The 57,671-nt window shown below is 49.0% G+C and carries 53 protein-coding genes (2 of these 53 only partly in view); 10 read left to right on the top strand and 43 right to left on the bottom strand.

Annotation, left to right across the window (positions count from 1 at the left end):
• The 5 genes from EL268_RS06495 to EL268_RS06475 all read right to left on the bottom strand — a co-directional run.
• A protein-coding gene (locus EL268_RS06495; RefSeq protein ID WP_106653920.1) for a hypothetical protein crosses the window boundary here: on the bottom strand, nucleotides 1–728 show its 5' portion. It extends 28 nt beyond the left edge of the window; only the first 728 of its 756 coding nucleotides appear in the window; it begins with the start codon at nucleotides 726–728; its stop codon lies off the left edge, out of view.
• Complete coding sequence (locus tag EL268_RS06490) at nucleotides 718–1,116, bottom strand: sigma-70 family RNA polymerase sigma factor (protein WP_232030284.1); 399 nt, start codon at nucleotides 1,114–1,116, stop codon at nucleotides 718–720. Before EL268_RS06490 ends, EL268_RS06495 begins: the two co-directional genes overlap by 11 nt.
• A 741-nt stretch (nucleotides 1,117–1,857) precedes the next feature.
• Entirely contained in the window at nucleotides 1,858–2,724 is an 867-nt protein-coding gene (locus EL268_RS06485) for a pentapeptide repeat-containing protein (protein ID WP_106653919.1), read from the bottom strand.
• Between the two features lie 73 nt (nucleotides 2,725–2,797).
• Entirely contained in the window at nucleotides 2,798–4,531 is a 1,734-nt protein-coding gene (gene spoIIP, locus EL268_RS06480) for a stage II sporulation protein P (RefSeq protein ID WP_106653918.1), read from the bottom strand.
• A gap of 233 nt (nucleotides 4,532–4,764) precedes the next feature.
• The gene (locus EL268_RS06475) at nucleotides 4,765–5,709 is read right to left on the bottom strand and encodes a GNAT family N-acetyltransferase (RefSeq protein WP_106653917.1); all 945 of its coding nucleotides are present in this window, start codon (nucleotides 5,707–5,709) and stop codon (nucleotides 4,765–4,767) included.
• A 532-nt stretch (nucleotides 5,710–6,241) separates the two neighbouring features.
• Between EL268_RS06475 and EL268_RS06470 the strand changes: the two genes are divergently transcribed.
• Entirely contained in the window at nucleotides 6,242–6,760 is a 519-nt protein-coding gene (locus EL268_RS06470; RefSeq protein ID WP_106653915.1) for an acyl-CoA thioesterase, read from the top strand.
• Nucleotides 6,761–6,833: 73 nt separating this feature from the next.
• Here EL268_RS06470 and EL268_RS06465 read toward each other — a convergent pair whose 3' ends face one another.
• On the bottom strand, nucleotides 6,834–8,450 hold the full coding sequence (locus tag EL268_RS06465) for a peptide ABC transporter substrate-binding protein (protein ID WP_106653914.1): 1,617 nt from the start codon (nucleotides 8,448–8,450) through the stop codon (nucleotides 6,834–6,836).
• A 59-nt stretch (nucleotides 8,451–8,509) separates the two neighbouring features.
• Nucleotides 8,510–9,007: a GNAT family N-acetyltransferase gene (locus EL268_RS06460; protein WP_106653913.1), complete on the bottom strand. Its 498-nt coding sequence runs from the start codon at nucleotides 9,005–9,007 to the stop codon at nucleotides 8,510–8,512.
• A 37-nt stretch (nucleotides 9,008–9,044) separates the two neighbouring features.
• Between EL268_RS06460 and EL268_RS06455 the strand changes: the two genes are divergently transcribed.
• Entirely contained in the window at nucleotides 9,045–9,227 is a 183-nt protein-coding gene (locus tag EL268_RS06455) for a hypothetical protein (protein WP_047074121.1), read from the top strand.
• 133 nt (nucleotides 9,228–9,360) lie between these two features.
• Here EL268_RS06455 and EL268_RS06450 read toward each other — a convergent pair whose 3' ends face one another.
• The gene (locus tag EL268_RS06450; RefSeq protein ID WP_106653912.1) at nucleotides 9,361–12,273 is read right to left on the bottom strand and encodes a WG repeat-containing protein; all 2,913 of its coding nucleotides are present in this window, start codon (nucleotides 12,271–12,273) and stop codon (nucleotides 9,361–9,363) included.
• A gap of 203 nt (nucleotides 12,274–12,476) precedes the next feature.
• Between EL268_RS06450 and EL268_RS06445 the strand changes: the two genes are divergently transcribed.
• A complete protein-coding gene (locus tag EL268_RS06445; RefSeq protein WP_106653911.1) occupies nucleotides 12,477–13,529 on the top strand; it encodes an AI-2E family transporter in 1,053 nt (350 codons plus the stop codon).
• 51 nt (nucleotides 13,530–13,580) lie between these two features.
• Here the strand turns inward: EL268_RS06445 and EL268_RS06440 are convergent, their stop codons facing one another.
• Entirely contained in the window at nucleotides 13,581–14,465 is an 885-nt protein-coding gene (locus tag EL268_RS06440) for an NAD(P)-dependent oxidoreductase (RefSeq protein ID WP_106653910.1), read from the bottom strand.
• A gap of 192 nt (nucleotides 14,466–14,657) precedes the next feature.
• Here EL268_RS06440 and EL268_RS06435 point away from each other — a divergent pair, with 192 nt between their 5' ends.
• Nucleotides 14,658–15,356, top strand: coding sequence for a cyclic nucleotide-binding domain-containing protein (locus EL268_RS06435; RefSeq protein ID WP_106653909.1), 699 nt, complete (start codon nucleotides 14,658–14,660; stop codon nucleotides 15,354–15,356).
• Between the two features lie 23 nt (nucleotides 15,357–15,379).
• Complete coding sequence (locus EL268_RS06430) at nucleotides 15,380–15,808, top strand: DMT family transporter (protein ID WP_106653908.1); 429 nt, start codon at nucleotides 15,380–15,382, stop codon at nucleotides 15,806–15,808.
• Between the two features lie 25 nt (nucleotides 15,809–15,833).
• Here EL268_RS06430 and EL268_RS06425 read toward each other — a convergent pair whose 3' ends face one another.
• The 12 genes from EL268_RS06425 to EL268_RS06365 all read right to left on the bottom strand — a co-directional run bounded on the left by EL268_RS06425 (nucleotide 15,834) and on the right by EL268_RS06365 (nucleotide 28,908).
• Nucleotides 15,834–16,946 (bottom strand): aminopeptidase, encoded by a 1,113-nt coding sequence (locus EL268_RS06425; protein WP_106653907.1) that lies wholly within the window; start codon nucleotides 16,944–16,946, stop codon nucleotides 15,834–15,836.
• 570 nt (nucleotides 16,947–17,516) lie between these two features.
• The gene (locus EL268_RS06415) at nucleotides 17,517–17,990 is read right to left on the bottom strand and encodes an MgtC/SapB family protein (protein WP_106653905.1); all 474 of its coding nucleotides are present in this window, start codon (nucleotides 17,988–17,990) and stop codon (nucleotides 17,517–17,519) included.
• A 73-nt stretch (nucleotides 17,991–18,063) separates the two neighbouring features.
• Nucleotides 18,064–19,752 (bottom strand): DUF4127 family protein, encoded by a 1,689-nt coding sequence (locus tag EL268_RS06410; protein ID WP_106653904.1) that lies wholly within the window; start codon nucleotides 19,750–19,752, stop codon nucleotides 18,064–18,066.
• A gap of 30 nt (nucleotides 19,753–19,782) precedes the next feature.
• Nucleotides 19,783–21,126 (bottom strand): FAD-dependent oxidoreductase, encoded by a 1,344-nt coding sequence (locus EL268_RS06405; RefSeq protein WP_106653903.1) that lies wholly within the window; start codon nucleotides 21,124–21,126, stop codon nucleotides 19,783–19,785.
• Nucleotides 21,127–21,153: 27 nt separating this feature from the next.
• Entirely contained in the window at nucleotides 21,154–22,011 is an 858-nt protein-coding gene (locus tag EL268_RS06400; RefSeq protein WP_106653902.1) for a carbohydrate ABC transporter permease, read from the bottom strand.
• Entirely contained in the window at nucleotides 22,001–22,939 is a 939-nt protein-coding gene (locus EL268_RS06395; RefSeq protein ID WP_106653901.1) for a carbohydrate ABC transporter permease, read from the bottom strand. The genes EL268_RS06400 and EL268_RS06395 overlap by 11 nt, the downstream gene beginning before the upstream one ends.
• 11 nt (nucleotides 22,940–22,950) lie before the next feature.
• On the bottom strand, nucleotides 22,951–23,637 hold the full coding sequence (locus EL268_RS06390; RefSeq protein WP_106653900.1) for a hypothetical protein: 687 nt from the start codon (nucleotides 23,635–23,637) through the stop codon (nucleotides 22,951–22,953).
• Nucleotides 23,638–23,691: 54 nt separating this feature from the next.
• A complete protein-coding gene (locus EL268_RS06385) occupies nucleotides 23,692–24,984 on the bottom strand; it encodes an ABC transporter substrate-binding protein (RefSeq protein ID WP_106653899.1) in 1,293 nt (430 codons plus the stop codon).
• Between the two features lie 91 nt (nucleotides 24,985–25,075).
• Nucleotides 25,076–25,834, bottom strand: a complete 759-nt coding sequence (locus EL268_RS06380; protein ID WP_106653898.1) for a response regulator transcription factor — start codon at nucleotides 25,832–25,834, stop codon at nucleotides 25,076–25,078.
• Nucleotides 25,806–27,662, bottom strand: a complete 1,857-nt coding sequence (locus EL268_RS06375) for a cache domain-containing sensor histidine kinase (RefSeq protein WP_106653897.1) — start codon at nucleotides 27,660–27,662, stop codon at nucleotides 25,806–25,808. The genes EL268_RS06380 and EL268_RS06375 overlap by 29 nt, the downstream gene beginning before the upstream one ends.
• Before the next feature lie 319 nt (nucleotides 27,663–27,981).
• Nucleotides 27,982–28,494, bottom strand: a complete 513-nt coding sequence (locus EL268_RS06370; protein WP_106653896.1) for a GNAT family N-acetyltransferase — start codon at nucleotides 28,492–28,494, stop codon at nucleotides 27,982–27,984.
• Between the two features lie 21 nt (nucleotides 28,495–28,515).
• On the bottom strand, nucleotides 28,516–28,908 hold the full coding sequence (locus tag EL268_RS06365) for a hypothetical protein (RefSeq protein ID WP_106653895.1): 393 nt from the start codon (nucleotides 28,906–28,908) through the stop codon (nucleotides 28,516–28,518).
• 186 nt (nucleotides 28,909–29,094) lie between these two features.
• Between EL268_RS06365 and EL268_RS06360 the strand changes: the two genes are divergently transcribed.
• Nucleotides 29,095–30,063, top strand: coding sequence for an MraY family glycosyltransferase (locus tag EL268_RS06360; protein WP_106653894.1), 969 nt, complete (start codon nucleotides 29,095–29,097; stop codon nucleotides 30,061–30,063).
• Between the two features lie 64 nt (nucleotides 30,064–30,127).
• Here the strand turns inward: EL268_RS06360 and EL268_RS06355 are convergent, their stop codons facing one another.
• The 14 genes from EL268_RS06355 to EL268_RS06285 form a co-directional block, all read right to left on the bottom strand.
• Complete coding sequence (locus tag EL268_RS06355; protein WP_106653893.1) at nucleotides 30,128–30,991, bottom strand: GNAT family N-acetyltransferase; 864 nt, start codon at nucleotides 30,989–30,991, stop codon at nucleotides 30,128–30,130.
• 25 nt (nucleotides 30,992–31,016) lie between these two features.
• A complete protein-coding gene (locus EL268_RS06350) occupies nucleotides 31,017–31,736 on the bottom strand; it encodes a 3'-5' exonuclease (RefSeq protein WP_106653892.1) in 720 nt (239 codons plus the stop codon).
• 139 nt (nucleotides 31,737–31,875) lie between these two features.
• Complete coding sequence (locus EL268_RS06345; RefSeq protein ID WP_106653891.1) at nucleotides 31,876–33,300, bottom strand: serine hydrolase; 1,425 nt, start codon at nucleotides 33,298–33,300, stop codon at nucleotides 31,876–31,878.
• Nucleotides 33,301–33,305: 5 nt separating this feature from the next.
• Nucleotides 33,306–34,196, bottom strand: coding sequence for a serine hydrolase (locus EL268_RS06340; RefSeq protein WP_106653890.1), 891 nt, complete (start codon nucleotides 34,194–34,196; stop codon nucleotides 33,306–33,308).
• 72 nt (nucleotides 34,197–34,268) lie between these two features.
• Entirely contained in the window at nucleotides 34,269–35,912 is a 1,644-nt protein-coding gene (locus EL268_RS06335) for a peptide ABC transporter substrate-binding protein (protein WP_106653889.1), read from the bottom strand.
• A gap of 223 nt (nucleotides 35,913–36,135) precedes the next feature.
• The gene (locus EL268_RS06330; RefSeq protein ID WP_106653888.1) at nucleotides 36,136–36,417 is read right to left on the bottom strand and encodes a DUF2325 domain-containing protein; all 282 of its coding nucleotides are present in this window, start codon (nucleotides 36,415–36,417) and stop codon (nucleotides 36,136–36,138) included.
• Between the two features lie 34 nt (nucleotides 36,418–36,451).
• Nucleotides 36,452–36,646, bottom strand: coding sequence for a YezD family protein (locus tag EL268_RS06325; RefSeq protein WP_106653887.1), 195 nt, complete (start codon nucleotides 36,644–36,646; stop codon nucleotides 36,452–36,454).
• A gap of 239 nt (nucleotides 36,647–36,885) precedes the next feature.
• Nucleotides 36,886–37,851 carry an ABC transporter ATP-binding protein gene (locus tag EL268_RS06320; RefSeq protein WP_269149394.1) on the bottom strand — a complete coding sequence of 322 codons (966 nt, stop codon included), beginning with the start codon at nucleotides 37,849–37,851 and terminating at the stop codon, nucleotides 36,886–36,888.
• Nucleotides 37,841–38,827 (bottom strand): ABC transporter ATP-binding protein, encoded by a 987-nt coding sequence (locus tag EL268_RS06315; RefSeq protein ID WP_106653885.1) that lies wholly within the window; start codon nucleotides 38,825–38,827, stop codon nucleotides 37,841–37,843. Before EL268_RS06315 ends, EL268_RS06320 begins: the two co-directional genes overlap by 11 nt.
• A 297-nt stretch (nucleotides 38,828–39,124) precedes the next feature.
• Nucleotides 39,125–40,051, bottom strand: a complete 927-nt coding sequence (gene opp4C / locus EL268_RS06305; RefSeq protein WP_106653883.1) for an oligopeptide ABC transporter permease — start codon at nucleotides 40,049–40,051, stop codon at nucleotides 39,125–39,127.
• 12 nt (nucleotides 40,052–40,063) lie between these two features.
• Nucleotides 40,064–41,020: an ABC transporter permease gene (locus tag EL268_RS06300; RefSeq protein ID WP_106653882.1), complete on the bottom strand. Its 957-nt coding sequence runs from the start codon at nucleotides 41,018–41,020 to the stop codon at nucleotides 40,064–40,066.
• 86 nt (nucleotides 41,021–41,106) lie between these two features.
• A complete protein-coding gene (locus EL268_RS06295; RefSeq protein ID WP_106653881.1) occupies nucleotides 41,107–42,855 on the bottom strand; it encodes an ABC transporter substrate-binding protein in 1,749 nt (582 codons plus the stop codon).
• A gap of 165 nt (nucleotides 42,856–43,020) precedes the next feature.
• On the bottom strand, nucleotides 43,021–43,965 hold the full coding sequence (locus EL268_RS06290; RefSeq protein ID WP_106653880.1) for a phosphotransferase family protein: 945 nt from the start codon (nucleotides 43,963–43,965) through the stop codon (nucleotides 43,021–43,023).
• Between the two features lie 14 nt (nucleotides 43,966–43,979).
• Nucleotides 43,980–44,636, bottom strand: coding sequence for a TetR/AcrR family transcriptional regulator (locus tag EL268_RS06285; RefSeq protein WP_106653879.1), 657 nt, complete (start codon nucleotides 44,634–44,636; stop codon nucleotides 43,980–43,982).
• A 119-nt stretch (nucleotides 44,637–44,755) separates the two neighbouring features.
• Between EL268_RS06285 and EL268_RS06280 the strand changes: the two genes are divergently transcribed.
• Nucleotides 44,756–45,127, top strand: a complete 372-nt coding sequence (locus tag EL268_RS06280; RefSeq protein ID WP_106653878.1) for a hypothetical protein — start codon at nucleotides 44,756–44,758, stop codon at nucleotides 45,125–45,127.
• Nucleotides 45,128–45,508: 381 nt separating this feature from the next.
• Here EL268_RS06280 and EL268_RS06275 read toward each other — a convergent pair whose 3' ends face one another.
• From EL268_RS06275 to EL268_RS06260, 4 genes are all read right to left on the bottom strand, one after another.
• The gene (locus EL268_RS06275; protein WP_106653877.1) at nucleotides 45,509–45,895 is read right to left on the bottom strand and encodes a VOC family protein; all 387 of its coding nucleotides are present in this window, start codon (nucleotides 45,893–45,895) and stop codon (nucleotides 45,509–45,511) included.
• Between the two features lie 281 nt (nucleotides 45,896–46,176).
• Nucleotides 46,177–46,968 (bottom strand): SDR family NAD(P)-dependent oxidoreductase, encoded by a 792-nt coding sequence (locus EL268_RS06270; RefSeq protein ID WP_106653876.1) that lies wholly within the window; start codon nucleotides 46,966–46,968, stop codon nucleotides 46,177–46,179.
• A gap of 165 nt (nucleotides 46,969–47,133) precedes the next feature.
• Complete coding sequence (locus EL268_RS06265; protein ID WP_106653875.1) at nucleotides 47,134–48,126, bottom strand: AraC family transcriptional regulator; 993 nt, start codon at nucleotides 48,124–48,126, stop codon at nucleotides 47,134–47,136.
• 148 nt (nucleotides 48,127–48,274) lie between these two features.
• Nucleotides 48,275–49,339, bottom strand: a complete 1,065-nt coding sequence (locus tag EL268_RS06260; protein WP_106653874.1) for a CapA family protein — start codon at nucleotides 49,337–49,339, stop codon at nucleotides 48,275–48,277.
• Nucleotides 49,340–49,575: 236 nt separating this feature from the next.
• Here EL268_RS06260 and EL268_RS06255 point away from each other — a divergent pair, with 236 nt between their 5' ends.
• Entirely contained in the window at nucleotides 49,576–52,170 is a 2,595-nt protein-coding gene (locus EL268_RS06255; protein ID WP_106653873.1) for a winged helix-turn-helix domain-containing protein, read from the top strand.
• A 99-nt stretch (nucleotides 52,171–52,269) separates the two neighbouring features.
• Here the strand turns inward: EL268_RS06255 and EL268_RS06250 are convergent, their stop codons facing one another.
• The gene (locus tag EL268_RS06250; protein ID WP_106653872.1) at nucleotides 52,270–53,040 is read right to left on the bottom strand and encodes a 3-hydroxyacyl-CoA dehydrogenase; all 771 of its coding nucleotides are present in this window, start codon (nucleotides 53,038–53,040) and stop codon (nucleotides 52,270–52,272) included.
• Between the two features lie 273 nt (nucleotides 53,041–53,313).
• On the opposite strand from EL268_RS06250, the gene EL268_RS06245 reads away from it, so the two are divergent.
• A complete protein-coding gene (locus EL268_RS06245) occupies nucleotides 53,314–54,402 on the top strand; it encodes a DUF418 domain-containing protein (RefSeq protein WP_106653871.1) in 1,089 nt (362 codons plus the stop codon).
• A gap of 95 nt (nucleotides 54,403–54,497) precedes the next feature.
• Nucleotides 54,498–54,971 carry a GNAT family N-acetyltransferase gene (locus EL268_RS06240; protein WP_106653870.1) on the top strand — a complete coding sequence of 158 codons (474 nt, stop codon included), beginning with the start codon at nucleotides 54,498–54,500 and terminating at the stop codon, nucleotides 54,969–54,971.
• A gap of 57 nt (nucleotides 54,972–55,028) precedes the next feature.
• On the opposite strand, the gene EL268_RS06235 is transcribed toward EL268_RS06240, so the two are convergent.
• The 3 genes in view from EL268_RS06235 to EL268_RS06225 are tightly spaced (at most 18 nt apart) and all read right to left on the bottom strand, a layout consistent with a single transcriptional unit that may run on beyond the window.
• Nucleotides 55,029–56,051, bottom strand: coding sequence for a tripartite tricarboxylate transporter substrate binding protein (locus tag EL268_RS06235; protein WP_106653869.1), 1,023 nt, complete (start codon nucleotides 56,049–56,051; stop codon nucleotides 55,029–55,031).
• Nucleotides 56,041–57,567, bottom strand: a complete 1,527-nt coding sequence (locus EL268_RS06230) for a tripartite tricarboxylate transporter permease (protein ID WP_106653868.1) — start codon at nucleotides 57,565–57,567, stop codon at nucleotides 56,041–56,043. Before EL268_RS06230 ends, EL268_RS06235 begins: the two co-directional genes overlap by 11 nt.
• 18 nt (nucleotides 57,568–57,585) lie before the next feature.
• Nucleotides 57,586–57,671, bottom strand: the 3' end of a protein-coding gene (locus tag EL268_RS06225; RefSeq protein WP_106653867.1) for a tripartite tricarboxylate transporter TctB family protein. Its footprint extends 388 nt past the window's final position; the window shows 86 of its 474 coding nt (coding positions 389–474); its start codon lies off the right edge, out of view — the gene reads right to left on this strand; its stop codon occupies nucleotides 57,586–57,588.

Raw genomic sequence — 57,671 nt, 5'->3', positions numbered from 1 at the left:
GAATCGATGATGTTGCCGATGGTCGCAGCATCAAAGCTCTTCTCTGCCATCTGATACAGCTCGTAAGTAAATCCTTCATGCTCCCAAATCACGATTCCGTTGGCGAAATAAACCTTCTTCCCGCCAATGGTTTCAATCTTGACACCCTCTGTCGTGCTGATGCCGTTTTCGCCACCGTTTGAAATCAACAAGGAAAGAAACTCTTTCTCTTTTTCATACTGAATTTCTACCATACCCTTGCCATGAACGACCGTGTTTTTATAGGAATAATGCTCTGACAACCATGTCGGTGCGGGAAAGTCCATTTTGCTGGCTGCGCGTGCTTCTTCCAATGTCATCTGTGGGGGGGCCTTGTGTTCTATAGGTATCTCGATTCCTTGGGTATTGGACTGTGCAGCAGGCAGCTCTTTATCGTATTGGGTAATTTCCATGTTCCCGACCTGAAAGCGTGCCAAAATCGTCTGGAGCATTCCTTGGGCAAACGATGTAGTCGAGAATGCACCTAAAAGGCAAACAACAGCAACAGCACTAATTGTAGCAGCTTTCCATTTATTCGTTTTCATATAGATCCCGTCCTTTTGGTTATCATGTAGTTGTATGTTTCCTGATTCCAATTTGAATTTCAACCGATTGTATATGTTGGCTTTTGGAGTGGCGTCATCCAGCTCCAGATCAGTAAGCAAGTCGGTGAGTTCACGAAAATCGTCTAGATCATGCTTACTCTTCATAACGGAAGCCCCCTTTTTGCAATTCCATCTGCAGCTTTTTCAAGCATCTGTAGAGCACGACGCCAATATTTGAACCACTGACACCAAGAAGTTCTGCGATTTCTGCGTTTTTAAGACCAGCCGCATATTTCATGGCGATGATATTGCGCTCCTTGTCACTCAGCTTCGCCAGTGCTTGAAATAAGGCTTGATGATTATCGTCGCGGATCACGATGTCCTCCGGAGACGACTTCGGCAAGACCAGATTCAGAATCGAATCCAATGAAAAGCTATTTCTTTTTTTCTGTAAGCGAAAGTAATCTGTCACTGCGTTTCTGGCGATCGCAAACAACCAGACCTCAAAGTTTGATTTATCCGGCGAGAAGCTGCTGTATTTTGATATCACCATTTCAAACACATGACTGCATATTTCTTCCGCTGTGTGCTGTGTAGTGATTATTGATACGATAGCAAATATATTTGTAGACGCGCTTATAGTACGCACCATAAATTTGGGCAAAAGTTTCGGTCGACATGCTTTCCGCTTGCCTTTCGTGTTCTTCTTTTTGGCAGATGCCTGTGTTCACTTGGGCAATCTCCAACTACTTCTCCTCCCTTCTGGATGGAATAAACAAATTGCGCAATTTGTTTGGTTGTGAGCCTCACGATAGTTAATACGGCAAAAGTAGAAATGTATTAACAACGTTTTTCAAGATGGAGGAAATAACGTGTGGTACCCTATGAAGAAATGATGACACGAGCATAACAGGCATATTTGCCATCCATCCTGAATTTGAGGATGATCACGGAGCAATCATTTTAGATAACACAAGTCCTGTCCCTACAGAAGGAACTGCACGCATGTGGATTCTTTTTCCCCATATGCGTAAAGAGGTCCACACAAAAAGAATGGAGCATGGGGTGATCGGATATTTTATGGAAGGTCCGAGAAGGGTAGCTGTAGTCGAAACAATAGAAATAATCGGGTTGCATTCAAACCCTAACTCGTAAACTGCGTTTTGACTTGGAGGGAATCATATGTCTGGATTCATGGAAATTGCAATCGCACTGTTTTTTACGGACAATTCTAGTTCCCTTTTCTAGCAAAAAAAGCAGGCTGTCAACAAATGACATCCTGCTTTTGATTCCGTTATTTACCCCAGTGCGGTGGACGCGTAAACGAAGGTGGCAGCTTGGTGATTGCATCGCCCTTCGCCGCGTTGAGCTGAACCTGCGTAAGAAACAACGTCTCCGTCAAGTTCGCTCCGCTCACATCTGTATCGCGAAAATCTGCACCAATGAGGTCAGCTCCCCGCAAATCCGCTCCTCTCAGATCAGCAGCTATCAAATAAGCGCCACGCAAATTGGCACCTCGTAAATCAGCGCCTTTGAGCTTGGCACCGATGAGATCAGCGCCTCGGCCATAGTTTTTTCCTTGCTTGCCCCCTTTGTACTTGGCAACCGCGTCCTTACGTACCAGTTCACTTGTCTGCAACAATAGTTCATTAACTTTTGCTCGATAAAAAGCGATGTCCAGCTTCAGGATGTCTTCAGGATTGCGATCCGTCAGGCGCTGTGTCTCCTCTAACGCTTCCTTCAATGCAGGATGGAGGGACTGGGCAGCTTGCTTGGTCAACGCCTCCGTTATATACCAAAGCAGCTCATGAAGCTGCCACATGATCGGAAATACTTCGTACATTTGCTTCGCTGATCCGGGTTCCTTCCGCCAATCTTGACCGCCATAAGTGACTTGAGACACCTTTTGACCAGCTCCAAAGCAATCGTAGACAGTACAACCACGAAAGCCTATCCCTCTCAGCTTTGTGTGAACACCACACCGGAAGTCTGCCTGTAAGTTGCTACAGGGCTTGCCTGCGTCTTTATTGATGGCAAAGTCAGAGGAAGCAGCAAAAGGCAATGCGACACAGCATAAGCCAAAGCAGCTTTCACAGTCACCTTGAAGATGACCGCGACTATTATCGTCAGTAGATTGTATGTGTGCTTGATGTCTAGCCATAAATGATCCTCCTGGAAAAAAACACGATTCTCCCGCTCATGGCGAAAAGAATCGTGCTACTTTTATTGACTGTTTATTGGAATGCGATTTGAGATTCGATCAGGTAATTCCCAAAGACTTCGGCAAAGGCTTCTGCTGTATTATAGCCTTCTTCCAAGGTGTTGTTCGTACCACCGAATTCCAAAAGCAGGGCTCCCTCGGAAATGGACTGATTGTACACCCCGTTCCCCTGATTTGAACCTTTCAGGATAATCCCCCGCGACAAACCGGGATAAGAGACTTCCAGACGGGCGTGCAGCTCTTCCGCCAGCTTTTTGTTCGCCAGATGGTTCGGATTCGCTGTTCCGATTACAAACAGCATCCGGGAATAGGTTTTGCCATTGATCGTGATCGCTACCTTGCTGCGCGGCTCGTCACTGTCCCGATGAATATCGAAAATGTACTGCAAGTGCGGGCTGGTTGCAGCCGCTGCCGCTACCGCCTTGTACGACTCGGAATAAGACATCGAGTAGCTTTTATTTTGTTCCCTCAATCTCTGAGCGAAATCGTCCTGGCTCGCCATTGCCGAAATGCCTCTTGCTTGCAACAGCTCGCCCAGCCTTTTCCCAACAAGCGTGATGTTGATCTCAGGATCATCTACCGAGCTCCCTTGTTGGTTCCGTGCTACATTTCGCCAAGACTCACGGTTATGGGTGTGATAAATATACACTTTCTCGTTTCCAATCATCCCACTGTTGTACTCGTATGTAGCTCCTGTCGGTGGCAAAGTACCAGCTGGTTGAATCTTCTCTACAATCCACCCCGCGATATAGGCGGTCGAATTGTCTGCCAGCCTGATGATGTACCAGTCTCCTACTGTTTGCACAACCGGGAATACTTGTCCGGGTTGAACCGTTCCGATTATCGCATGATCGGTTGAGGGACCGTTGCGGATGTTAGAATCAGGATTTTTGACGCGAATCTGTAGTTCTTGTATAGAGGGAGGCGGTGTTGTTGGCAAAGTCGCTGGTGCCCCCGGTGTTGAACTCGGCAGTGTCGGAGCTGTCCCAGTCTGTTCCATTGGTTTGAAGATATAGGCATAGGTCCCGTTAAAGTTAATGGTGTACCAACCATTCGCATATCCGTAATGATTGATTGTCATCCCGCCATGCATTTGACCAATGACGGTACCAAGAATATCTGGCTGTGCATAAACTTCATAGCCTTCGGTTAATACGATTGTCCCTTGCCCGAATTCACTCCCTGTATTGGATGGTAGTACAGGAGGGGGCGGTGCTGGAATTGTTGTCGGGTCCGGGATTTGTGCTGGTGCCTGGGGCGGTTTTGGTGGTGGTGCTGTTGTCTCCGTCAAGTAACTGGCTTTCACCCAGCCGTTCTTTTGATCAGACAGCTTAATTTGTGCCCATTCCCCTTGCTTTCTCATTTGCAAAAACACACCGTTTTTGTCGATGATCTGCAAAATTTGTGCAGTGGCATTTGGTTCTGCCCGAACATTCAGCATGTCCACATTGCTTTTGACATATTTGATCTGTGGAACTTCTATCATCTTGACATACTTATTATTGACCCATCCGGTATTGCCGTTCGGCAGCTTTACCTGGGTCCAATCTTTATGCTGTTTGGTGATTGGCAACCGCGTCGCTTTTTTGAGTGTTGCGACGATCTGGGTAGTTGTACCTGGCTCGCTTCGAATATTTAACTGATCGACCGCCACTTCTACATGGGTGGCCGCTCGCGCAATGGACAGAGGCATCAGCAAAATCAGGAAGAAAACAGCTAGCAAGCTGACATTTACTCGTAAAAGCAAGTTCCTCGTTCCCCTCTGTTTTTTTCGTATTTTTGGAAAATCCAGCTAATAGAAAGAACTTCTCGATTCACCCGTATATTCCTTCATGTTTTGACATCTTTTGCTCTCAAAACAGCAATATCGTCACGCTCATTCTATCTCCTGAAAATAATGACGTTTTTGCTAGAAAAAAGTTACAGAAAAAAGGATGAAGCAAAAAGCTTCACCCTTTCTCTTTCGACTCTATTTCCTTCCTACCATTTCGCTGCCCAAGCTTCTATCTCCACTTTGAGCGAAGGGACAGCCAATGCTGGGACGTAAGACATAGTCATCGCTGGCGGTTTCCCCCCGTGGAACTTCTCCCACACCTGATTAAAATGCCTCCAATCCATTTCCTCGGTTGCCCATATATTGATTTTGATGATATGGTCCGCAGTTACTGACTCACTTTCAAAATTGCGCAGGATGTTCTGTAGCGTGTTTTCTACTTGTTCTTTCATATCTGTCGGCAACTCTCCGTGAAGGTCCATTCCTACTTGCCCAGAAAGCACGAGCAACTCGGCTCCTTTTGGAACGACGGTCAAATGTGTATAGGGTCCCATAGGCGGAGCAACTGTACTTGGATTTTTGCGCTGGACCATGGGCTTCACCTGGTCGGTTTGTTCTTCTTTCACGATCGCCAGTGTTTGATGATCTTCCCACCGGCCATTGATTTTCACGTTTTTCTTGGCAATCCCTTCCTTGTGAAAACCAGCTTTTAGCAGCACCTTAATCGAGCCTATATTATGCGGCATCACGCCTGCTTCCAAGCGGTGAAGACCTAATGTTTCGAACGCATAGTCAACGACGAGCTTTACGGCTTCGGTCATGTAGCCTTTTCCATTATGCTCTTTGTCCAGGAAGTAGCCGATCCAGCAGCTTTGCAGATTGTCTCTAACGACCTCTGAAAGGATGACTTCCCCAATGATTTCATCCTGTCCTTTTTTCGCAATGACAAAGACGTACCCTCTGTCTTCTTCTTTTAAAGCTGTCGCACTCTTGATCCTGTCGATTTGTCCTTCCAGCGTGTAAAACGCCTCTTCTCTCGTCCCAGTGAAATTTTGAAAGAAGTCTCTGTTTCTCACTTCAAGCGCCAAGAGGCTCTGTGCATCCGATTCCTGTACCAGCCTTACGTAAATGTTCTCTCCGTTTCTTTGCATACAATCCATCTCCCTTTTTCGAAATAAAAAAACACCACAGGAAATCCTGCGGTGCCCAAATAGAAAACCACAGGAATGCGACCTGTGGCGTTTTTCCACTGTATCCTGATGAATCCCACTACATCAAAGGATGGTCGCTATATCCGTTTTTGGACATACTTCTCCCGTGATTTAGCCAGATCAAAGAAAACAGCGGTGGAGTATCCCATTCCTTTTGGCAAAGACATTAATGATCTTTTTTTCATGGGGATACCCTCCTTTCCGCTGTTTTTACGTGCATACCATTTCGATATAGAGACGGTCGTAGCAACAACCATTACATTTTTATCCATGAACTACTCCACAAGTATAGCGGCAAATGACGTTCGTGACAACATCCTCTCGCATATCTTATCCCATCCATAGCCTTTGATAAAATTCGCCGTCTTACTCCAACGAAGAGGAATAGATCCATTATTTTGTGGAACAATGAAAAGGAGAGAAGATTGTCATCATTCATAATCCGAGTGCAAGAAAGAAGGGAGCTACCTTTATGACGATTCAACGTTTTGTTCGGGAGTCTCGCACGTTCAAAGCAAGCCATGTGCTGCCCCCGGATACGAACAATCACAATACGCTGTTCGGCGGCAGGCTGATGGCGCATATCGACGATGTTGCTGCGATCTCTGCCATGAAGCATGCCCGGGGACCAGTCGTTACCGCCTCTACTGATTCCGTCGACTTTTTGCAGCCGATCCGGGTGGACAATGAGGTTGCCCTCGAAGCCTTCGTCACATGGACGCATAACACGTCGATGGAGGTCTTTGTCAAAATTGTTGCGGAGGATTTGCTAACGGGCATTCGAACCGTCTGTGCCACATCATTTCTTACGTTCGTCGCGATTGGCGAGGATGGGCGGCCTACCCCCGTGCCCAAGATCGTGCCAGAGACGGAAGAGGAAGTATTCCTGCACAACGGTGCTGACGAGCGAGCTGCGGCACGTAAAATACGTCGCAAGGATAACAGGCATCTCGCGGATATGCTTGGAACCAGACGCCCGTGGGAACCGTGATTGGACACCCCATAAACGAAAAAAAGTCCCTTTCCTTTTAGCAGGAAGGGGACTCTCTTGTGTTTTTAACGCCTTATTCTTTGGAAGCCCACTTGTAATCGACCACGCCTTGATGATCCATGACAACATCTTTTAGCTTCTCATCTTGAACCCAATGTCTGGTATAAAAGTATACCGGAGCAACGGGCATTTCCTCCATCAGGATCGCTTCTGCCTGAGCCAGCAGCTGCTTTCGTTTCTCAGGATCTTTCACCGTCACGGATTGATTCAAAAGCTCTTGATACTTTTTGTTTTCCCATCCGGTATCATTGCTGCCTCCATCCTTCTCCTTGAGCAGCTCCAAATAGTTGCTCGGATCATTGTAATCTGCATGCCAGCCCGTCCGTGCAATCTGATACTTGCCATTCTTTACATCTTCCAAAAACACTTTCCATTCTTGATCATGCAGTGTGACATCCACACCTAGTGTTTGCTTCCACTGCTTTTGAATCATTTCTGCGACCAAGCGATGATGCTCGGACTTGTTATAGGACAAGGTTATTGGCGGGAGCTTTGTCATTCCCAGCTCCTTCATGCCCTCGGCCAGCAGCTTTTTTGCTGTCTCCTGATCGTTATCCTTGAAGTAGCCATCCTTTTTCAGGTTCATCGTAGGCGGCAGAGCACCTGTAGCAGGTATTTGCACACCATCGAGCAGCACCTCATCAATCGCCTGACGATTCATTGCATAGGCAAACGCTTTGCGAATCTTGGCGTTGGTAAACGGTGCCTGCTCGGTGTTGAACTTGTACCAGTAAACACCTGCAACCGGCTTTGTTTGCAATATTTCTTGGTAATTCAGTGCAGGCAACGCCTCGACGGGCAGAGATCCAAACGGAGCGCCTGCCCAGTCAGACTTGTAATTATCGAACATAGACAGCTGTTTATTCTCATCCTGAATCACGTCAAATTCCAGCTTGTCCAGCTTCACAGCCGCTTTATCCCAGTACAGGTCGTTTTTGACCACCGTGATTTTCTCTTTATCTGCGGAAACTAATTTGAAAGGTCCGTTCCCGACATGCGTCGCAGCTTTTCGGTACCATCCAGGGTTCTTCTCATCGAGCTTTTTGTTCACGGGGTAAAAAATCGGTGCTGCCGTTAACTCTGTAAAAAACGGTGTAGGCTGCTCTAACTCTACGCGCAATGTCTTGGCATCGATGGCTTTTACTCCTACCTCGTCCAGCTTCATCTCGCCTGTGTTGGCTTGCTCCGCATTTTTGATGGAATAGAGCAAATAGGAATAGGAACTATCTGTTTTCGGGTCTAGCGCACGCTTCCACGCATATTCGAAGTCATGGGCAGTGACTGGATCGCCATTGCTCCACTTCGCCTCACGCAAATGAAACGTATATGTTTTCCTATCATCGGATACGTCTATTTTCTGGGCGATTGATGGCTGAACTTTTCCATCCGGACCTAAGCGGACCAACCCATCAAACATCGTGTGCATCACAGAAAACATCGCTTCATCCTCAGCCATTGCGGGGTCCAATTGACCTGGCTGATCAATCAAGTTCAACCGCAAAACCTTATGTAAAGAGGTAGCACTTGTTTCCTGGGATTTTACTTCGTTCGCTGAAGCATATCCTACGGAGGAAGCCAACACTCCTGTCGACACCAGAATCTTCGCAATGATCTTGCCTGGACGTTTCATCTCTATCCCCCACTTCGCTCTATTAACAAACTTTCCATACAATACCAAATTATTGCTTATTAGACAATGAACAAGCGATAGTGAAGAAAATCATCCGCGCTTTCCGGCTCCATGTCATAGGACTCGAATCCATTTTTCAACAATACTTTTTGTGATGAGATATTATCCGGTGTTGTTTTCGCACAGATCATTCTGACATTCAAGTGGGGAACATGCCCCTCCAAAAAGACCTTCAGTGCTTGCGAAGCCACGCCTTTTCCAGCGGTATCTTCCCCGACCCGATAGCCGAGATGTCCGATTCCTTCGTCTTTCTCGATGTCTACCAAATTCATTCTTCCCAAGATGTCACCCTGGCTGTTTTTGATGAGGCCAAAAAACGAGATTCCTTGCGCCTGCTCGTCGAGCAAGGCTTGCAGACCTCGTAAAAAATGGTCATATTGGTAGTAAGCGTCTCCCCGACTGGGAACCGATTTTTCGAAAAAGGCTCGATTACGGACTTCAAATTGAAACAAGCTGGCTGCATCTTGTATGCTTAATTTTTCAACAGCAATCATCATGGGTACGTATCCTTTCTTGAATCGAGGTGGAATGAATATGGCAGTTGCTTATTTGGAAGAGGGCACGTTTATCGCCTTTATTGCCTTTACGATATTTTTCTTTGTCGCTTACAAGCTCGATCAGATTTCGTTTGTCTCGTTCATTGTGTCCTTGGCCGTCACGGCTTGCGTTCACGCTGCCTTCTATTGGTTAATTGTAAAATATTGGCCGTTTTTTTAATAGCATTAGAAAACTTGGCTGCGCCAAGCCTTTGGGCGGAGCCGTAGTTGCACTTATGTCGATGAGAATTTTATAAATTCTTATCGACCAAAAAAGGCGCAGGATGAACACCCGCGCCTGTACGTTTATCTGCTCACAGCTTCGCTTCATAGGCCGCAAGCAATTGAGCCGCTTGCTTGTTATACTGGTTGACCAAGCCTTGAATGGCTTTCTGCCACTCAGCTTGCGGGAGCGGCAATGACAGTTGATTGGCCGGGTTGCCGTTCACGATCAGTGCTGTTGTGAGCATTTGCTGTTGTGCGTCACTGAGTGAAGCCGTCGTTAACACCTTTGGCTTGAGCACTTTCTTTCCTTTGAGGGAACGCATGAGCTCTGTCATCAGGATGTGCTGATACTCCGCGTACAAATCCATCGTCATGTAGTAGCTCATTCCCTCTCGCACCGGCACAATTCCCCGCTTCTGTGCCCACTCCATCACCTGTGGCGTCGTCATCGCTTGACTTGTTTTGCCTGTCGCCATGAAATAAGCCACTCGGAACATATCCTCGTCGCTCATGACAGAACGATTCTCATCGGCTTTGATGATACCCTTGGACACCAGTTCTGAAAGTACCGCTTGCTTTCCTGCATCCTTCGGCAGATTCAAATAAAGCGCCAGATTGGCAAAGAAATGGCTCTCACTGTTGCCACCAGCTGGCCAGCTATACGGTTTGCCGAAATCGATCAGCTCCAGCGGTCTTTGCCGCATCAAATCTGAGTAGGCAGAAAAGGATTGGAAGGTGATTGGACGATAGGAGACTACTGGCTTTTTCGTCAGGAATCGGGTGGCAAACAGTTCTTGCCCGCCATGACCGAGATAGCCGAATTGGTCTTTTGTCGTGAACACATATGGAGGCTGACTGGCAGAAGTGCTCCACAATTGCAGAAATAACTGGTCAACCGGCATAATCGTCTCAAACTTGGCACTTGTCAGCACCTTGCCATCCATAGACAGCAGTCCGCGTAATCCCGCCTTTTTATCCTGATAAACGATGGCACTCTGCTTGCGATCCGGTAAAATCAAAAACTTCAATGACTGATAATCCCCTGTGCTCAAGCGCTGCAGCTCTGATGAGTATACGTCCCATCCTGCGCTCGTTTGAACGAACAGCTTATCGAAATCGGCCTCTGCAATATAACCTTTCACACCCGTGAGCTTATTTACAAGCTGATTTCCTTCTGGTGCCCATATATCAAAGGTGCCGTCTACACGTGCCGCTATCGCGATTTTGTGATCCTGCAGCATTCTTTCAGTTACATCGCGATAAATTGCATCGCTGACGACCTGAAGCTGCCCGCCATCGGTCTTGCTCATTGATATTCCGACGACACCCGGTCTTACACCCATGGTGTATACGGAGTCAGCCACTTTGATCAGGGTGATTGGCGATCTGTCGTTGCCACCCTTCCACATCCCCACTTTGTTCTCTGTAGTCAACAGCTTGCCCTCTGGCGTATACAAATCGGTCCAATCACGATCCATTGCAACAATCAGCTTGCTTTCAGAATCCAAGTAGACAGATTGGTAGAGCTTGCTGACTGGTTGGTTCGTCTTGCGGTCCACGATCATAACGCCTTTTCCTGGCTGATACATGGTCGTCAAATCATCGGACAACGGTTTTGCATTGCCAGCGTCTTGTTGTTTCCCTCCGTGGCTGTATCGCATCACCTTGCCATCTGGCTCAGTCACCAGCACCTGTCCTGTAGCTTCCTCGTAGCGAATGACCCGATTCTCTACAGGAGGCAGGACCAAGCCTTCATTTTCAGAATAAAGTCCGATTTTGGTGCCGTCCTTGATGCTAAGCATGCTGTAGCTGCCCAATGTCACATACGAGTCAAACCAGAAATCAGGCTCCTTGACTTCTTTTCCCCAGGCTGGGAGGATCGCTTTTTTGCCGTCGCTACGGACGAGCAAGCGTGCAGCTGGCGGACCTTCTACCGAAGAATAAGTGAACGGTATGACCGTTCCTCCTCCAACCTGGGCGACTCCGTACAGATTCGTCTTAGGGTCCTGTCCCAGTACATAGCTCCCATGTAAAAATTGGGCGCCTTTTTTGAATGGATGTGCTGTACCTTTGGCAACGGAATGATACGTGGCCACATCTCCAGTTACGGTGTAGTACACATCCGGATTTTGGTGTTCGATCCCCACTTCTTTATATATGGGCTCTGCCAGCATCCGTCCGTCTTTCCACAACCCTTGTCCTTTTGGCCCAATCACCTGAAAGTACCCATTATTCCATATATAAATCGCGTTGTATTTGGGCTCCAGTACGTACTTTCCATTGCGATCAATCAAGCCTTCTTTTCCACCAGATCGCACCTTAAGATACGCGGTGTCTGGACCACCTTCGTTCGGAATCAGTTCTGCCTTTACCAGTGCAAACAGCTTTTTGCCGGAAGCAGGATCGTACATGATAAGCTCTTTGGGCGTGGTCGCGACGAAATATCGCTTTTTCTCCGCCTCTTTATTTTCCGTCTGATCAGGAGCAACGAGTTGCACCGTCGTCAGCTTGCCCGCAAATGGAGGAACGAGGACCTTGCCATCCCCATTGAGCAACATCGATGATTTTCCCAGCAGCATAATCGCCGTCCCTTGCCCTGCGGACAAATAATACGGATGCGCCCCAGCAAACTTCATGTTCGACAGTTTGCGCGTCTTCAAGTCGATATATTGGAACCAGCCGCCTTTTTGAACAATGGCGATATTTTTGGAATCGGGAATGTCAATGTTATCCCAAATCACAGGGGTTATTTCTTTCCCTGTCCGCACGTCGAGAATTCCTTTTTTACCGCCCTTAGTTACGATTATGCCTGAAGAAGTTAGCTGAAAATCATCATAAATGGCCTGTGTGACCAGCTTGTTGCCGTCCGTAAAACCGATCTTGTAGTCTGTTAGATACGGCTGAATCTGGGAAAACGCAGCAGCATGGACAGAAGTAGTCAAAGCACTTGCCCCGAGTAAGACTGCGGTAACCAGACTGATGGTTTTTGTTTTGATTTTCATTGGTGATTAGCCTCCCTTGGCAAATATTCCCTTCCTTTGACGCTTCGTAGGGTGAAATAGTTTCGCTACACTTTTTCAAGCAACTGGAACCTTTTCTTTCCGTCCACTCGCTTTTAAGCGTGCTATAATTGTTCACACCGACGCAGTATAATCATCGTATACGGATGGGAGTGCTTATAAGAGCACTTGGAAAGGATGTTCCCATGAATTTCTTTGCTGCCGCCTTGCAAAAGCCGGATGTCAGACGATTTGGGATTTTAGCGTTGTTTTGTTTGCTGCTTTACTCCTTGGGAAGTATGCTGAACATGGTTTTGCTAACCTTTTTAGTTACCTATTTAATGAATCGGCTGCATCAATACCTCACACGTCTCACACACAAAGTCGTGCCGATCCATCCCAAGCTGATTCTCATTTTTCTCTATATGTTGCTGACGTTCTTTCTCGTTGTGGGAGGGATGAAAGCCATTCCGGCGCTTATTCATCAAACCGGACAATTGTTCCATCTCATCGAGCAAGTGTACCACCAAAATCAGCACAATGAGTTGGCCCCTTATCTTATGTCTGTTGTTGGGAAGCTCGATATGAAGGGCATCGTTCAGGGCAGCCTTGATTTTCTCGCAGTAGTCAGAAACGTTGGGTTCAATGTCTTTCTGGCGATTATTCTGAGTCTGTTTTTCCTGCTCGGCAAAGACAATGTCGTTACGTTTACCGCTCAATTTCGTACGAGCAAATTATCCTGGCTGTACAACGAAATCGCCTACTTCAGCCAAAAATTCATCCTGACCTTTGGCAAAGTAATCGAAACACAGCTGTTGATCGCCTTATTCAATACGACCTTCACCGTCATCGGATTATGGATCATGGGCTTTCCGAATCTATTGGGACTCGCGATTATGGTCTTCATACTGGGGCTCATTCCGGTTGCAGGTGTCGCCATTTCATTGATTCCGCTCAGTGCCATCGCCTATAGTGTTGGTGGTATCGCAACCGTCGTCTATTTGCTCATTTTTATCATGGTGATTCACGCGCTTGAGGCCTATGTGTTGAATCCTCGCTTGATGGCAACCAAGACTCACTTGCCGATCTTCTATACGTTTGTCGTCCTGATCTTTTCCGAGCATTTCTTTGGCGTATGGGGGCTGATTGTCGGGATTCCGTCCTTTGTTTTTTTGCTAGACATCTTTGAAGTGAAGAAAATGGAGCAACCCCCTGCCAAAAATAGATCCGTTCCAAAAGATGTACAAGTCAACACGTGACAGATAGACATAGAGAAAGGAGCCCCTCGTGAGAAGGGCTCCTTTTTGTTTTTATTTGCCTTCAAACCATTTGATCAAGGCTTGTGTGCCGCTATCAGCCTCACCGTTCGCTGCCAGTTCTTCATAGAGCGATTTGGAGAGTGCGAGTCCTGGTGTCATCAGCCCCATTTCCTCCGCTGCTTCCAATGCGATTCCCATGTCCTTGATAAAATGTTTGACGTAAAAGCCAGGTGCAAAGTTGCCTGCGATCATGCGCGGCGCCAGATTCGACAGCGACCAGCTGCCTGCGGCACCCGCTCCAATGCTCGTCAGCACTTTCTCCGGGTCCAGACCTGCTTTTTTCGCATACGCGATCGCTTCACACACACCGATCATGTTTGTGGCAATACAAATTTGGTTGCACATTTTGGTATGCTGGCCTGCACCTGGTCCACCCTGCAACACAACGTTTGTCCCCATGATCCTAAACACAGACTCCATCGCCTCAAATACTTCCTGATCGCCGCCAACCATGATGGTCAGGCGCGCTTCCCGTGCCCCCACATCTCCACCGGAGACAGGCGCATCCAGGGAATGCAGCTCGTGCTTTTTGGCTTCCTCATAAATATGTTTCGCCAGCGACGGCTTCGATGTCGTCATATCGATCAAATAAGTGCCCGGCTTCGCATTTGCCACAATTCCGTCCGCGCCAAGATACACTTCCTCGACATCAGATGGATAGCCGACCATTGTGATGATGACGTTTGCCTCTTTTGCCAGCTCACTGACATGTTCCTTCCAAATCGCACCGGCTGCCAGCAAATCTGCCGCTTTTTCCTTTGTACGCGTGTACACCAGCACTGTATATCCTGCTTGCAGAAAATGGTTTGCCATGCTTTTCCCCATGACACCCGTTCCTACAAATCCAATGATTCTATCACTTACAGGCAAAGCCATGTGAACCACTCCTTCGTTTCTCTCTTTCCTGTTATCTCGACAATTGTACTTCTCGAATCTATCCGAATATTCCTGCTACGCGTCTTTATGTGTTTAAATGGAAAAAAGGACATATGTCCTTTTTTTTCGTGCGCAAATGCCTTTTACTAAAGAGGGTATAGCCTGCAAGCAAACGAGCAGGAGGCTTGATACATGAAAGAACTTCACGACCGCACCCTTTTGCATACGCTGGTGCAAACTAGTCCTTTGCCCGATATTTTTGATGCCGTTACCCTCCATGAAATGCGCCTGTATCAGGCTGAGAAGGGTGACATCCTCTGTTCGAAGGGCGACCAGCTTCACCACATGTACTTCATTCTGAAGGGAAAAATCAAAATTTTCACGACGCTTCCTAACGGAAAATCTTTGTTGCTGCGCTTTAACAATCCACTCGCGATTATCGGAGACGTCGAATATGTCACACAATGCGAGGTCCGCAATACGGTTGAGTTTGTCCATCGCAGTCTCGTGGTCAGTCTTCCCTTCAAAGTTTTGCAGGAAAACTACCAGAACCACCCGCCTTTTTTGCAATTCATTCTCCATAAAATCAGTCACAAGCTGCATACATCATCGAACTCCACCAGCCTGAATCTGTTGTATCCCGTTGAAAATCGCTTTGCCAGCTATTTGCTCTCCACGCTGTCCAGCGACACAGGGTCGACTGCTTCCGAGGAGCTAAAGACGGCGAAGCTGACAGAGGTAGCCGAGCTGTTGGGCACCAGCTACCGACATTTGAACCGGGTGATCCGCAACCTTTGTGCAGCATCCGTGATCGAACGCAAAAAAAGCGCACTGATTATCAAGGATCGAGAAAAAATCCGTGCGCTTGCGAGCGGAAACATTTATGAGTGATCAACCATATAGGAGGTCATATTGTGCAAGGCATTCTCTTTTCGTTACTCGCTGGCGTTTTTATTTGTCTGCAAGGCGTGTTCAATGCGCAAGCCAGTACAAAGCTCGGACTGTGGCAAACCAATGCGATTGTTCACGCCGTGGGCTTTCTTGTATCGTTCGCGATCTTTCTCTACGTTCGTGATGGCGATTGGAAAAGCATCGGGGAAGTCAACAAGTTGTATCTGCTTGGAGGCGTTTTCGGGGCCTTCATCGTTTTTAGTGTCATGAAAGGCATTACGGCTATCGGCCCTGCCTACGCCGTATCGATTCTGCTCATCTCACAATTGCTTGTCGCCCTCCTCATTGATTCTCTCGGCCTGTTCGGCGTGCAAAAGGTTCCGATTACCTTGAACAAAATCATCGGAATCGGCATCATGATCGCAGGCGTAGTGGTTTTCAAACTCAAATAAAGGAGGAGGGCATCATCGCCCTCCCCTACAGGATCAATTGCTCCGGATTCAGTCCCATTAGCGCCTCATGCACAAACCTTCCGTCTTTTCGAATGAGTATATCGTCAAACCAGATTTCGCCGCCACCGTATTCCGGGCGCTGAATGCAGATCAGGTCCCAGTGAATCGCGCTGCGGTTGCCGTTATCCGCCTGATCATAGGCACGACCCGGTGTGAGATGAAAGCTGCCGGCGATTTTTTCATCAAACAAAGTATCCCCCATCGGGTGCAAAATGTACGGGTTAAACGCAATGGCGAATTCACCGATGTAGCGTGCACCCTCGTCCGTGTCCAATATTTCTATGAGCTTGTCTGTATGGTTAGCGTACGCCTCGACAATCTTTCCTTCCCGAAAAGTAAACCGGACGTTTTCAAACGTTGTTCCTTTGAAGTTGCTGGGCGTATTGTAGCTGATCGTCCCGTGAATCGAATCGCGGACCGGAGAGGTATACACTTCGCCATCGGGAATGTTTCGTTTGCCTACCGCTGTCCGCGTCCCAATCCCTTTGATCGAAAACGTCAAGTCTGTCCCTGGCCCGACGATGCGCACCTTGTCCGTTTTGTCCATGAGGTCGTACAATGGCTGGCACGCTTCGGCCATTTTTCGATAATCGAGTGAACACACGTTGAAATAAAAATCCTCAAACGCTTCTGTCGTCATGTTGGCCTTTTGGGCAAGGGCCGAGGTCGGGTAATTAATGCGCAGTCCCGTAATCTGATTATCAACATGATGGAAAATAGAATCATACGCTTCTGCGTACAGACGGTACTTCTCCTGCGGAACATCCTTCATCTCACTGTCATTGGTCTCGCCATGAACTCCGATATAGCCTTGCATGCCAAACCACATGTCCTTTTCCCACTGAACCGTCTGGGCAAGCTGCTCTTTGGTTAGCCCTTTCAACCATTCCCGCTGGACTTTAGGCCGTACAAAGCGCAGGTGGGGATACGCTCCCTTCGCATACAGCCGCTTCACCAATTCCATTGCCAGCGCTTCTCCTTCATCCACGACCATGATCATAATATGCTGCCTGGCTTGCACATCCAGGCTGTACGAAATTAAGTTGTCTGCTATTTTTCCCAGTCTTTCATCTCTCATCGTGCACGCGTCCTTTCCAGATTTTCATTGCTCTTCCAGCATAACGCGCGTTTGTCAGAGGAATATCATCGGGAAAATCGTGATCCCACTGTTGTGGTCGGGAGAAGCCCTGCCACATGTTTTCCAGTCGCCTATATCCTCTCTTCGTTCGGGCGGTCTCCTTCCAAACATGTGACAGAACTTCCGGACAGCTGTGGATGATTTCGAGCTTTTTAGGCGTTTTGCAAGTTTGTACAAAAAAGTTCTTGAGATCATTGTACTGCACTCACCTTCTAAGATTTGCTTTCAAACAATAACGAGAAGCTGCGTGGAAGAAGCGAATTTCCAGTCCAAGCGCCTCTGGAGCCCAACCTAGCTTCGGAATAAATGGCGGGGAATTTAAGCTTTTATTACATACAAAAACGCATTCACGTTTTCTGGTTTGAAGCGCTCCCGCCATTTATTCCGAAGCGGACAGTCATACTTCTTGCGGGGCGTAGGCCGAAGCGTAGACTGGAAATTCGCTTCTTCCTCCCACTCGAGTCACTTATAAACGAAAAAAGCGATGCTAATGCACCGCTTCTCCATGATTCACTTTCCTAACCGCTTGTGCTGGACATCTTCCACACGCTGACTGATCCTGGCGAGTACAAAGGCGATGATGACCGAGAATATCACAATGCCGTAAAATCCGGCTCCGATCCCTATGCCAATCCCTCCAGCGAAAAAGATCATGGCTGCGGAGGTCAGTCCTTTTACTTTCAAGCCGTCCTTCAAGATGACGCCTGCTCCCAAAAAGCCAAGACCTGTGACAATCTGTGCAGCCAAGCGCATCGGGTCCATCATCGTTCCGTTGCCAGGCGCGCTGTATAGCTTTGTGCTGTAAATGGAAACAAGTGTGATGAGCGTGCAGGCCACGGACACATACATATACGTTTTCAGCCCGGCAGGCTTGTTTCTGTGCGAGCGATCCCACCCGATGAATAAACCGAGAATCGCACTCACCACTACCCGCATATACATTTCCAAGTCATACTTCACATACAACCATTGTAGAGTCTCCATCCTCGTCACCTTCTTATAGCGATAGAGACATGATATGTGCAGATTCGAAAAATAGACCGCCTTCTTCTATATCTTATTTCCTTTCAATCTTCACTTCTGGCCCGACAAAGACTTCAAACAACCGCTCCCAAGGAAGCTTGATCTCCCTATCTGTTAATTCGACGATTTCGCCTTGAAACGTATTCTTGCCTCGCTTCCCGATAACCAGCGATTGATTGGCAAAGTAGTTTTCGTACCATTCGTCCGCATGTGGTGTCAGTGCATCCCTCACAAACTCATTGACTTCGTCATAATCATCTCCGAGATTCCATTCATTTCCGTTTAACTCTTTAACGAGATCGCGTGCTTCTGCCATGACTTCATTGCGGTAATGATGGTCATTTACAAACGATGACAAGAGCAGATTGATATGGGTTTCTGCCGCATCCACCGTTAAGGGCACACCGAACTGATTTCCTTTTTCCAAAAAGGCTGATCGTTGCAACGCCTGTCCCAACGCGCTTCCCATATTGTTTCCCGCCGTTCCCCATGCCGTGTACGCGAACAATTCCGGCAGCTTTACTTCTTCTTGTAGTCGCTCGATCAACTCAGGGTCAGCTTTGTTTGTAATCGTCACGTCTGTAATGGCGACCTGCTTTCCTTCCTCCAGAAGCTCGTTGATTTCTTCGACGAACTCATCCAGGTCTTCGCGTCTCTCTGCGTTGCTCTGTCCTTTTTTCTTCGGTGAATTGATCATTAACACGATATCTGCGTCGTCTTCGTCCCGGACTGGTTTGCCGCCTGCTGCGATGATATGCTTCTCGACATTTACATCAAAGGTCGTGTCTTCAAACGGCGCCGTCCACTCACTGCCGTCTATACCCGAATACTCGACTGCTACTTTTGGATGGATGCGCATTTCATTCAAGGCGAATCTGCTCAACAAGACCGTTCCTACTTCGTCTGCTCCAGGGAAAATCGCTACACGATCCTCTACATCCAGCTCCTTTGCTTTTTTGACCAAGATCTCCCGCTCTGCCCGATGAAGGCCATGGGGAGCAGCGTCATCCTGAGCCAGCACTAAATAATCAATGGTCCCGTCCTTTACCCAGTCGATCAACAAGGAGTTAATCTTGTGGTTACGCTCGCGGGCGTTCAAGTAATCTTCCAGCACAGACTCGGGAATCTCCCTTTCCAACTGATCGAGCCGGTCCTTTTTTTCCGTCATGCCGAGGTTGTGCACTTCATCGTATAAAATGGCCCATTCTCTGATTTGCTCATAGTACTTCAATGTTTCGGGATCAGTCGCCGTCACCGCCAAGCGTTGAATCGTATCGAAGACGTAGATCGGCTTTTTGGAATGTTTATCTCTCAGTCTCTTAATGGCTTCGATATTCGACAGGGCATCTTCATAGGACTGTTGATCGGTACGGGACGCAACCAGCCCGCCATATGCCAGCATGCTGACAGAGATGACTGAGCCGTCCACTTTGCTTGCTTGTTTGATCAGCCAATCGCCAATTTCTTCCCCATCGCCCGGGGTCATAAAGTGACCCAGCATGTCTTCATCCGGCATAATCGCCTCCACCCCGCCTGCCCGTGCTGACATTTGCGGAAAATACGTATTGACCGGGCGATCATCGAGGGGAACAAGGGCGACGTTGGCAATTGGCTTGGGTGACGCTTTTTTCGCCGCAACTATACTCGTCTGCGCAAATGGAACCATGCCTGTTACTAGTGCTGCCATAGCCAGTGTCGAAATGACAACGCGCAACTTTTTCATAGATCCAATCTCCTTTCAACATGAAAAGGTTTAATCAAGGACGGCATTCGCTAGACGCAATTGTTCCTGTAATTTCGCTACGTGAATCAAACGCGGAGTGGTCTTGTCGTGAAACGCAATGGCCGCTGCTGTACCTGCTGCTTGCCCTGTAGCCATACAGCTCGGGGTGAGCCTGATCGTAGCCAGCGCCTCATGCGTCGTAGAGATACAACGCCCCGCCGCAAGCAGGTTGTCGATAGACTGAGGGAGCAGGCATCGATATGGAATGTCATAAGCGCCCTCCCCTTCAATATCTGCTGCTACTACGCCTTTGCCAGAAGGATCGTGAATGTCAACCGGATAGCCGCTTCGTGCGACGACATCCGGAAAACGCCTGCCCGCAACCACGTCTTCGATCGTCAAACTGTACTCCCCGACGATTCTGCGTGTCTCACGGATGCCAATTTGCGTTCCGACTGCGGAGATGGATGCTTTCGCAAAACCCGGAACTTTGTTTTTTAAAAATTCAGACATCATTAACACTTGACGTCTCCCTTCTTCCTCTGCTTCCGTCAAATCCTCAACATCTGTTCCATCCAGCCCCTGCACCCGCGTGCAATTGATCAGAACTTCATCGCTCTCGGGCCCTGTGAAAAACAGAACTTGATCTCGATTAATCGGAACACCTGACAACTTCCAATGCGTATAAAAGCCTTGAACACCCGTCAATGGAATGGACGACAACTGTGAAAACGGCGTCTTATGATAAAACTCATCCGGATGATTAAGCATATACTCTTTCACCTGCTCCAGATCGACGCCGCGCATGCGAAACTTCATGGTCATCGGCTGTGTCAGCCCATCTGCATCTCGACCTTTGCTCGTCGGCGCTCCCGATAAATAAGCGATATCTGCATCTCCTGTCGCATCGACGAACACCTTGGCCTTGATTTCATACTTGCCCGATTTGCTGGTGAGCGTAACCGAAGTAATCTCTTTCCCCTCTACCTTCACATGATCGACAAAGCTGTGTACAAAAAGCTTGACGCCCGCTTCCTTGAGCATTTCCACGGCTACCAGCTTGTAAATTTCCGGATGATACGGCGTGACTGTACTGACGAATCCCACCGTATCCTGCAAATGTCCAGGCGATCCCCCCTTTTCTTGCAAGCGGTCGACGATTTCCTGTGCAATTCCTTTGATGACTTGCTCGCCTTTCTCCGTATGAAACGTCATCCACGGATAAACGAGCGCAATCGTCGACATCCCTCCGAGAAAGCCGTAACGCTCGATCAGGATCGTTTTGGCTCCCAATCGCCCGCTGGCGAGAGCGGCACTGATTCCTGCTGGCCCCCCGCCTACCACGACTACATCTGCTTCCACTACTCGCTCCATCTGCACTCACTCCTTGTTGAACTTCCTTTAATCTTTTAGACCCGTCATCGATACTCCCTCGATAAACTGCTTTTGGGCGAAAAAGAACACGATCAAAAGCGGCAAGGTCGCCATGACGGACGCACTCATCAGATGATGCCAAGCTGTCCCTACTTCATCCGTAAACAAGGACAAAGCGAGCGGCAGCGTCATCAGCTCTCTGTCGTTGATGAAAATGAGCGGATCGTAAAACTCGTTCCAACTCGTCAAAAACGTAAAAATCGTCAGCGTCGCGATGGCTGGCTTCGCCAGTGGCAGCATGATGCTCCAGTAAATCCGCCAACGCGAGCAGCCATCAATCATCGCCGCCTCCTCCAGTTCTTTCGGAATCCCGAGGAAAAACTGGCGCATGACGAACACACCAAAAATTCCGCCTGCCCCGAAAATGGGAAGCACGATCAGTGGCACATGCGTATTGATAAATCCAAGCATGCGCATGAACAAAAACATCGGAATCGACGTCACCTCATGCGGGATCATCATCGTCGACAGCAGCACCAGAAAGACGATATTACGCCCGCGAAACGGAATACGGGCAAACGCATAGCCCGCAATCGAGGCGAATAATACTGTTCCAACCGTGACCAGAATCGCAATGTACAGACTGTTCCAATAGAACAAATGAAACGGCGTATTCGCCAAAACCTCCGTGTAGTTCTCCAAGCGGATCGACGAAGGGATAAACTCTGGCGGAAAGACAAATATTTTGGCTGGCTCTTTTAACGATGTAGAGAGCATCCACAAAAAAGGCACCAGCATCAGTAGGGATATCGCTCCTAACGCTACATAGTGACCGCCAATCCCCAATAACTTGCCCGCATGTAATCCGTGGCGATTACTCTTCATGGAACACCCACCTTTTTCTAAACTGCCACTGCAAGAGCGTGAACACTAAAATGATAAAGAACAGCACAAAGGCAAGTGCAGACGCATAGCCGAATTCAAAGTTTTTGAAGGCACGCTCCCAAATGTAATAGACGAGCACCTTTGTACTGTTATCCGGACCACCCTGAGTCATGACGTAAATCTGCCCAAATACCTTGAGTGAGCCGATGATCGTCAACAACGTGGTTAAAAAAACCGTCGGACTGATCATCGGGATCGTAATCTGAAACAATTGACGCGTCCGACTAGCTCCATCAATGCGTGCCGCCTCATATAAGTGAACGGGCACCTGCTGTAAGGCAGCGATGAACAGAACCATGTTCAAGCCCACATTTTTCAGGACACTCGTCACGATCACCACTGGCATTGCCAGCTTTGGATTGTAAAGCCACGAGGGACCTGTAATCCCGAACATCTGCAAGATTTGATTGATAAACCCTGTGTCTGTCGCAAACAAATACTTCCACACAATTGCCCAGACGATCAGTGATGTCATGACCGGCACAAAAATGGCCGTGCGGAAAATCCCGATCCCCGGCAGCTTGCGCACAAGCAGCAAGGCCAACCCCAACGCCAACACGATGTTCAAGGGGACGAGTCCGGCCGAGAACGTAAATGTATTGCCCACGACCGTCCAAAATTCGGCATCCTGAAAGATCGCTCTGTAATTTTCCAAACCAATAAATTCGGCTTCCCCTAGTAACGGCCAATCCGTAAAGCTCATGTACAGCGCGAGCAAGAGCGGGCCTAGCAACAGCGCCACAAACCCGATGACCATCGGACTTATAAACAGCCATCCTGTCAGATTCGCTTCCCGGTTGAAGGATTTTTTCCTTGTGCCACTTGTTCTCTTATCAGGAGAGAGCGGGACATTCAACTTGCTCTCCATACGATCCCTCCTTAGTTGTCAATCGCATTCCGCAATGCATGGATGGAACGGCGAATTTCATCCTCGGTTCTCCCGATCGCCATCGCTCCTGCTAACAGGACACGTACCCCCGTTTCCCGCAGAGCTTCCATATCCTCTGCCACAATTTTTCGCTGTGTTGGGACGATAATGGGAATGCCTGCCTTCTCTACGATGTACCGATAGGTGAGCAGGTCGGCAAACGTAAGTCTCGTGCCATACTCACTCCCCGGAATAATCGACGCCTCCAATGCGGTCATGGGAAAATGCTTCACAGCTTCCAATCGATTCAAATCAAACTGATCATCGATGGCAAACGTACTCGTCACCCCTCCGATTTTCAAAAGGGAGGCTGGCAAATGATGACCATAGATGGAGATGAAGTCGATTCCCAGCGAATCGAACTGCTTGATTTCCTCGGGATTGAGCTCCTCCATTGACCCGCCCGGGACAATGCCAATCGGCCCTGCGAACTGGCTGCGTATCGTTTGGAGAAAGTCCGTATATTCAGCCAAAGGACCGAACCGATTGCCACTGGCACGGTGGTACACATTGATGTGCATCTTCAAGCCATCTGCACCTTCCTCCATCGCTGCTCTGGCCAAGGTCTCATCATTTTGCGGGAGACTGACCATGAGCAGAAACGGCTTCTCTTCCAGTGCCTGTTGAAAACGATTCATCGTAACCTCCCTTTCAAGTCACAACGGCCTGTATCCCAGACCGTTGTGACGAGCTTACTTTTTCATGATCGGATTGACTTTCTCTTCCAGCGCCTTCACGATATCCGCAGGCTGTGCCGTTTGACCAAATAATTGATCAAATCCAGCCAGTATCGTCGTGTCGATTTTTTGCCAGTCCACATGCCCTGGTTGCAGATGTGCCTTAGGCATTTCGTCGATAACCGCCTGCTTGATGTGTGCAGGGTCTGGGTTGCCTGGAACATTCAAAAACGGATCGGAATTTAGAACAGACAAACGCGGCGGTACAAAGTACGTCGAGGTCTCCTGGACACCCTGCTCACTCGCGAGAAACTTGAGGAATAGCTTAGTCTCCTCCAAATGTTTGGTTCCTTTGAAAATCGAATACCCTGCCTGACCAAGCATCGGTGCCGAGCCTTGTGAACCCGCTGGCATCGGAGCAATGTCCCACTTAAAGTCCTTGATCGTCCGTGCCTTCGAAACGTAGCTGTACACATCAAAGAACATGCCAATTTTGCCTGATTCAAAGCTGACTTGCTCTCCCGCCTTCGGATGCGACCCATCGGTAAACATCATCCGTTGGAGCATGCTGAGTGTCTCCACCCCGTATTGGTCATTCCACGTAAACTGATTCATTTCTTTGTTGAACGGGCCGCTGCCATTTGACCATGAATAGGAAGACAGGATGATCCACGTTTTCCAATCACGGAAGAAGTTGGCCCCGTAGATTTTGCTCACCCCGGTTCCGCTCGAGATCGCTTGTGCCGACTTTTCGAACTCCTCCCACGTCCATTTTCCTTCTTTCGCTAGTTCGTTCGGCGATTTCAGGCCTGCCTTGTCAAACAAGTCTTTGTTGTAAAACATCACGGTAGGCGGGGTAGAAAACGGCAGTCCGTACAATTTGTCGTCTTTTTGGAACAGCTCAAGCGTCGACGGAATAAAGTCGTCCAGCTTAAAAGCAGCATCGTTCTTTACATCCGAGACATCTTCCAATATCCCATTCTCCATAAACTGCGGGACCATTCTCTCAGACACCCACCCGATGTCAGGCAGCTCCTGACCAGCAGCCAGCACCGTCACCTTTTGCTGGTAATCGGGGAATGGCACAGATTCCAGCTTCACCTTGATGGTCGGGTTTTGTTGGGTAAATTTTTCAGAGAGCTTCGTATACAGGTCCAGGTGGGCTTGGTTGCCCCATGTCAAAAACGTAAGCTCGACTGCTTCTTTCTTGCCCGTTGTGGAGTCACCGGGAGTTGTCGCGGTGTTGCTGCACCCAAATGTAAACGCTGTCAAAGCAGTAGACAATGCCAACAGGATTGCCTTTTTCATGGCGTACCTCCTTATCTGTTTTCCCTGTCACCAGTATAGAATTGAGTGAATAGTAAGATAAATCACGCGGTATTTAGATTTGGTATGAGATTTAAAGATCTTCAGTACCTACGCTGTCTCGGTAGCCTCCGGGTGTCATCCCGACTTCCTTTTTGAATACCAGCATGAAATGCTTCGCGCTCTGATACCCTACTAAGCGGGCGATATCATACACCTTCAGCCTCGTCTCGTATAACAGCTGCTTGGCGCGGTTCATCCTCACCTGCGTGATGTAGTCAGAAACATTTTCCCCCGTCTCGGTCTTGAACAATTGACTCAAATAAATCGGATTCAAATGAACAGACTCCGCCAGCGTCTGGAGTCTCAGATCCCCGTCCAAATGATCGTGAATGAATGCTTTTACCTTGCGAATGATTTGTCTTTCTTCTCTGTGGCTGCCGTCGACAGTGTTTTCTTCTTCCCGGACTTTCTTTTTGCGATCCAACACTTGCCTGATTTTTGCGAGCGTGCTTATCAGTTCTAATCGATCAATAGGCTTCAAAAGATAGTCGGAGACTTTGTACTTCAATGCTTTCTGTGCGTAGTGAAAATCACCATAGCCACTAATAATCACGATCGGCAACTCCTCATACATCTCCCGAATTTTCCCGATCAGCGCCAAGCCGTCGACTTCCCGCATGCGGATATCTGTCACAATCAAATCAGGCATTTCCGTGCGCAGATAATGCAGGGCATCCTTCCCATTTTCCGCTTCTGCCATAACGGCAAAACCAGATGTTCCTTTTTCAATTAACATTTTCAAGCCTTCCCGAATCATTCTTTCATCTTCCACCAGCAATACTTTGTACATGGCGTGATTCTCCCTTCTGGAAATCGAGTGGAATCCTCATCGTAATTTTCGTGCCTTGATCCGGTCTGCTCTCAATCGTCAGCCCGTACTCTTCCCCGAACAATAAGGTCAGCCGCTGGGAAATGTTTCGCAGTGCTGTTCCATTGTGTGCGTTGCCTGTCAACTCATGCTGCTGCATAGGCGTATGCAGACTTGTGAGCAGATGACTCAATGATTGCTCAGACATTCCCTTGCCATTGTCCCTCACGCTGATTTGCATGACACCCTCCTGACAAAACGCCGTGAGCCATATCGTCCCGCCCTGTTCCTGATGCTCAATCCCGTGTGCAATTGCATTTTCAAGCAAAGGCTGTAGCAGCAGCTTCGGGATACGCTGATCCGACAGACTCTCTTCTACGTCCATAAACACTTGAAGGCGTTCTCCCAGACGAATCTTTTGGATACGGACATAGGATTCTAACGACGCCAGTTCTTGCATCAGCGTAACGTGCCCATCCTCTCGAGCGACCGTATAGCGCATGAGCTTTCCGAGCGAAGAAACCATGTCGGACACATCGTAATTACCCGAGCGGATCGCCATCATATTGATCGATTCGAGTGTGTTGTAAATAAAATGCGGATTGATCTGGCTCTGCAAGGCCGCCAGCTCCGCCTCCCGCTCACGCAAGCTGCTAAGATACACCTCATTGACAAGGCGGTTGATTTCCTCGACCATCTGATTAAATTGCTCGCTAAGCTTCCCGATCTCGTCTTGGGACTCGACAGGAACTCGTTCATGGAAATTACCTCGCTTTACTTGCAGCATCTTTTCTTTCAATTGAACAAGCGGCTTGCTGAGCGAATAGGAAAAATAAATCGCGAGTCCGCCAGCGACGAGTAAAAACATCGCCGCAATCAGCATCGTAAAGCTGCGCAAGCTATTGGATTCTGCGAGCAGGATATCGAGCGGTATCAGACTGATCACCACAAGCCCCGTCTCTCTCGATTGATGATCCACGAAGAGATATCGCTGTCCCTGAATCATCATCTGGTTCGCATCCCCACGATTGATTCCTTCGGTTTCTTGCAGCAAAGTACGATAGCCCGGTGAGCCTTCGCTCTCCCTCTTTTCATAAAACAGCTCGTTTCCCTCATTTACGATGATCAAGCTCCCATCCTTGGTAAAAGGCATATCGGACAAGATTTGGTCAAACATGTCCATCTTCATATCGATTTTAATAATCCCGAGCGGTACCTTCGTATACGGCTCTCGCAATAACCGAGCCACTGACACATAGCGCTCACCAGAGGCATCCAAATAATACACGGGCCGATGCTGTGGAATAATGACGGCTGCCCCCTGCTCCCTGATCACACGCGAATACCATCCCTCTTCTGCCAAGTCTCCCTTGCTCTTCATGATGGAAGGGTCCAGATTGGAAAAAATCATGCCATTCCCCGCGATGATTTGAATGCCTTTTACTTCTGGTCGGCTATAGGAAAGACTGGAGATATACAGCGTCATCTTCTCCCTTTTTTCCATGGAGAGAAAAGAAGTAGCTGACGTATTTGTCTGAATTTCTTTTAAAATGGACAGGACTTCTGGATCGTAGAGCGGCATGAGAGATAAACGCTTCATCTCCCGTATATTGCGCTCCAGGTTGCGATTGATCTGCCCCACAATCTGCCCTGTGTATTCAGCCGTCCTTGATTCCGTTGAAGCTGAAAACTGGCTGTACGTGATGATTCCTTGCAAGCTTAACGGGATTGCAATCAAGCAGAGAAAAAGCGTGAGAATCTTCGCCCGCAGTGTACTTTGCAAAAAAAGCGCCGAGACTTTTCTTTTCATAATGGCCCCTTTCCACTTGTTTGAATAATCAGTATTTTTTCATGAAAAAAATCCGTCAGATCAAAATCCTGACGGGCTGTTCCTCAGTTTATTTCGATGCCCATGGAGAGACAATCGTAGAAGGTATCCTCAATCAAAAATTCTCTCGTCACGCTAATCCCGAATTCTCTGCGTCAGCGATTTTTCCTAAGCGGATGATGACCCCTTGGCCAGACCTAAGCTTGGATACCTTCATAAGAACCTCCCAGCATGGATACTTTTCATACTATTTAAACAAAAAAACGGACGCCTGTTAACCGTCCGCTTGTAGCTTGTACGACTATTCTATTGTTTTAAAGTAAAGGACGGTATCATGCAGGCTGCCATCAGCCGATCGCCCAAACCCCTGAATGCGTCCTGCTTCCTGGTAACCCATCGACTGATACAACTGGTTGGACGGATCGCCCGCTCGTGTATCCAAAACGAGGAGGCTGCGGTCTTCCACAAGGGCCCTAGCCTCTGCCAGCAGCATCAGGCCACGTCCAATCCCTTGACGCTGCGCTCTAGGATGAACCATCAGCTTGGCGATTTCTGCCCGATGCAATCCATTTGGACGACTCACCAGATGCAGCTGGATGGTTCCGACGATGACATCTTCCTGTATAGCTACCCAAATTTTCACATGTTCTTGGGGCACCGAAGTCCAATAGGCGCGTGCTTCCTCCAGCTGCATAGGCGGTAAAAAGCCAAGCGAAGCACCATCCTCCACGACATCGATCAGCAACTGGGACAGCTGACGCAGTTCTTCCTCTGAAAACTCGATTCCTTCCCGATAACAAAGTGCTGGCTTCATGAAAGCCCCTCCGAATTGTTTTTAAGGTCGATATCCGTACATACTGAAAACAAACAGCAAGCATAGATAGATAATCGCTGCGGGTACAATGGTAAGAGCAATGAAAAACCTTTTCTTCACACTGTTGTTTTTTCGAAACAACCAAAAGTAGATGAACAGCAGGATGAGGAGAAATGGGACAAAATAAAAGCCGAGCATGAATCCAACCCAATCCGAGTTGGTTTCCCAGAACTGCTCCGGCACGGGCACCCGATGATATTCACTATATATCTGTTCTTTACGAGAGATAAATAGGTAGGATAGCACGAGATAGTAACCGAATATAACGAATTTCAGCCACGGCTTGATCTGTTTCGCGGCAAGTGTTATAGAAAAGATGATCCCCACGATAAACCATAATGCCAAGTATTCCATCTGGATCCCTCCTACGAAGGATTATAGGGATCGGATCTGCTGGAGATAAGTACCAACTTTTTTTGGTACCTCACCCTCACATGATTGCAAGAGTCGACAAAATTTGGAATACTCCCTATAATAGACTTGTCAAACAACACGGTATGCGAGTATCTTTTTCAATAGAAAGCTCACTACCTGTAGGAGATGGTCACGATAACGTACGCCCTTTCGTTTTTCCTGTCGTTTTGTATCGTTATGGTGCTGATTCCGCCTCTGGCTAAATTGGCATTTCGACTTGATTTTGTGGACAAGCCTCGTAAAGACGTGGAAAGAAAAATTCACCGGGAGCCTATCCCATTGACAGCCAGCTACGCTATTTTTGTCGGCTTTGCTGCATCGTTTTTGCTCTTCTCGAAAGAATCAACCGGGCAAACGATCGCTGTTCTGTCAGGCTCACTACTGCTGCTTATTATCGGTACCATTGATGACTGGTACAAGACGCAAGGCAAGGATTTTTCCGCCCTGCCCAAGCTGATCGTCCAAGTATCGGCCGCGGTGATTGTCTACTTGTCGGGTATTACTTTTTCCGGCTTTTACAATCCTTTGAGTGGCGAATACATATTGCTCCCGGAATGGTTGCAGTTCATTCTGACCATCTTGTGGATTTTCGGAGTAACGACGGTCATCAATTTTTCGGATGGCATGGATGGCTTGGCTGGAGGGCTTTCTGCGATCTCCGCAGGCACGCTCTTCGTGGTCGCTTTGGTAAAAGGACAAAGCACATCTGCGATTATGGCGATCAGTCTGATCGGTGTTGCCTTGGCTTATCTGCGGTACAACAAGCCGCCGGCCAAAATTTTCATGGGAGATGCAGGCGCGACCTTCCTCGGTTTTATCTTGGCAGTCATCGCGTTGGATGGTGCCTTCAAGCAGGCAACGGTTCTCTCCTTGTTCATTCCGATTTTAGCACTCGGTGTGCCGATTTTCGATAATCTGTTTGTGGTGACCAAACGCTTCCTGCAAGGTAAGCCGATCTATCAAGCAGATGCCAGCCAGGTTCATTATCGCCTGCTGCGTTCTGGACTCAATCCAAAGCAGGTCGTCACCTTCCTGTGCTTGATCAGTGTTTGCTTTAGTCTGACGTCCATTATCCTGCTCCTGCTCGGAGTATAGGTTATCGGTCACAACGAAAAATGCCGCTCGGGTCTAATTCCGGCGGCATTTTTTTATGAGCGGATCACGCGAAGTCTCGCTTCGCTGTCGTGGTCGTCTGAAACGTTTGAAAGCCTGTCCGTTCGTACAACGCAATCGCAGGTTCGTTATGGGTGCCTGTGACGAGATACGGCTGCAAGCCCTTTTCCAGCGTTCGGTTCACAAAAAAACGGACAAGCTCTTTGCCGTAGCCTTTGCCTTGATGCACGGGATCTACGAACACATCGTAAACCTCGCCATGTCCTGTGATGATCAAGGACCCTACAAATACTCCCTCATGCTCGAATAAGTAAATGTCTTCTCTCATATCGTTCAGGAGCCATTTCTTCCATGCGTTCATCGTTTTCTCAGGATAGTCTGCCAAACGGTATGGCTGAAGATCAATGCCTTTGCGTACCTCATAGTAAGCGTCACTCTGCGATTGGATGTACATATCCATATCGGACTCGGTGAATTTTCGTACGTCGAGAGTCGGTTCCGGCCCGATCTCTCCTGTGTATTTCATCAGATGATGTCCCCAGAGAGAAGCAAAGCCTCTCTTGGCAAAAAAATCAGCACCCTGCCCGTGGTCTACGCGATAGGTAGCCATGACTGCCGTCGGCTTCTCCTCGTGCTGTTGCAATTCCAGCCAAAGCTTCTCGAACAGCCGGGAGCCGATTCCTCGCTTTCGATGGTCTGGTCGGGTATAGACGTATATTTCTGCTGTCCCGTCTTCACCGGAGGAGTTCAAATCATATGTGCCACAGCCGATGATTTGCTCGTTTTCCTCCCAGATGTAAACTGTAGCTTTTTCCACGATATCGCCAATCTCTTCGGTCCTCCAAAGCATGCCTTCGCCAATCATCGTCACGATTGTCTCTTTTTCTTTTGATTGCGCTTGTCGGATCATCTACGCACCCCTCCGTTCTCTCCCGTTAGCTCTGTTGGACGGTTGCTGCTTCTGCGGCTTTTTCCAGCTTCTTGCGATGTTGCAAGCAAGCTTCGCATCTTCTGCTTTTTCGCCCAAAAGCCGTGTAGTATTTGCTTTTTTTGCAAGATCGGCACGTAATGTACAGCGAGCTCGACAAATTGTAGTTCTCTTCTGGCGTGTTTTCCTTCAAGTGTACCGTCTTGTTGTATTTGATGAGCAAATGAGCCGTATGGATGGCATCGACCAAGGCCGAGTGCAGCCTGCCCTCCTGGATGATTCCTGCCGTGTCAATCGCTTCTTTCAGACTCATCTGCTTGCGATCAGCCAAAAGCATGCTAATTGGCGGCTGGATGTCGTTGTAATTGCGCATCCAGTTGAAGTCCAATCCGAATCGCGCACAATGCTCGATCATCAGCCGCTTGTCGTCTTGCCCCCATGTGCACAGGTAGTACTCAGAATCGTTGCCAATCCACTTCATAAATTCTGCGAATGCCCGCCGAAACGGGATGAAGGTTGGCATGTTCTCTTTATCGAGACCGATGAACTTGCGCGTTCTCTCTGTGATTCGGCGCTCAATGGCTGGAAACGTGTAGCGCTGAAATGTGTCGACCTCTACGCCATTTTTTCCGGGTACGACTTTTGCCGCTCCGATCTCAATAATTTCCGGGATCTTGTCTTTCTGATAAGTCAGTGTCGTTTCAAGGTCAAAAACAATGATCTGCAAGCGTTATCACATCCTGTATGTATTGTCTCTATTATGGCTCGGATCGGGCATAGAAAGCAAAACAAAGACAAAAGCGGCTGCCTGATTGAAACGAAAAAGGATAAGAACCCATAGGATTCCTATCCTTGTGTTTAGTTGTTTAGCTTGGCGATTTTGTGGTCTCTCTCGTCAACTGACGCAATCCGTAGCTCATCCTCGCTACTTGCCCGTCTTCATCCCGGAAAAACTCAATCCAGGGGACGGAGTCTCTTTTTTGGAAAACGAAGCTGTCTTTTTGTACCGGTATCAGTGGGTACGAAAGACCATCGACCTCCAGGAATAGCTTGCCTTCGTTTTTGGCTATCGATGCGCTTACCCATTCCTGCGAAGAGTAGCGACCCTCGTACAGTGAAAACTGCTCATCGTCGACCGCGTATGGATCATAGGCATAGACCGGAGCTCCGGCTGGTCTTGCAAAGTAACTGTTCAAAAAGCCCAGGACCAACTCTCGGACACTCACACCATCGAGATTGACCAAAATCACGCCCGTAATCCCTTGATTCGGAACCGAAAAAATGTGCGAGCTGATTCCCTTCAACGAACCGCCATGCTCTACCAGCAAGCCATCTGGAAAGGCAGGCGAGACCATCAGACCATAGCCGTAGGAGCGGTGCCCGTCTACACGAGCAAAGGGAGTGAGCATCTGCCGGATGCTATCGGCAGACAGAATCGGTGTCGGGTTTCCCGCTGCACCCAAACGAAAGACCTCTAAATAAGCGAGCAGATCATTCACAGTTGATTTGAGGAAACCGGCTGCTCGCATCGCTGGGGCATCGTGCCAGATGGGTGCTGCAATGATTTCGTTTTCGTCCTCGATTTTTTTGTTGGTATACAAGATCGTGACGTCATCCTTGTCAGCCAATTCATCCACGGAGAAAACGGTTCTGTCCATACCCAGCGGCTGCAAAATATGCGTCGCAACGTAGTTTTCATACGTCTGGTTGCTGACCCGTTCAATGATCGCCCCCAAAAGCCCGTACGCATCGTTGTTGTAGCTAAAGGCACCCCCTGGCTCTGAGAGCGGCTTCCCTTTGAATCCAGCAATGGCTTCCATGACTTCTTCGTACGTATCCAAGTAAGGCACTGTCTTCAGTTCTTCCTCTGCCTTGGTTCCAATGACAGCAGGGTCATTCTCCATGCTCCGCCTCATTGCGCCGTCTAAATAAGGCATGGGTGCTATTCCAGGCGTATGTGTCATGAAGTGATGAATCGTCATGCGCGCTGTCAGCTCGTGGTCGCCCGCCCGAAACTCAGGCAAATATTTCACAACCGGATCGTGGACAGACAGCTTTCCTGCCTCCTGCAACTGCATGATCGCAACGCAGGTAAACGATTTGGTGATGGATGCGATGCCAAAAACGGTGTCGCGGGAAAGTGGCAGTTGCTGCTCCCTGTCACGAAAACCGAACGTCCCCTCGTACAAAAGCTCACCATCACGTGCAACCGCAATAGCTGCGCCAGGAGCCTTCGCCTCGTCCAGCAGCTGCTGTGCATACGCCTGGAACTGTTCCTTCCATGCCGTCATTTTTATCAACTCCCCATTGCTTGCTCATAAATCGCTTTTGCAACACGGGCGATGGTTAGCTCTGCGGCTTCTTTGTCAGTCACACCGCGTGATAGTGCCGTGATCGCAATCATCCCTTTTCCTTCGGGCAAATAAATGATGCCAGCATCGTTGACGACATCATTAACGGTTCCTGTCTTATGAGCGACCTTTGTTCCTTCTGGCAACAAGTACGGCAGACGGCTGTTGTAATGCTGACGTCGCATGATGTCCAGCATCAGCTCGCAGGAGGCTTCCGTGAGAATTTCTTTTCGCGCAATCATGATAAGCAGACGGTTCAGCTCGGCTGGTGTGGCTACGTTATTATCACGGGTAGGTATCGAAACATCGTGGATCAATTCGTAATTGCCTGACTCTTCCCGTCGCATGAACTCATCGAATCCTTCCTGAGAAGGTGTGGGCTCGTTCATACCTACACAGTGGTTGAGAAGCACCCAGCAATTATGACGCAAATGAATCTGCGAAAGACCCAGTTCGTGCATGTGCTCATTCACCTTGTCGATACCGCCGATCAGCTCGAGGATTTGGTCTGTCGCGTAGTTATCGCTGACAATCGTCATCAGTGTCGCCAAGTCTTTGACTGTTAAGGCCGCTCCAGCATCCAGCTCTTGCAAAATGCCTGACCCCGGCACGCGATCCTCCCATTTCAGTGTTACCCGCTGGTCGAGGCGGATTCGTCCTGCTTCCACCTCGCGCATCAAGGTGACCATGATCGGAATTTTGAATGTACTTGCCAGTTGAAACAACTCTTCATCCAGATGCCCTACTGTCTCTCCTGTTTCCAGATGTACAGCTGCGATCCCATAAATACCGGGAGCTTCCTTAAGCACGTTCTCTACTGCTTGCTGCCATGTCATGAAAATTCCTCCCCCATCGCTTGTGAAACGGCCCACACATGGATTTTCGTGTCGGCCATTTCCTTTGACGCGCTATTGTTCTTTGTATCCCCACTTGAAGTCGATGTACCCTAAAGGATCGACCGTGATACCTTTTACCTTTTCATTTTGTACCCATGAATTCACGCTGGAATAGACACCTGTGACCGGCATTTCTTCCATCAGGATGCTCTCTGCTTCGACCAGATACTGATTGCGCTTGGCCTCATCTGGCTCGGCGTACGCCTTTTTTACCAGTTCTACGTACTTCTCACTAAACCAGAAGGTAGAGTTATTGGAGCTGTACTTCTCCATCATTAGCTCCAGGAAGTTGACGGAGTCATTGTAATCTCCCGTCCAGCCTGTTCGGGAAATCATGTACTTCCCTTGCTCCTGATCGTCAAACATGACCTTCAATTCTTTGTTGATCAGCTTGACGTCCACACCGAGAGATTGCTTCCATTGAGCCTGCAACGCTTCGGCAATCTTCTTGTTGAGGTCGGACGTATTATAAAGATAGGTGATTTCGGGCAGCTTGGTGATGCCCATCTCCTTCATTCCTTCTGCCAATAACTGTTTCGCCGTCTCCACGTCGTTATCCTTGAAATATCCTTCCGGCTTCAGGGAGGCGGAAAGGGGGACGAAGCCCATCAAGGGAGTCTGTCCGGCTTGGCCGATGTTTTCAGCGATGTCACTGCGATTGATCGCGTAGGCAAACGCTTTGCGGATTTTGCTATTCGTAAATGGCGGCTTTTCCGTCTGGAACAAGAGATAGTAGTTGGTGGCACGTTGCATGGTTTGCAGCTTGCCTTCGTCGCGCAACGGTCCAATGGCATCCGCAGGCAGTCCGCTAATCGGTCCACCAGCCCAATCCAGCTCGCCACTATTGAACAGCTCCAGCTCGGTATTCGTATCTTCTATCATGGAAAACTCGATTTCGTTAAACTTCACGACGTCCTTGTCCCAATAGTGCTCGTTTTTGGCCAGCTCAATCTTGTTTTTATGCTCCCAATTCACCAGCTTGAACGGCCCATTGGTCACGATGGACGCGGGCTTTTTCGCCCAATCGGGATTGGCTTCTATCACCTTTTGATTGACCGGATAGTAAAAGGTCGCAAGTGTCAGGAAGTAAGGGGTAGGGTTTTCCAAGGTGACTTGCAGTGTCTTGTCATTGACGACCTTGATGCCGACATCCTCCGCTTTCGCCTTCCCTTCGTAAAAGGCGCGGGCATTTTTGATCGGATAGTATTTGTAGGCGGAGCCGCTGGCTGTCTTCGGATTGAGCACGCGCATCCAGCCAAAGGCGAAGTCTTGAGCCGTAACCGGGTCGCCATTGCTCCACTTGCTATCACGCAAAGTAAAGGTATACACCTTTTTGTCCTTAGATACTTGAATGTCGGATGCAACGGAATTGACTGGCTTGCCATCCTTGTCCAATCGAACGAGCCCGTCGTACAGCGAACGGATGAAGGCGCCGGAAATCACGTCGTTGGACATGCCTGAATCAAGTGTTTCAGGCTCGGCGGCATTCATTCGCAAGGTCTGCTCTGCCGCAGGCTGCACAGTTGCCTGCTGTGCTGGCGCTGGTTGCTGCTGGTTGTCTGGTGCGGTTTGAGTCGGTGTATTGCCGCTGCTACAGCCTGCAAATAGTCCCGTAAGCAATACGAAGAGACTTGTCATGACAACTGGTCTTTTCATGCTGTACCCCCCTGTTTGAATCGGATTACCGAATATTGAATAAATATTCTGCAAATTTTATGCCATTCGTGTTTTCCGTTGTTCTTTTGGTGAGATTATTCAGTGCTGAATACTTTTACCCGGTTTGGTCCGACAAGTTTCTATCAGTAGTCTCTGTCACGCAAAAAAGAAGTATTCATCCTTGAATACTTCTATTCATCCGAGCATATTGAGGCTGTCCTCTCTAGCTTATCGCTGGTTCATACATGGCTACCGCATCACATGATCGTCGGCAAAAAACGATCGGGACGTGCTTTTGCTTCGCCAGCTTCTTCATATTTTTACTCAAGCTGTGACTCACGAAGTTAATAAAGACAAGAACAAGCTCCGTATCAGAAGGAATCGTCGCCTTCACATCGGATTTTTTGCGACCTGATACGTGATAGACATTCTGGAACCCTTTGTTCTGCAACAAGCTCTCGATTTCTGCTACCCGATCTCCTCCTACCACGAGAACGCCTGCCATAGTCCTTCCTCCTCTCTTTTTTCCACGCCTATTTCTATTTTCCGGTGCGTTCTTGGGGAACTTTTGCATCAGGCTTTTCCGCGCGGAGTCTGTATTTTTCCGTCCGTTCAATCTGAACGACCTGCGAATCGTGAACCACAATATGTATGGAGCCGTATTCCAGATCGTTCAGTGCGCGTGCGATTTTCTCCAATAAGAGATCGTCTAGGGAAATCTTATTTTTTGCCATGGGGACTACCCTCCTGTTTCGCCAAAAATTAATGTATATGATTCATTTTCCTTCGATTGACGGAAAGCTCCCTGCGCAACTAGACAGCTTGGTTGTCTTTGTCCTCGCGGGAGCTTTCGGTCGACCGATCAGCTAATTCTTTAAAAACCGATGCATTTACTATGATATGAAAATTTTACCATACGACTCTGCTATCGGTCAATGCCCCGTGCAGTTCTTCGTTTCCCCGTTGATTCCCTTTACACCAAATGACAGGCGACAAATCTGTCGGTGCTAACTTCGCGAAAAGCAGGCACTTCCTGTCGGCAAATGTCTTTCACATACGGGCAGCGCGTGTGGAATTTGCACCCTGCCGGAGGATTCGTCGGACTTGGCATGTCTCCCTGCAGGACGATGCGTTCGCGCTTTTTCTTCGGGATCGGGAGAGGGACAGAGGAGAGCAATGCTTTGGTGTACGGATGAAGCGGCTCCAAAAACAATTCATCCCGAGGTGCCAGCTCCAGCAATGACCCCAAATACATGACGCCGATCCTCGTGCACAGATGCTCCACGACGCTTAAATCATGCGAAATAAATAAGTACGTCAGCTTCCTTTGCTCCTGCAACTCTGCAAACAAATTGATGATTTGGGCTTGGATCGACACATCCAGAGCTGATACTGGCTCATCCGCGACGATAAAATCTGGGTTCATCATAATGGCCCGTGCGATACCGATCCGTTGACGCTGACCGCCAGAGAACTCATGCGGATACCGATCGACATGATACGGTGCCAATCCACATAAAGCCATGACCTCTAAGACTCTTTCTCTGACCTCCGTTTGTGGGAGCAGCCCGTGATCAAGCAGCGCTTCCCCTAGTGCTTCTCCGATTCGGACACGCGGATTCAGCGAACTGTACGGGTCTTGAAAAATATATTGCATCTGCGGGCGCAAAGCTCGGAGCTCATGACGATTCAACGCGTGCACATCGATACCCTGGAAGCGGACTTCTCCCTCTGTCTTTTCCAAAAGGCGCAGGATGGTGCGACCTGTCGTGCTTTTCCCGCTGCCGGATTCACCGACCAGCCCGAACGTCTCCCCTTTTTGGATAGAAAAGCTGACGTCATCCACCGCTTTTACATGTCCGACCGTCCTGCCCAGAAGCCCTCCGGTAATCGGGTAATATTTTTTCAATCGGCGCACTTCCAGCAAATTACTGTCCACGGTCGATCTCCTCCTCATACAGCCAGCATGCGACCTTTCTGCCGTCTCCCTTATCACGCAAAGGCGGCTGTTTCACCCGGCAAATGTCCAAGCACTGATCGCATCGGTCAAGAAAATAGCAGGATTCACCGAGGGTCGTCGGATTCGGCACTTGACCAGGGATGGAATACAGCTTGGCTCTACGTTGATTCAACACAGGCTTGGAGCGAAGCAAGCCTTGTGTATATGGATGCTTCGGCTCCTCGAACAGCTCGACGACAGGAGATACCTCTACCACTTTCCCTGCGTACATCACGACCACATGATCGGCCATTTCCGCTACGACACCCAGATCATGCGTGATAAAAAGAATCGCTGTTTGGGCTTCGTCCTTGATTTTGCGCAGCAGATCGAGAATTTGCGCCTGAATGGTCACATCCAAAGCAGTCGTCGGCTCATCGGCGATCAACAGGCGAGGATTGCAGGATATTGCGATGGCAATCATAATGCGTTGCAGCATGCCCCCGCTCAATTTATGGGGGTACGATTTGGCGATTTCTTTTGCCCGCGGGATTCCGACCAGCTCGATCAACTCAACGGCTCTCGCTTGGGCTGCTTTTTTGCTTAGGCCTTGATGCTCCATGATCGGCTCCATGATCTGCTCACCGATGGTCAGTACGGGATTGAGAGACGACATCGGCTCCTGGAAAATCATTGCCAGCTCGTTGCCCCGAAGCTTTCGCATTTCTTCTTTGCTGACTTTTCGCAGATCACGGCCTGCAAACCATATCTCACCCGAAACGATACTGCCTACCGCCTCTGGGATTAGTCTCATCAATGACATGGCTGCCGCGCTTTTGCCGCAGCCTGACTCGCCTACGATGCATACGGTCTCTCCTTCATGGATGCGCAGATCGAGGGCATCAACTGCTTTGACCACGCCTTGTTCGGACTTGAAGTGCGTGCTTAGATTTTGGATGTCGACTAAAGCATTCATGCTTGGCTCACCTGCCTTTTCGTGTATAGAAGGAGCTGTAGTGGAGGGGGAGAAGTGGTTTCCAGTCTACGCTTCGGCCTACGCCACGCAAGGGGGATTCACTGTCCGCTTCGAAAAAAATGGCGGGAGCGCTTCAAACGTAGAAGTTTCAATGAAGTATTTCATAAGTGAAGCTTAAATTCCCCGCCATTTTTCTCTACGCTAGGGCGGGCTCCAGAGGCGCTTGGACTGGAAATCACTTCTCCCTACGCTGCTTTATTGTGAAAGTTGGTTCACGATGGTGATATCAAAAACTCATCAACGCTTCTGCTTCGGGTCCAAAGCATCCCGCAGCCCATCTCCCAACAAATTAATCGAGATCACGGTAGCAAAAATAGCAATCCCAGGAGGTACCCACAGCCACGGTCTTTTCTGAAAATCGATCAAGGTATTCGCTGCATCCATCATGTTGCCCCATGTTGGCGTTGGCGGAACGACACCGAGGCCGAAGTACGATAATACGGATTCACTCAGGATGGCACCACCGACGTTCAAGGTGGCAACGACAATCAAGAGTGGGGTCAGATTGGGCAGCAAATGGAAGAAGAGCTTGCGTCTGTCGCGCAGACCGAGTACTTCTGCTGCTTGCATGAATTCACTTTCGCGCAGAGTGAGCATCTGGCTGCGGACCATTCGGGCCAAGCCGGGCCAGCCGATCAGGCTCAGCATGACCATGACGATGTAAATGCGGTAGTCGGTCGGGATTTTCCACTCGGAGAGGACTGCGCCCATAATAAACAAAAGCGGCAGACCAGGAATGGTCATAAGCACGTCTGCTACACGCATGATCACTTGATCGACCCACCCGCGGTAAAAGCCAGCTAGTGCACCGAGAAGGGCGCCAATGGAAACGGAGAGCACCATGGAAGCGATGCCGACTGTCAATGAGATTCGGCCAGCCTGCATCAACCGCGTCAAAATGTCTCTGCCCAAACTGTCCGTCCCGAGCCAATGAGAGAAGCTTGGCGGCTTGTTGATCATGGCCGTATTAATCTTGCCGGATGCGTACGGAGAAAAAAACGGACCGATGAAGCATACCGCTGCCATGACGAGTAAAAACACAAGTCCAAACATGGCCAGACGCTTCTTTTTCAGTCGCATAAACGCCTCGTGCCACAAAGAAGAACGCAACGCTACCTGCTCCGGTCTCGTCACCTCCGCTACTTCACTTACCGTTGATGCCATCGGTTTTCCCTCCTATTTCAACCGAACCCGTGGGTCAGCCACTCTGTACAGCAAATCAGCAGATAAGTTTCCGATGACGGTGAGAATCGCCAGGAACATCGTAAAGCCCATCAAGAGCGGGTAGTCCCGTACAGAAAACGCCTGCATGTACAACTGTCCGACACCGGGCCAGTTAAAGATTTTTTCCGTGATGATCGCCCCACCGAACAATGCTGGCAGCTCAAAGCCCAGCAGTGTAATGGCCGGCAGGAGCGCATTGCGCAGCGCGTGCTTGTGCAGGACTGCTTTTTCCTTCAATCCTTTTGCCCGGGCCGTGCGCACGAAGTCTTGTTGAATGACCTCCAGCATGTTCGTTCGAAAATAGCGAGTCAGCGTCCCCACGCTCAACAAAGTCAGCACCGTCACAGGCAAAAACATATGCTGGACCACGTCCCACGCATAGGCGAGCCCTGTTTCCTTGCTGCCGATCGTCATCATGCCCCCTGCGGGAAACAGCTTGGCATCAACGGCAAACATCTTGATAAACAGCAGCCCGACGAAGAAGACAGGCAACGACATCGCAGCAAAAACACCGATCGTCACGAGCGCATCGAACCAGGAATGCTGCCTCGCAGCAGACAGAACGCCGATTGAGATCGCAATCAGCCACGTAAAAAAGGTAGAGGTAATCGCCAGCAAAAACGAATTCCAGATATAATCGTTCAACAGCGACATCACCGGCTGCTGGTATTGCAAGGAATAGCCAAAATCGCCTTGGAGGGCGTTTTTCATCCAGATGAAATATCGTTCGACAACAGGCTTATCCAGTCCGTACATCGCTTTTAGCTCCAGCTTTCGTTCGGCTGTCAGCTTGGGGCTCGTATCAACGAAATCACCAGGCGTTAAGGCATACAGGAAAAAAATCAAAATGGATGCGCCGAAGAGCGTCAACGCCATGTAAAAGACCCTCTTCAGGAAGTAGGACGTCATCGTTGGCCTCCTTTCATGCTTGGGGAAAAAAAGAAAGCCCAGCCCCAGGGCCGGGCACAATATTCGTGAGTCAGTTACTCGACTTGCTACTCAATTTTGATGCCAGGCAGGCTGGTCGAAATACCCGTGAACGGATTCGGCTCCAAGCCCTTGATCTTGCCGTTGTGCGCAGACAAAATTTTGCGGTAGCCGAGGAAGATGTACGGTGGGTCATCGCTCAGCTCTTTATACAGGTCTTTGTAGATCGCTTTGCGCTTCTCGATGTCCAGCGTAGATAGACCTGCTTCCAGCAATTCGTCTACTTTGGCATTGGAGTAGCCATTCGTTCCCGTAAATCCGCTCTTGCCCTTTTTCGTCGAGAAGGCGTCTACACCGTCATCTGGATCGATCAGCATCGTGGTCGAGAACGAGGCGAGGTCGTGATCGCCTTTTTCCGTCCGTGCCAATACGGCGTTGTAGTCCATCATTTCCGCTTCAAACTGGATGCCCAGCTCTTTGTAGTTTTCTTTGGCAATCGGGATCAGAACCTCTCCCAGCTTTCCTTTGGTCGTGTAGTAATGCACGATCAGCTTTTGTCCGTCTTTTTCACGGATGCCGTCCGCGCCTGGCTTCCAGCCCGCTTCATCCAGGAGCTGCTTCGCCTTTTCCGGATTGTAGGCGTATGGATTGACATCCTCCGTATATGCCCACGAAACAGGGCTGATCGGTACATTGGCGACTTGCGCGTATCCTTGGTAGGTCAGGTCCAGAATCTTTTGGCGATCCAGTCCGTAGATGAAGGCTTGGCGGACGCGCTTGTCTTTGAAAAATGGCTTGGAATGATTGAACTTGATATACGAATAGGCGCTGGATGTGTACAGATTGATATTCACGTATCCCAGCTCTTGCAGCTGTTCAATGTTATCCGAGTTGACGGTAAAGGAGTTGTAGTCCATTTCCCCTGTCTGGATAAACTGCAGAGCGTCGCCCTCGGTCGTCTTGTAGATAAAGTGCTCGACTTGCGGCTTGCCCGCATAATAGTGCTCGTTTGCGAGATAGCGGACTTCTTGACCAGGAATGTACGCCTCGAATTTGTAAGGTCCTGCTCCCAATGGCTTGCCGTGCAAGGTGCGGAGATACTCCAGATTGCCTGGTTTGTACTCCTTGCCGTAGTACGCCTTGGAGAGCACCTGCCCGCCTAACAGGACGAGAGACTTGGCGTTGACTTTCTCCGTCGTGATCTGGATCGTCTGTGGATCAATCACCTTGATCCCTTCGATGGTGTTCGCTTTGCCTTCCTTGTATTCACGTCCACCCTTGATACTTGCTACGAAAATGTCTGTTTCGCCGTCGTACGTTTTGTCGTGCAGAATCGTCAGTGTAAAGGCTACATCCTCTGCCGTCAGCGGTGAACCATCACTGAATTTCAGATTCGGTCTCAGATGGAACGTATACGTGAGCTGGTCAGGAGATACGTCCCATTTTTCCGCGAGCTTGGGTACTGGCTTTCCTGTCGCATCGACATCCACCAATGATTCGAAGATCGCTGAGGAAACGTTGCCATCGTAGCCGTTGTGGTAAAAAAACGGGTTAAACACGCCGCCTGGCTCCGTCAGTCCCGCAATGAATGTATCGGTCCTTTTGGCGGCTGCTTCCGGCAGCTTGGATAAATCCGTAGCCAAGTTGATGCCGTCTTTTATGTCTTGCACCTTGCTGGCAGCAGGTGCTGATGCTTCTGTTGACGGAGTCGCCGTTTGTGTCGAGGTAGCCGGCGCACTGCCTTCGGAGCTGCACCCTGTGACCAGTAGCGTCCCTAGCAGCAAAGTTGAAATGATTTGTGAAAGCCTTTTTTTCATGGTGATCCTCCTTCATATCCACTCACTCAGTGAAACCAGCTCCTCCGGTGGTCCGGTCGGATCAAAAGATAATAACTTATAATTCTTACCTGTTTACTATGAATTAGATTATAGGTATCGATACCGGATCGGTCAACAGTTTTTTCCAAATAAAAAAAGCCTCGATTATTCGAGGCTCTCACAAGTAGCATGTCTTTTATACGGGATGCCTAGTTTTTCACACGCCTGCATCACGAATAGAGAATGTCGCTCGCGCATGGTTTTCTCTATCCTTTTTTCCAATCCCCAATCAGATAGATTCGAAGCTGGCCGAAGTGCCGCACACAAATCCCAATACGGGAGCTGGGTATAATCGAGTGTCTTCTTGACAGACTGATAGTGAAGCGTAAACGCATGCATGGCCTCCACGCCAAACGCCCACAAAATCTCCAGTCTGGCATTGCCGAGATCAGATAAGGGGTCACCGATCGCAGCGTCCTCCCAATCGATGACAGCAGCCAGTTTTTCTTCCTTCCACATCGTATTTCCCGGCCAGAAATCGCCGTGCAAAAGGGATGCTGCATTCGCTTGGGGCAGCGGCCAAACGGACTCCAGCACTTCGCGAATCAGTTCCTCATCCAATGATTTGTCCAGGATCGCAGGTCTTTTGCGAAGCTTTTCCGTTATCGTTTCTTCTTGTTTCGGCAAATAAGTACCCGCCAGTCTAGAAGCTTCTACCGAATGGATGCCCGTCAGCACCTCAGCTGCTTGTTGCAGAAAGCTGGACAAGTCGGCTGGCGCGGTAACTGTCTGCCCATCTATGAATTCGATGACAAGGCACGGCGTGGGGAAAATATCGCTGGATGCTTCGAGATGATAGGGCGTTGGAGTCGGCAAGCCAGCGGACTTCAGTATTTGCAAAAGTTTGAATTCATCTGATGCGATCTGCGGATTTCGCTTGAGGTCAGCCTGACCGTGCTCGCGGACAACTACTTTTTTCTTCGTGCCGTCAGGGCTCTCTATTTCTAGCGCGGTGACCTTTGCAGAAATCCCGCCTTTTAGCTCCCAAGCACGAAGGAGCTTGGCTGACGGATTCATGTTATGTACCAGGCGTGTCCATTTCTCATCCATTATTTTTTCCCCCTTTATGCTCCACTGTCTGATTGTCTGTACAGCCCTACCTTCATCATATCCATGTACGATTCTAATTCCGCAAAAAAGGATTGGACATGCTTGAAGCCTTTATCGCTAGCCTCGTAGTTTTCGCGGACGTACTTTTGCGTCAATGCCTCTACAGCCCACAGCAAAAAATGCAGCGCCTTCTGTGGATCGAACTGCGCTTTGATCAATGACGTATCGACTTGCTCCAGAAACAAGGGAAGATATCGCGCATTGAACTGGACCTCCCTGTCTTCGATCTCAGTCCGGCATTCCTCGGGATAGTCGAAAAAGGTCGCAACTGCCATTTGATAAATAGCTGGTTCCTCGGCAAAGAGCGCCATTTTTGCTTGATTAACATGAAGAAATCGTGCAAAAAAATCTTGCGGTGCCGCTTCCATTCGCGCCTGTATATAGGCAAAAAAATGTTCGATACAAGCATCAACAATCGCCAGAAACAGTCCCTTTTTATTCCCGAAAAAGTGGAACAGCATCCCCTTTGATACGCCTGCGTTCTGGACCATTTGATTGGTGGAGCCTCGTTCATAGCCTTTCGCGGAAAATTCAACAAGAGCCGCTTCCAACAGCTTTCGCTTGTTCGGCTCCAGTGTTTCATCCTGCCAGATTCCTTTTATGTTCGTCACCTTCTCTCTCCGATCTTCTTTTCCCTATCATAACGCATATTGACCAGGTGGTCAAAGTGGAGTTATACTTTCCTCGAAGACTTCATCATCCATATTCCACCACAAGGAAGTGATGCCTGATGACACGGACTTTCCCCGTATTCGCCCGTATCATCCTTGGATTGATTTTGCTTGGAGCAGGTGTGAATGGTTACATGGTCTTGTTTGGATTCGAGCCTATCTTCCCAACCAGTCCTGCTGCTATGGAGCTTTTACAAGGGTACCTACTGGTTTTGGTCAAAACCGTCGAAATCATCTGTGGATTGCTATTCCTGACCAACCGCTTCGTCCCACTGGCGCTAACCGCCACCGCTCCGCTTGCTGTCAACATCTTGACGTTCCACCTGTTTGTCGATCCCGACATGCTCGTTATGGGATTGATTATCGCGGTTTTGGAAGTGTATTTGCTGTGGAGCTATCGTCGTAGTTTTCGTCAGTTGATGACGATGTAGACAAAAAGACACTATATTCCGTCTGTTGTGGTCGGGAGAAGCCCTGCCACATGTTTTCCAGTCGCCTGTATCCTCTCTACGTTCGGGCGGTCTCCTTCCAAACATGTGACAGTGCTTCCGGACAGCTGTGGATTCCTTCGTGTGCTTAAAACGTTTTGCAAGTTAACGCAGGGAAAGCTTCTGAAAGACTAATTCCTTTGGACCAAAACAGCTTAGAATCACTTTCAATGAACTAACGAAAAGCTACGTAGGAATTTCCAGTCTAAGCGCCTCTGGAGCCCGCCCCAGCGTAGACTGGAAATTCGCTTCTTCCCCCACTACAGCAACGATAAAAAGGCAAAAAGTTAGCCGGTACCAAGAGGTGTACCGGCTTTTCAAATATCATTTTTTCGGTAAATTAATCTGCCATGATATTCCGTAACGATCTTGAACCCAACCGAACTTTTCACTGAACGGCAATTGTCCGAGCGGCATGAGTACTTGTCCATCCGAGGAAAGCTGTCCAAAAACCCGGTCAACCTCTTCCTCCGTATCGCAGTCAACAAACAACGAAATCGCAGGAGTAAAGGCATGATAGTCACCGTTCGTATTGTCGATGCACATGAAGGTCTGGTCTTTTAATGTAAAGGTAGCGTGCAGGACTTGTCCATTCTCGTGATGCATCACCTGCTTGATTTCGGATCGCTCAAAAATGGAAGTGTAAAACTTCATCGCTTCTTCTGCTTTTCCATGGAACATGAAAAACGTTGTGATGGCTTGCACTGACAACCACTCCTTTTCGTGAAGATAAGCGTCTACCTATTCATTTCCTTACGTCCATTCAATCATCCGCCACTGCTCTTTTTTTCTTTGCACAGCATAGTCGCTGTTTCTGCTAACAGAACGATTCCTGTCTCCATCTTGGCTATTCATCCTGCCATGAAAAAATCCAGTCAAAACACGAAAATGAAGTGTTCGACTGGATTGGGCTTCATAAAGTTACTGTGTTGCCCTCATCAAGAAGGAACCACGCAATTGTTACACCAATAATTGTCGAAGTGAAATTTCTATTAAAAAATAGTTGGTACCATGCCCCCGTCCATGCGAATTGGTGAACCTTTAAATGCGGTTGCATAAGGGCTGGATAGAAATGCTGCCAGCCTGCCTATTTCAAAAGGCTTGATAAATCGCTGTAATTCGGATTGGGGCAGGTGTGCAGCCATAAATTGATTCTCTTTTTCCGAAAATGCCATATCATCAGGAAACAAACCATCAATGATTTGATATACATTTTCGGAAAGTGTTGGTCCTGGCATGATTGTGTTGGAGGTAACTTCTGTTCCTAGCGTTAGTTTAGACAAGCTTTTTGACAGTGATAATAGCATAGATTTCGTCATGCAATACTGAGGCATTTGCCCTGAGGGCATGATCGCTTCTTCACTTGCTATAAAGATTATTCGTCCATAATTGTTCTTCAACATGTTAGGTAAATAAAATTTAGATAAGCCATTAGCGGCAAGGACATTTGTTCGGAAATATTTTTCCCATACTTCATCGTCAACGTCTTCATAGGACATGATTTCATAAATACCCATATTGTTAACGAGAATATCCACATGGGGATATTGCTCAAATAAAGCTTCTCTTTGCTGCCTATCTACAATATCGGCCGTAGCATTCTGAGGAGAAGTATCCGGGAATTGCGCCTTCAATTCATTTATGGTCCTTTCTACCTCTTCTTCATTCCGTCCATTTACGAGGACATTGACGCCCTCTCTGGCAAGCTCAATGGCAATTGCTTTCCCAATCCCTCTCGTCGATCCAGTTACGAAAGCAGTTTTGTTCCTTAATCCCATATCCATAACACTATTCTCCTTTGTTGTCATTCACGGCAACCTGACTAGAAGTTATCTTGGAACATCCTTGCTCCGGATAGAGATTATCGTACTTTGTCTGGATCGTTGGGTAACTAGTGTACAACGCCAAATTTCTTGCTTAACCCGCCAAATATGGAGACCGGGAAAATACTAGCCCTGTTTGGAACGCCAATTTGAAGGTGTATCTCCTTCCCAAAGGCGGAAGGCCCGATAAAACGAGTTCTGATCTTCATATCCAACTAAGAAAGCCACTTCTTTTATATCGAGCTTGGGATCGGCCAAGTATTCTCGTGCCTGTTCATGTCGAGCCTGTGTCAACAGTTGCTTGAACGTTGTGCATTCATCAGTAAGACGGCGCTGCAAGGTACGATCGCTCATGCCCAGCTCGCTCGCAACAGCTCGAATATCAAGGCGGCCTCCGGTTAGACTTCGCTTCAAAATCCACTTGACCATCTCAGCAATTGAACGACTGCCCTGTTCATCCAATGATCGGTCCAATACAGGCGTCAAAATCTCCAGCAATTCTTTGTTGTACGAAAGAAAGAGGCGGTCCAAATCACGTCGATGGAGTGTTAATCGGTTATCGGTGGCACCAATCCGGACAGGGCAACCGAAGTAAGCTTCAAGGGCAGCTACATCCCCCATCGATTGAGAAAATTCCACGGACTGTGCAGTTAAAGGCTTGCCCGTGCCCCGTCGCCCAAGCTCTAGAAGAAAGGCTAGCGTGGTTCCTACCAGCACTGGTGGTCCGGGTTGCTCGCTCTGCATCCACTCCAATTCGATTGTACAGCGCTCGCCCTCCTCTGTTATGCGCAAACTTTCCGGAGGGCACAGTTGTTTGTACCGGGCCATTCGATTAAGAGCGTCGCGATAGTCACGAGCATGGTAGGTCGCTAAAACGGTCGGTGGGTATTGTGCTGTTTCAAAGGTGGTTGAAAGCTTGATGATTCCGATAGCCGTGTCACCAACTAGATCGGCGTACGCTTGCCAGATTCTGAAATATTGGGCAGTGGTGACGACAGCTGGTTCTGTAAGAATGGTGAGCGGCACGCGCGCTTTGTGAGCTAGGTCGTGGGGGGCAATCCCTAGTCGTTGTAATCCCGCCAAAAATCCCGCCGGGAACTTTATACGGTCTGATTTCATTACGTATGGATCTCCTTTAGTTGCTTACCGATTCGCTCCGGTTATGATTCATTATACATACGAGCATGATACTCGGTACTGGGGATGCTCATAGCCTATACGAACGAACAGTATGGTTTCACACGAAGAGAAATGATGCGGCGACTCGCTATCGGGGCTTAGACTCGCTTACTTCTCCCTTTTCGTCTATGCTCGCTCCATAGGAAATGCGGTTGAGCTTGTCGATGATCCTCTTTTTGTTTTTCTCGTCCATCGGAGCAGGCTGACCGTTTGTGAGCTTCACCGGGATCACGCGGCTCTTGCTCCCGTCTTTTGAAAACGTCAGTTGGACCATCATGGCTTCGCGGCCTTTCGGATTGCGCGAGGTGGTAAACACAAAATTCCCTACGCTGTAGTAGATCGGCACCTTTTTATAAAACTCAACGCCCATGATCGAATGGCTGTGCGACCCGACAATGGCATCCACACCGCTGTCGATCAGCTTTTTCGCCAACTCACGCGCATATAGTTCTGGATAATCCTTATATTCCCGATTCCAGTGCATGACCGCAATTGTAATGTCTGACTCCGCCACTGCCTTTTTTACATAGGACAGCATCGGCTCATACGAGTAGGCATGTGCGAGACCTGGCTTGTTTTTTCGCGCATACCAACGCTCATTTGGAAGGACACGGCTGATCCCGATGACTGCCACGCGTTTCCCCTTGATCGTTTGGATGTAGGGAGCGAATGCTTCCTCCTCGTTTTTCCCCGCCCCCACGTAACCGATCTTCGCCTTTTTCAAATGCACCATCGTGTCAGAGAGCGCGTCCATTCCGTAATCGAGCGAATGATTATTCGCAAGATTGACCACGTCGAAGCCCGCGTTCACGAGCCCCTTCAATGACTCTGGCTTCGCACGATAGGTATATTCCTTTTTCTCCGGACGTCCTCGCGTACTGACTGGTGTCTCCAGATTGCCAATCGTCAAGTCTGCCTGCTTGAGAAAATCCGCTGTTTTTTGAAACGGATAATCTACGCCGTACCGCGCGATCTGATTCCCGACGCTCTTATCCAAAATCATATCCCCGACAAACGCTACCTGAATGGAATCCTGGTCCTGCATATCTCCTTCGCTGCTCGCCTGGACAGCGCCAGATTCCGTTCCCATCGCAACACAGAGCATCACTGCAGCTACCACGATTACGGCGTGTTTCCATCGTCCTATCTTCATGCCCTCAGCCCATCTCTCTTTTTTGCTTCCATTCTAGAAGGCGTGGGATGTGAAGCCTGTTGAAGCATGTCTGGCTTCCGTGGAAATTTCTCGCCGAAAAGTGACGGGCATGCAGAAGATGGCGGTTTGGGGTCTGCTACTCGAGCCAAAATATTCCTTTATTTTCCAAATGTCGATTTTTGCTGATAACAAGTATAATGGACACATAAGATTCTAATACATAGGACGGTAAAAACATGCTCCATCATTCCATTATGCTGAAAACCAAAACAGCAATGCCCGCCGCTCGGTCGAATAGCGTTCATAGGAGCCGACTGCTGCAAAAAATGGACGCTGGTCTGCAATGCCGACTAACCACGTTATACGCCCCAGCCGGGTATGGAAAAACGACCTTGCTCAGTCAATGGGCTCATCAGTACGGCGGTACCACTGTATGGCTCTCACTCGATGAGATGGATAATGACCTGATTCGCTTTTGGAGATACATCGTATTTACGCTGTCTGGATCTACCTTCACAGAACTCTCCGAGCGAATGGAACCAGCCATGAAAGCAACCAGTCATACCTCGATCTTTACCTTCATCGATTCCCTTCTCAATGAACTCGCTGCTACGTCGCAGCCCCTTGCTATCATTCTCGATGACTACCACGTGATCTCGGATGAGACGATTCACAGCAGTCTCGCTTATTTTCTGGAATATGTCCCGAGTCACGTCCATCTGTACATCGCCAGTCGCAACACGCTGCCTTTTTCTACAGTCAAATGGAACGTCCGTCATGAAGTATGTCACATTGAGGCGGGACAATTTCTTTTCAGTCATCAAGAGACGGACAGCTTTTACCGGCAGGTTCATGATTTACCTCTGACCGAAATACAAATCGAACAGCTCGTGAAAAGTACGGAGGGCTGGGTCGCCGGCTTGCAGCTCGCTGCCATTTCACTCGTGAATACGGAGAACCACGATCAATTTTTTGCCGGATTTACCGGCTCTCATCGCAATATTTCGGAGTATTTGTTTCATGAAGTGATCATGCGACTTCCGGAAGTGGAGCGCAGCTTCTTGCTCAAAACATCTGTGCTGGCGCGAATGGACGCTCACGTGTGCCACGCTCTGACTGGCCTGACCCATTGCCAACAAATGCTGACCCACTTGCACCGCCAAAACATTTTCTTAATCCCGCTGGATGATTACGGGACGTGGTATCGGTACCATCACTTGTTTGCCGATTTTTTGCGCAGTCAATTGGAGCAGACAGCTCCCGGAGAAGCACGTGAGCTGCACCGACTAGCCAGTGGGAGCTATGCGGAACGCGGAATGATGGACGAAGCGATCGATCATGCGATGGCCGCTGCCGATTACACGTTGGCTGTAAGTTTATTGGAGCAACATATTCCGGTACTGCTCCAACGCGGCGAGTTTTCCAGCTTTCTCAGAACGCTGGACAGCATCCCTGATCACGCAACCTATTTCTCACCCCTTTTTCGCCTGATCTATGTGTTCCTCTCGGTTGCTTGCGGTTATACGGATCGGGCAGAGCTTGCCCTCGCCCAATTGGAGCAAAGCGTTGCAAGCCTGGAAGACTCGACGGAGCATCAACAGTTTTTGAGCGGGCTGTTTTTTGTGCGGGCGAATCTGGTGTTTGCAACCGGAGATTTTGAGAGCTGGATTGCCAGTTCATCACAGTTGAGTGGTGAGCTGCCTGAGAGTCCGTTGTTTTACCATTTTAATTACAACACGACAGAGCCCTTTATTCGGCGTACGCGATTCGGGTTAAAGGGGATGCTGTCCGATCAAACAGAGGCTGTCGGCAAGCAGTTCTCCGGCATACTCGAAGCACATGGTTGGAAGGATTCCTTGATCAACCTGTACGTCGTTCAAGCGTTGGCGGAGGGGCTTTATGAGGAAAACAGACTGGAAGAAAGCCTCGATCATCTTCAGCGAGTTCGTTTCGTTGCCTTGCAAAAGCAAATACCTGGCCTGCTCGTCCCCTATGCACTGACATACTCCAAGCACAAGCTGGTGGAGGGAAATTTTGCTGCGGCACGAAAAATCATTTCGGAGGCACGAGAGACGGTCGCGAGCTGGGGTGCTTCGTATTGGTTCAACCCATTACAAGCATTTCTCGCACACATCGCGATCCAGGAAGGGGACATCAAATTGGCGAAAACGGAGTTGTCCAAGCTCCCCCCTTCCATTTTGAATCAGCCTAGCATTCAGAGAGAATTAGAGGTTTTGACCTATGTCCGTTTGCTGCTCGCCCAGCAGCAGGAACAGGAAGCCTTGCGTATGTTAGCGATCCTAAAGCCATCCAGTATTCGCGAGGAGCTATTAATCAGTCAGGTAGACATCGCCATCCTGCAAGCCCTCGCCTACCAGCAGTGCGGCAACAAAAAGGAAGCGCTGGCTTTCCTTCACGAAGCGCTCTTGATTGGCGGAAACAACTGCTACGTCCGTAGCTTTCTCGACGAAGGAACGGCGATGTCTCACCTCTTGCACGATTACCAGCTCCGATTGAGAAAACGATCCCAACAACCTGGTCCGTCTGTATCGGCTGCGTATGTCAATCAACTGCTATCCCTTTTCCCTAAGAAAATGGAGAAAAGAAAAGCTCCTTTGATCGAGCCGCTAACCGGAAAAGAAATGATCATCCTTTCCATGCTGGCCAAAGGAGCATCCAACAAAATGATCGCCGATGAGCTAGGGAATACGCTCGGGACGGTCAAGGTGTATTTGCATCGGATATACGGCAAGCTCGGTGTCACCAATCGCACACAAGCTCTACTGAAAGCTCAAGAAATTTCACTGCTAGAAAATAGTCCTGTTGATTAACGGAACTTTTCGATATGCTCTTGCAAAAAAAGCGTCCAGCATGCGGGGCTCTCTGCCGAGGAAAACGTGTTGCATACTTTCATGTCAACACGTTATCCCTTATTTCGGTGCCATCCTGATTGCCCCATCCAGCCGGATCGTTTCTCCATTCAACATCGGATTGGTGATGATGCTGTTCACGAGCATCCCATATTCTTGCGGATTTCCCATACGAGCGGGAAAAGGAACAGTCGCACCCAACGCAGCTTTTTCCGAGCGCGGGAGCTGATCGAACATCGGCGTGTCAAATAGACCGGGAGCAATCGCCATTACGCGTATGCCATACCAAGCCAGGTCTCTTGCTAGCGGCAGGGTCATGCTTACGATTCCGCCTTTGGAGGCACTATAGGCAACCTGCCCTACCTGCCCTTCAAAAGCCGCCACCGATGCGGTATTGATGACGACACCCCGCTCCCCCTGTTGGTTCGGCTCGTTTCCTGCCATTTGCTCCACCGCCAACCGAATGACATTAAAAGTACCGATCAGATTGACTGAAATGACTTTGCTGAAGGATTCCAGTGGATGTGGACCGCTTCGGGACAGTGTTTTTTGTGCCAAACCGATTCCCGCACAGTTGACCACGGCATGAATCGTACCGAATGTGCCAGCAGCCTGATCGATTGCATCCCGTACACTCACCTCACTCATAACATCCGTATGCACGAACAAAGCATTTTCACGCCCCAGCTCATTCGCCAGCGCTTGCCCCTTCTCTACCGTCAAATCAAGAATGGCTACTCTTCCCCCGTGTTGAACTACATTCCTCACAGCGGCTTCTCCCAAACCGGAAGCACCACCCGTTACAATGGCAACCACTTCCCGCATATCCAAGCCATTCTCTCCCTTCCTCTGCAATTGCATCCGCATTCAGAAAAAAGCTTTGCAAGTTGGGTACCAACCGAGTCCCCCCTTGTCACACGTGGTTTTTATTCGAGACAAGCAGACTGCACCTTCTCAAATAAAGACAGGTATGAGACATCTGTGTCCGGGCAAAGGACAGTTGTGCTTATCCATCTCCAACATTTTAGGGCTTGCTATTTACAATCACCCCCATTATATTTTACTTACCGGTAAGTAAATAAAAATGGAGAGGAAAGAACCCGGATGAAAGTGACTTCTACCAGAGTCATTGGTCTCGATTTTGCGAGGGCGTGGGCCATGCTGGGCATGATGATCGTCAATTACGTCGTCATCTTGAACGCAGAGCATAGCGGACCTGACTGGCTTATCGCTTTATCCAGTTTGTTTCAAGGCAGAGCATCTACCGTATTCGTTGTTTTAGCAGGTATTGGAATTGCGTATATGACAAAAAAAGCGAGGACCTCAGGCGACCCGGCCCTCTTGCAGGCTAGCCGTCACATTCTTTGGAAGCGCTCCTTGTTTTTATTCGTGACCGGAATCTTGCTCTATCTCGGTAGTTGGAGCGGCGACATCCTGCATTACTACGGTGTCTATATGCTCATCGCCTCCTTCCTCCTCGTCGTATCGGGGAAAACGCTTCTTCTCGCTTTTAGCGGCATCCTGCTCACAGCCCAAACGCTACAATTGTCGTTCAACTATATGCAAGGGTGGGACCCGAGGCAACCATTTATCGAGTATCTTGATTTTTGGACGGTCGAAGGATTCTTGCGGAACTTGCTGTACAACGGCTATCACCCGGTATTTCCCTGGATGTGCTTTTTTCTTCTCGGCTTGTGGCTGGGTCGACTCAACCTGCTTGATCGATCTGTACGCAAAAAAATGTTGGGCTGGACAACTGCCCTGTTTGTCAGCTTGGAAGTTTTATCGTATGGGCTGATCAAGCTCTCTACTCCGGTCGTCGGAAGCGAGATCGCCCTATTTTTATGGGGAACGAAACCAGTTCCACCCAACCTGTTTTATGTGCTATCCAGCTCAAGCTCTGCTGTCATCATCATCCTTCTGTGCGTCAGCTTTGCGGAAAAATTCGCAAACAGCTGGTTTACGCAAACATGGGTAAAAACCGGACAGCTGACACTGACACACTACGTCAGTCATATCATTGTCGGGCTCGGCTTCCTCGCCTTGATTGGCAGATTCGAAAATCAAACGCTCGCTTTTGCGATGCTCTACGCCGTAGGATTCTTCCTCTTTTCCATTGTGCTCTCGCTCTTATGGAGGCGTTGGTTCGAGAGGGGACCTTTGGAGAGCATCATGAGAAAAATAAGTGGGTAACCATTCTGTGGGTTCATCCGTCTGCTATATAGGAGAATTTTGCTAATCATTCACACACCAATTTCGAAGTAGTCAGACGAACTGGAGATGATCTCATGAGTCCTATGGTTTTTTTCAAAAAGGCTGTCCCCGCGAACGCGGAGCAACTCACCCAAATTGCTATTCGCTGCTTCGCAGAAGACGTCCAAAAGTACGGAGAAGGCCCTGCCGGACATGACCAGCCCGACCAGCATATTTTGTTCATGCAAAAGGCCCATTACTATACGATCTTGCTGGATGACCAGATCGTCGGCGGTTTTTGCCTCATTCCAGTCGATCATGAGCATTTGGAGCTGGGGATCATCTATGTCGATCCTGATAAGCAAAACTTGCGTATCGGAAGCCAGACCATGCAGTTCATGGAAGCAGCGTACCCACACATCAAGAAGTGGACGCTCGATACCGGCTATGAAGCCGTACGCAACCAGCACTTTTACGAGAAATGCGGTTACAAAAAGATCGGCGAGACAGAGCCGAACGCAGCGAATGGTTTTTATAAATTCAGGTATGAAAAACGGATACCTAAGTAGATAGATGGAAAAGGGAGAACAGCTACAGGCCATTCTCCCTTTTTTCTTTCGTTACCCCTATTTTCGAATGCCCTTCTTGGTCGCCAATTCCAAGTAGTACGTCGTTTCCGCCTGTGTTTCCTTCGTAAATGCTTCACTGGCCGCATATGCCGGCTCCACTTGGATTTCACTCAGTTTTTGCAAAAAGGCTGGATCCTTCTCCATCTTAGCAATCGCTTCTTCCCATTTGCGGATAACCGACTCTGGTGTTCCTTTAGCAAAAGACACTCCCGTCCACCAGAAAACCGACAACCCTTGAATCCCTTGCTCCTCCGCAGTAGGAATGTCAGGGAGGAATGGACTTCGCGTGTCACCGGATACGGCGAGGATTTTGACCTTGCCCGCTTGCAGCATCGGCATGATCTCCCCCACTGTATGTACCGCTAAAATCGCATGCCCTCCAGCGACTTTCGGGACGGAATCGGAGGCGCCTTTCGTCACGATCATTCTCGTCTTGGCGAAGTCAGCTCGGATCACATCCAGCCACTCCGCTACCCCAAAAGCGGAAAAACCTGCTGGCCCTACAGAAGTCCACGTTAACTGCTCCGGATTCGCGCGCACCCACGCGGAAAATTCAGCGAAATCTTTCCAAGGCGCGTCGGCTTTTACTGCAAAAGCAAGCGTTCCTTTGCCAATCCTGGCTGTATAGACTTGATCCTCGTTTGTAATCGGCGGTGTTTTCATCCCAGCAGCGAGCATCGTCGTATTGGATACATTGACAGCAAGCGCTGTGTAACCATCATTTTTGGCTTGCTTTAAAGCATACTCCGCTCCTACTGCCCCACCACCTCCCGCCTTGTTGACGACGACGATGGGCTGCCCCCATTCCTTACTCAAATAATCTGCTGCCGCTCTGGCCACGAGATCGACTCCGCCCCCGGCAGAATACGGCACAATATACTCCACCTGCTTCGATGGATAGGCCGACTCGACTGTCCCTTGATTTCCACATGCGCTAACGGCTGCCGCCAAAAGCAACGACATCATGACAGCCGCCCATTTTTTATACCCTCTCAATGACTCTTCCTCCCTACGCGACATCTACTCCCCGGTCTCGCTCTTCTTTCAGCCGTTGCTGTGTCCGGCGGTTCAACATCATGGAGATGATCAAAAGTGCTCCTGCTGCCAGCAAGATGGTCAACGATAAAGGCCGAAACAAAACAATGCTGAGATCACCCGAGCCCATCGCCATCGTTTGAATGAATGATTCTTCCAGAAGAGGTCCCAGAATGAAGCACAAAACCAACGGAACAACTGGCCATTTATATTTGGAAAAAACATACCCAAGTCCGCCAAACAGAAACGCTACCCACACATCAAACATGCTGTTCCGCACACTGTATGCCCCAATCGTGCAGAACATCAGGATGATCGGAGCCATGATGCCATATGGCACCCTCGTCAATTTGACCCACACCCATACCATCGGGAGGTTCAGCACGAGAAGCATCGCATTCCCCACAAACATCGAGGCGATGACCGTCCAGACAAAGCTCGCATTTTGTTCAAACAAAACAAGGCCGGGCGTCAATCCGTAGATCATCAAGCCTGCCAACAAAATCGCCAGTGGCGGTGAAGAAGGAATCCCGAGCGAAAACAGCGGGATGAAGCCCGCACTGCTGGTCGCATTATTCGCTGCTTCTGGTGCCGCCACCCCTTCGATCGTTCCCTGACCGAACTTCTCGGGATGCTTCGATAGTTTTTTCTCCATATCGTATGCCAAAAACGACGTGATCGCAGCGGAGCAGCCCGGCAGCAATCCAAGAAAAAAGCCGACAATCCCACCCCTCAGCATGGGCCCGGCACTTGCTCTCAAGTCTTCCTTTTTCGGGTAGACACTGCCTGGCTTGCCAATCAGAGTAGCTGTACGTTTTTCATCAATCCCTTTGAGGACTTCTGTAATCGCAAACAACCCGATGATGATGCTAATCATGTCAAAACCGCCAACCAATGCGGGGACGCCGTAATCAAAGCGTGGCATGCCAGAGGATGGTCCCAGCCCGACAAGAGCGAGCGAATAGCCGAATGCCCCCATCAAAAACGATTTGACCAATGATCCTCCTGATAAACTGACCATCAGCGTGAGAGCCAAAATCATCAGCGCAAAATATTCAGGCGGTCCGAATTTTAGCGCTTGATCTGCCAAAATGGGAGCGAAAAAGACGAGGCCGATTACCCCCAGTACCCCTGCACCGAACGAAGCCACTGCGGATATCCCTAATGCCGGCCCCCCTCTCCCTTTTTTCGCGAGCGGATAGCCATCCAGACAAGTGGGGACTGACGATAGCTCCCCCGGGATGTTGAGTAGAATCGCTGTCGTCGAGCCACCGTACATGGCACCGTAATAAATACCTGCCAGCATGATCATGCCTTGTGTCGGCTCCAACACGGCTGTCACCGGAAGCAGAATCGCGATGGCAGAAGTGGGACCGAGACCTGGTAATACACCTACAAAGGTGCCAATAAGAGCGCCGAGTGCTGCCATGAGCAAATGCTCCGGCGTGAGGGCTGAAGCAAAACCAGCCAGTAATAGTTGGAACGTCTCGATGATCAGCACCTCCTTATCATGCTTGCTCTAAAACAAATCTCCTCCAGGCAGTGTGATATGCAGCGAGTAGATGAACACCACATACAGCCCCCCTGTCAAAAGGACCGAGTACA

It is taken from the genome of Brevibacillus brevis, assembly GCF_900637055.1.
Taxonomy (GTDB): domain Bacteria; phylum Bacillota; class Bacilli; order Brevibacillales; family Brevibacillaceae; genus Brevibacillus; species Brevibacillus brevis.
This window is presented reverse-complemented; position numbering and strand designations above follow the sequence as displayed.

Bases quoted from the DNA above. Each gene is read 5' to 3' on its own strand.
- EL268_RS06490 (WP_232030284.1), bottom strand. From the start codon at position 1,116: ATGGTGATATCAAAATACAGCAGCTTCTCGCCGGATAAATCAAACTTT.
- EL268_RS06485 (WP_106653919.1), bottom strand. From the start codon at position 2,724: ATGGCTAGACATCAAGCACACATACAATCTACTGACGATAATAGTCGC.
- EL268_RS06475 (WP_106653917.1), bottom strand. From the start codon at position 5,709: ATGCAAAGAAACGGAGAGAACATTTACGTAAGGCTGGTACAGGAATCG.
- EL268_RS06470 (WP_106653915.1), top strand. From the start codon at position 6,242: ATGACGATTCAACGTTTTGTTCGGGAGTCTCGCACGTTCAAAGCAAGC.
- EL268_RS06465 (WP_106653914.1), bottom strand. From the start codon at position 8,450: ATGAAACGTCCAGGCAAGATCATTGCGAAGATTCTGGTGTCGACAGGA.
- EL268_RS06460 (WP_106653913.1), bottom strand. From the start codon at position 9,007: ATGATGATTGCTGTTGAAAAATTAAGCATACAAGATGCAGCCAGCTTG.
- EL268_RS06455 (WP_047074121.1), top strand. From the start codon at position 9,045: ATGGCAGTTGCTTATTTGGAAGAGGGCACGTTTATCGCCTTTATTGCC.
- EL268_RS06450 (WP_106653912.1), bottom strand. From the start codon at position 12,273: ATGAAAATCAAAACAAAAACCATCAGTCTGGTTACCGCAGTCTTACTC.
- EL268_RS06445 (WP_106653911.1), top strand. From the start codon at position 12,477: ATGAATTTCTTTGCTGCCGCCTTGCAAAAGCCGGATGTCAGACGATTT.
- EL268_RS06440 (WP_106653910.1), bottom strand. From the start codon at position 14,465: ATGGCTTTGCCTGTAAGTGATAGAATCATTGGATTTGTAGGAACGGGT.
- EL268_RS06435 (WP_106653909.1), top strand. From the start codon at position 14,658: ATGAAAGAACTTCACGACCGCACCCTTTTGCATACGCTGGTGCAAACT.
- EL268_RS06425 (WP_106653907.1), bottom strand. From the start codon at position 16,946: ATGAGAGATGAAAGACTGGGAAAAATAGCAGACAACTTAATTTCGTAC.
- EL268_RS06415 (WP_106653905.1), bottom strand. From the start codon at position 17,990: ATGGAGACTCTACAATGGTTGTATGTGAAGTATGACTTGGAAATGTAT.
- EL268_RS06410 (WP_106653904.1), bottom strand. From the start codon at position 19,752: ATGAAAAAGTTGCGCGTTGTCATTTCGACACTGGCTATGGCAGCACTA.
- EL268_RS06405 (WP_106653903.1), bottom strand. From the start codon at position 21,126: ATGGAGCGAGTAGTGGAAGCAGATGTAGTCGTGGTAGGCGGGGGGCCA.
- EL268_RS06400 (WP_106653902.1), bottom strand. From the start codon at position 22,011: ATGAAGAGTAATCGCCACGGATTACATGCGGGCAAGTTATTGGGGATT.
- EL268_RS06395 (WP_106653901.1), bottom strand. From the start codon at position 22,939: ATGGAGAGCAAGTTGAATGTCCCGCTCTCTCCTGATAAGAGAACAAGT.
- EL268_RS06390 (WP_106653900.1), bottom strand. From the start codon at position 23,637: ATGAATCGTTTTCAACAGGCACTGGAAGAGAAGCCGTTTCTGCTCATG.
- EL268_RS06385 (WP_106653899.1), bottom strand. From the start codon at position 24,984: ATGAAAAAGGCAATCCTGTTGGCATTGTCTACTGCTTTGACAGCGTTT.
- EL268_RS06380 (WP_106653898.1), bottom strand. From the start codon at position 25,834: ATGTACAAAGTATTGCTGGTGGAAGATGAAAGAATGATTCGGGAAGGC.
- EL268_RS06375 (WP_106653897.1), bottom strand. From the start codon at position 27,662: ATGAAAAGAAAAGTCTCGGCGCTTTTTTTGCAAAGTACACTGCGGGCG.
- EL268_RS06370 (WP_106653896.1), bottom strand. From the start codon at position 28,494: ATGAAGCCAGCACTTTGTTATCGGGAAGGAATCGAGTTTTCAGAGGAA.
- EL268_RS06365 (WP_106653895.1), bottom strand. From the start codon at position 28,908: ATGGAATACTTGGCATTATGGTTTATCGTGGGGATCATCTTTTCTATA.
- EL268_RS06360 (WP_106653894.1), top strand. From the start codon at position 29,095: ATGGTCACGATAACGTACGCCCTTTCGTTTTTCCTGTCGTTTTGTATC.
- EL268_RS06355 (WP_106653893.1), bottom strand. From the start codon at position 30,991: ATGATCCGACAAGCGCAATCAAAAGAAAAAGAGACAATCGTGACGATG.
- EL268_RS06345 (WP_106653891.1), bottom strand. From the start codon at position 33,300: ATGACGGCATGGAAGGAACAGTTCCAGGCGTATGCACAGCAGCTGCTG.
- EL268_RS06340 (WP_106653890.1), bottom strand. From the start codon at position 34,196: ATGACATGGCAGCAAGCAGTAGAGAACGTGCTTAAGGAAGCTCCCGGT.
- EL268_RS06335 (WP_106653889.1), bottom strand. From the start codon at position 35,912: ATGAAAAGACCAGTTGTCATGACAAGTCTCTTCGTATTGCTTACGGGA.
- EL268_RS06330 (WP_106653888.1), bottom strand. From the start codon at position 36,417: ATGGCAGGCGTTCTCGTGGTAGGAGGAGATCGGGTAGCAGAAATCGAG.
- EL268_RS06325 (WP_106653887.1), bottom strand. From the start codon at position 36,646: ATGGCAAAAAATAAGATTTCCCTAGACGATCTCTTATTGGAGAAAATC.
- EL268_RS06315 (WP_106653885.1), bottom strand. From the start codon at position 38,827: ATGAATGCTTTAGTCGACATCCAAAATCTAAGCACGCACTTCAAGTCC.
- opp4C (WP_106653883.1), bottom strand. From the start codon at position 40,051: ATGGCATCAACGGTAAGTGAAGTAGCGGAGGTGACGAGACCGGAGCAG.
- EL268_RS06300 (WP_106653882.1), bottom strand. From the start codon at position 41,020: ATGACGTCCTACTTCCTGAAGAGGGTCTTTTACATGGCGTTGACGCTC.
- EL268_RS06295 (WP_106653881.1), bottom strand. From the start codon at position 42,855: ATGAAAAAAAGGCTTTCACAAATCATTTCAACTTTGCTGCTAGGGACG.
- EL268_RS06290 (WP_106653880.1), bottom strand. From the start codon at position 43,965: ATGGATGAGAAATGGACACGCCTGGTACATAACATGAATCCGTCAGCC.
- EL268_RS06280 (WP_106653878.1), top strand. From the start codon at position 44,756: ATGACACGGACTTTCCCCGTATTCGCCCGTATCATCCTTGGATTGATT.
- EL268_RS06270 (WP_106653876.1), bottom strand. From the start codon at position 46,968: ATGGATATGGGATTAAGGAACAAAACTGCTTTCGTAACTGGATCGACG.
- EL268_RS06265 (WP_106653875.1), bottom strand. From the start codon at position 48,126: ATGAAATCAGACCGTATAAAGTTCCCGGCGGGATTTTTGGCGGGATTA.
- EL268_RS06260 (WP_106653874.1), bottom strand. From the start codon at position 49,339: ATGAAGATAGGACGATGGAAACACGCCGTAATCGTGGTAGCTGCAGTG.
- EL268_RS06255 (WP_106653873.1), top strand. From the start codon at position 49,576: ATGCTCCATCATTCCATTATGCTGAAAACCAAAACAGCAATGCCCGCC.
- EL268_RS06245 (WP_106653871.1), top strand. From the start codon at position 53,314: ATGAAAGTGACTTCTACCAGAGTCATTGGTCTCGATTTTGCGAGGGCG.
- EL268_RS06240 (WP_106653870.1), top strand. From the start codon at position 54,498: ATGAGTCCTATGGTTTTTTTCAAAAAGGCTGTCCCCGCGAACGCGGAG.
- EL268_RS06235 (WP_106653869.1), bottom strand. From the start codon at position 56,051: ATGTCGCGTAGGGAGGAAGAGTCATTGAGAGGGTATAAAAAATGGGCG.